This window comes from Micromonospora sp. CA-246542 (assembly GCF_050942905.1).
Taxonomy (GTDB): Bacteria; Actinomycetota; Actinomycetes; order Mycobacteriales; family Micromonosporaceae; genus Micromonospora.
The window spans coordinates 1422277-1479210 of the sequence record NZ_CP192040.1; the positions used below are offsets into that span (position 1 = coordinate 1422277).

The 56934-nt window shown below is 72.6% G+C and carries 49 protein-coding genes, 3 tRNA genes and 1 pseudogene (2 of these 53 cut by a window edge); 35 read left to right on the forward strand and 18 right to left on the reverse strand.

Translation table 11 applies throughout. The features are described from left to right. On the forward strand, positions 1-1099 hold the 3' end of the coding sequence (locus ACQP0N_RS06755) for an EAL domain-containing protein (RefSeq protein ID WP_433118473.1). The gene continues 1247 nt to the left of window position 1, outside the view; 1099 of the gene's 2346 nt are visible here — the last part of the coding sequence; the start codon falls outside the window, past its left edge; its stop codon occupies positions 1097-1099. Between the two features lie 9 nt (positions 1100-1108). Here ACQP0N_RS06755 and ACQP0N_RS06760 read toward each other — a convergent pair whose 3' ends face one another. After that, on the reverse strand, positions 1109-2128 hold the full coding sequence (locus ACQP0N_RS06760) for a LacI family DNA-binding transcriptional regulator (protein ID WP_433118476.1): 1020 nt from the start codon (positions 2126-2128) through the stop codon (positions 1109-1111). A gap of 151 nt (positions 2129-2279) precedes the next feature. Here ACQP0N_RS06760 and ACQP0N_RS06765 point away from each other — a divergent pair, with 151 nt between their 5' ends. After that, complete coding sequence (locus tag ACQP0N_RS06765) at positions 2280-4709, forward strand: glycoside hydrolase family 2 protein (protein ID WP_433121475.1); 2430 nt, start codon at positions 2280-2282, stop codon at positions 4707-4709. A 413-nt stretch (positions 4710-5122) separates the two neighbouring features. On the opposite strand, the gene ilvD is transcribed toward ACQP0N_RS06765, so the two are convergent. Then, complete coding sequence (ilvD, locus tag ACQP0N_RS06770; protein ID WP_433118478.1) at positions 5123-6970, reverse strand: dihydroxy-acid dehydratase; 1848 nt, start codon at positions 6968-6970, stop codon at positions 5123-5125. A gap of 130 nt (positions 6971-7100) precedes the next feature. Between ilvD and ACQP0N_RS06775 the strand changes: the two genes are divergently transcribed. The 5 genes from ACQP0N_RS06775 to serA all read left to right on the forward strand — a co-directional run bounded on the left by ACQP0N_RS06775 (position 7101) and on the right by serA (position 15380). Beyond that, on the forward strand, positions 7101-9455 hold the full coding sequence (locus tag ACQP0N_RS06775; RefSeq protein ID WP_433121477.1) for a putative bifunctional diguanylate cyclase/phosphodiesterase: 2355 nt from the start codon (positions 7101-7103) through the stop codon (positions 9453-9455). A 188-nt stretch (positions 9456-9643) separates the two neighbouring features. After that, positions 9644-11524: an acetolactate synthase large subunit gene (locus ACQP0N_RS06780; RefSeq protein WP_355052169.1), complete on the forward strand. Its 1881-nt coding sequence runs from the start codon at positions 9644-9646 to the stop codon at positions 11522-11524. Positions 11525-11591: 67 nt separating this feature from the next. Continuing rightward, positions 11592-12107 (forward strand): acetolactate synthase small subunit, encoded by a 516-nt coding sequence (gene ilvN / locus ACQP0N_RS06785; protein ID WP_355052170.1) that lies wholly within the window; start codon positions 11592-11594, stop codon positions 12105-12107. A gap of 56 nt (positions 12108-12163) precedes the next feature. Beyond that, complete coding sequence (gene ilvC, locus ACQP0N_RS06790) at positions 12164-13177, forward strand: ketol-acid reductoisomerase (RefSeq protein WP_355052171.1); 1014 nt, start codon at positions 12164-12166, stop codon at positions 13175-13177. Between the two features lie 604 nt (positions 13178-13781). Beyond that, complete coding sequence (gene serA, locus ACQP0N_RS06795; RefSeq protein ID WP_433118482.1) at positions 13782-15380, forward strand: phosphoglycerate dehydrogenase; 1599 nt, start codon at positions 13782-13784, stop codon at positions 15378-15380. Positions 15381-15492: 112 nt separating this feature from the next. Here the strand turns inward: serA and ACQP0N_RS06800 are convergent, their stop codons facing one another. Next, positions 15493-15849 carry a hypothetical protein gene (locus tag ACQP0N_RS06800; protein ID WP_433118484.1) on the reverse strand — a complete coding sequence of 119 codons (357 nt, stop codon included), beginning with the start codon at positions 15847-15849 and terminating at the stop codon, positions 15493-15495. A 358-nt stretch (positions 15850-16207) separates the two neighbouring features. On the opposite strand from ACQP0N_RS06800, the gene ACQP0N_RS06805 reads away from it, so the two are divergent. Beyond that, positions 16208-17230, forward strand: a complete 1023-nt coding sequence (locus ACQP0N_RS06805) for a hypothetical protein (protein WP_433118487.1) — start codon at positions 16208-16210, stop codon at positions 17228-17230. Positions 17231-17241: 11 nt separating this feature from the next. Here the strand turns inward: ACQP0N_RS06805 and ACQP0N_RS06810 are convergent, their stop codons facing one another. Next, positions 17242-18084, reverse strand: a complete 843-nt coding sequence (locus ACQP0N_RS06810; protein ID WP_433118489.1) for an FAD:protein FMN transferase — start codon at positions 18082-18084, stop codon at positions 17242-17244. A gap of 224 nt (positions 18085-18308) precedes the next feature. Here ACQP0N_RS06810 and ACQP0N_RS06815 point away from each other — a divergent pair, with 224 nt between their 5' ends. After that, the gene (locus ACQP0N_RS06815) at positions 18309-19340 is read left to right on the forward strand and encodes a 3-isopropylmalate dehydrogenase (protein WP_396801647.1); all 1032 of its coding nucleotides are present in this window, start codon (positions 18309-18311) and stop codon (positions 19338-19340) included. A gap of 162 nt (positions 19341-19502) precedes the next feature. Continuing rightward, on the forward strand, positions 19503-20600 hold the full coding sequence (locus tag ACQP0N_RS06820) for a branched-chain amino acid aminotransferase (protein WP_433118491.1): 1098 nt from the start codon (positions 19503-19505) through the stop codon (positions 20598-20600). Between the two features lie 46 nt (positions 20601-20646). Here ACQP0N_RS06820 and ACQP0N_RS06825 read toward each other — a convergent pair whose 3' ends face one another. From ACQP0N_RS06825 to ACQP0N_RS06835, 3 genes are all read right to left on the reverse strand, one after another. Further along, positions 20647-21399, reverse strand: a complete 753-nt coding sequence (locus ACQP0N_RS06825; RefSeq protein WP_433121480.1) for a tyrosine-protein phosphatase — start codon at positions 21397-21399, stop codon at positions 20647-20649. 50 nt (positions 21400-21449) lie between these two features. Then, positions 21450-21908 carry a PRC-barrel domain containing protein gene (locus ACQP0N_RS06830; RefSeq protein WP_355051506.1) on the reverse strand — a complete coding sequence of 153 codons (459 nt, stop codon included), beginning with the start codon at positions 21906-21908 and terminating at the stop codon, positions 21450-21452. Positions 21909-22034: 126 nt separating this feature from the next. Further along, positions 22035-22565: a carboxymuconolactone decarboxylase family protein gene (locus tag ACQP0N_RS06835; RefSeq protein ID WP_433118495.1), complete on the reverse strand. Its 531-nt coding sequence runs from the start codon at positions 22563-22565 to the stop codon at positions 22035-22037. Positions 22566-22811: 246 nt separating this feature from the next. On the opposite strand from ACQP0N_RS06835, the gene cimA reads away from it, so the two are divergent. After that, the gene (cimA, locus tag ACQP0N_RS06840) at positions 22812-24395 is read left to right on the forward strand and encodes a citramalate synthase (RefSeq protein WP_433118497.1); all 1584 of its coding nucleotides are present in this window, start codon (positions 22812-22814) and stop codon (positions 24393-24395) included. 91 nt (positions 24396-24486) lie between these two features. Here cimA and ACQP0N_RS06845 read toward each other — a convergent pair whose 3' ends face one another. Beyond that, positions 24487-25485: an endonuclease/exonuclease/phosphatase family protein gene (locus tag ACQP0N_RS06845; protein WP_433118499.1), complete on the reverse strand. Its 999-nt coding sequence runs from the start codon at positions 25483-25485 to the stop codon at positions 24487-24489. Positions 25486-25780: 295 nt separating this feature from the next. Here ACQP0N_RS06845 and ACQP0N_RS06850 point away from each other — a divergent pair, with 295 nt between their 5' ends. The 9 genes and pseudogenes from ACQP0N_RS06850 to ACQP0N_RS06890 all read left to right on the forward strand — a co-directional run bounded on the left by ACQP0N_RS06850 (position 25781) and on the right by ACQP0N_RS06890 (position 33075). Beyond that, a complete protein-coding gene (locus tag ACQP0N_RS06850; RefSeq protein WP_433118502.1) occupies positions 25781-26290 on the forward strand; it encodes a hypothetical protein in 510 nt (169 codons plus the stop codon). 230 nt (positions 26291-26520) lie between these two features. Beyond that, entirely contained in the window at positions 26521-27570 is a 1050-nt protein-coding gene (locus ACQP0N_RS06855) for an AAA family ATPase (RefSeq protein WP_433118504.1), read from the forward strand. Then, positions 27567-28577, forward strand: a pseudogene (locus tag ACQP0N_RS06860) (DUF58 domain-containing protein); the annotation flags it as partial. The gene ACQP0N_RS06855 and the pseudogene ACQP0N_RS06860, both read left to right, overlap by 4 nt. A gap of 10 nt (positions 28578-28587) precedes the next feature. Next, positions 28588-29547, forward strand: coding sequence for a VWA domain-containing protein (locus tag ACQP0N_RS06865; protein ID WP_355051513.1), 960 nt, complete (start codon positions 28588-28590; stop codon positions 29545-29547). 34 nt (positions 29548-29581) lie between these two features. After that, entirely contained in the window at positions 29582-30442 is an 861-nt protein-coding gene (locus ACQP0N_RS06870; RefSeq protein ID WP_433118507.1) for a S1C family serine protease, read from the forward strand. A 99-nt stretch (positions 30443-30541) separates the two neighbouring features. Then, complete coding sequence (locus tag ACQP0N_RS06875; RefSeq protein ID WP_433118509.1) at positions 30542-30838, forward strand: hypothetical protein; 297 nt, start codon at positions 30542-30544, stop codon at positions 30836-30838. Positions 30839-30872: 34 nt separating this feature from the next. Further along, positions 30873-31298, forward strand: coding sequence for an alternative ribosome rescue aminoacyl-tRNA hydrolase ArfB (gene arfB, locus ACQP0N_RS06880; protein WP_396801670.1), 426 nt, complete (start codon positions 30873-30875; stop codon positions 31296-31298). A 110-nt stretch (positions 31299-31408) separates the two neighbouring features. Continuing rightward, on the forward strand, positions 31409-32407 hold the full coding sequence (locus ACQP0N_RS06885) for an aldo/keto reductase (RefSeq protein ID WP_433118512.1): 999 nt from the start codon (positions 31409-31411) through the stop codon (positions 32405-32407). Between the two features lie 74 nt (positions 32408-32481). Then, entirely contained in the window at positions 32482-33075 is a 594-nt protein-coding gene (locus tag ACQP0N_RS06890; RefSeq protein WP_433118514.1) for a TetR family transcriptional regulator, read from the forward strand. A 21-nt stretch (positions 33076-33096) separates the two neighbouring features. On the opposite strand, the gene ACQP0N_RS06895 is transcribed toward ACQP0N_RS06890, so the two are convergent. Continuing rightward, on the reverse strand, positions 33097-33960 hold the full coding sequence (locus ACQP0N_RS06895) for a 3-methyladenine DNA glycosylase (RefSeq protein ID WP_433118516.1): 864 nt from the start codon (positions 33958-33960) through the stop codon (positions 33097-33099). Positions 33961-33994: 34 nt separating this feature from the next. Further along, complete coding sequence (locus tag ACQP0N_RS06900; RefSeq protein WP_433118518.1) at positions 33995-35470, reverse strand: hypothetical protein; 1476 nt, start codon at positions 35468-35470, stop codon at positions 33995-33997. Between the two features lie 174 nt (positions 35471-35644). Here ACQP0N_RS06900 and ACQP0N_RS06905 point away from each other — a divergent pair, with 174 nt between their 5' ends. The 4 genes from ACQP0N_RS06905 to ACQP0N_RS06920 all read left to right on the forward strand — a co-directional run bounded on the left by ACQP0N_RS06905 (position 35645) and on the right by ACQP0N_RS06920 (position 37201). Then, positions 35645-36448: a fumarylacetoacetate hydrolase family protein gene (locus ACQP0N_RS06905; protein ID WP_357131201.1), complete on the forward strand. Its 804-nt coding sequence runs from the start codon at positions 35645-35647 to the stop codon at positions 36446-36448. Between the two features lie 108 nt (positions 36449-36556). After that, positions 36557-36628, forward strand: a tRNA-Gln gene (locus ACQP0N_RS06910). A 136-nt stretch (positions 36629-36764) separates the two neighbouring features. Further along, positions 36765-36837: transfer RNA gene (locus ACQP0N_RS06915), tRNA-Glu, on the forward strand. Between the two features lie 291 nt (positions 36838-37128). Continuing rightward, positions 37129-37201: transfer RNA gene (locus ACQP0N_RS06920), tRNA-Glu, on the forward strand. A gap of 373 nt (positions 37202-37574) precedes the next feature. Here ACQP0N_RS06920 and ACQP0N_RS06925 read toward each other — a convergent pair. Next, positions 37575-38261: an IclR family transcriptional regulator gene (locus ACQP0N_RS06925; RefSeq protein ID WP_091671614.1), complete on the reverse strand. Its 687-nt coding sequence runs from the start codon at positions 38259-38261 to the stop codon at positions 37575-37577. Positions 38262-38310: 49 nt separating this feature from the next. Here ACQP0N_RS06925 and leuC point away from each other — a divergent pair, with 49 nt between their 5' ends. The 4 genes from leuC to ACQP0N_RS06945 all read left to right on the forward strand — a co-directional run bounded on the left by leuC (position 38311) and on the right by ACQP0N_RS06945 (position 43333). Then, positions 38311-39756 carry a 3-isopropylmalate dehydratase large subunit gene (gene leuC / locus ACQP0N_RS06930; RefSeq protein ID WP_355051522.1) on the forward strand — a complete coding sequence of 482 codons (1446 nt, stop codon included), beginning with the start codon at positions 38311-38313 and terminating at the stop codon, positions 39754-39756. A gap of 14 nt (positions 39757-39770) precedes the next feature. Further along, positions 39771-40358: a 3-isopropylmalate dehydratase small subunit gene (gene leuD, locus ACQP0N_RS06935; RefSeq protein ID WP_433118521.1), complete on the forward strand. Its 588-nt coding sequence runs from the start codon at positions 39771-39773 to the stop codon at positions 40356-40358. Positions 40359-40529: 171 nt separating this feature from the next. Next, entirely contained in the window at positions 40530-41201 is a 672-nt protein-coding gene (locus tag ACQP0N_RS06940; protein WP_433118523.1) for an HU family DNA-binding protein, read from the forward strand. A 143-nt stretch (positions 41202-41344) separates the two neighbouring features. Continuing rightward, the gene (locus ACQP0N_RS06945; RefSeq protein WP_433118525.1) at positions 41345-43333 is read left to right on the forward strand and encodes an endonuclease/exonuclease/phosphatase family protein; all 1989 of its coding nucleotides are present in this window, start codon (positions 41345-41347) and stop codon (positions 43331-43333) included. Positions 43334-43434: 101 nt separating this feature from the next. On the opposite strand, the gene ACQP0N_RS06950 is transcribed toward ACQP0N_RS06945, so the two are convergent. The 5 genes from ACQP0N_RS06950 to ACQP0N_RS06970 all read right to left on the reverse strand — a co-directional run bounded on the left by ACQP0N_RS06950 (position 43435) and on the right by ACQP0N_RS06970 (position 49141). Further along, positions 43435-44313 (reverse strand): NUDIX hydrolase, encoded by an 879-nt coding sequence (locus ACQP0N_RS06950; protein ID WP_433118527.1) that lies wholly within the window; start codon positions 44311-44313, stop codon positions 43435-43437. Continuing rightward, a complete protein-coding gene (locus ACQP0N_RS06955) occupies positions 44301-45821 on the reverse strand; it encodes a CHAD domain-containing protein (RefSeq protein ID WP_433118529.1) in 1521 nt (506 codons plus the stop codon). The genes ACQP0N_RS06950 and ACQP0N_RS06955 overlap by 13 nt, the downstream gene beginning before the upstream one ends. A gap of 24 nt (positions 45822-45845) precedes the next feature. After that, the gene (locus ACQP0N_RS06960) at positions 45846-48191 is read right to left on the reverse strand and encodes an RNA degradosome polyphosphate kinase (RefSeq protein ID WP_433118531.1); all 2346 of its coding nucleotides are present in this window, start codon (positions 48189-48191) and stop codon (positions 45846-45848) included. A gap of 54 nt (positions 48192-48245) precedes the next feature. After that, positions 48246-48443, reverse strand: coding sequence for a cold-shock protein (locus ACQP0N_RS06965; RefSeq protein ID WP_007456426.1), 198 nt, complete (start codon positions 48441-48443; stop codon positions 48246-48248). Between the two features lie 182 nt (positions 48444-48625). Continuing rightward, a complete protein-coding gene (locus tag ACQP0N_RS06970) occupies positions 48626-49141 on the reverse strand; it encodes an NTP transferase domain-containing protein (protein ID WP_433118533.1) in 516 nt (171 codons plus the stop codon). Between the two features lie 128 nt (positions 49142-49269). Here ACQP0N_RS06970 and ACQP0N_RS06975 point away from each other — a divergent pair, with 128 nt between their 5' ends. The 5 genes from ACQP0N_RS06975 (at position 49270) to ACQP0N_RS06995 (ending at position 54334) form a co-directional block, all read left to right on the forward strand. Continuing rightward, on the forward strand, positions 49270-50004 hold the full coding sequence (locus ACQP0N_RS06975) for a lysophospholipid acyltransferase family protein (protein WP_433118535.1): 735 nt from the start codon (positions 49270-49272) through the stop codon (positions 50002-50004). Continuing rightward, on the forward strand, positions 50001-51008 hold the full coding sequence (locus ACQP0N_RS06980; RefSeq protein WP_355051531.1) for an NAD(P)H-dependent glycerol-3-phosphate dehydrogenase: 1008 nt from the start codon (positions 50001-50003) through the stop codon (positions 51006-51008). The genes ACQP0N_RS06975 and ACQP0N_RS06980 overlap by 4 nt, the downstream gene beginning before the upstream one ends. 7 nt (positions 51009-51015) lie before the next feature. Next, positions 51016-52137, forward strand: coding sequence for a cystathionine gamma-lyase (locus tag ACQP0N_RS06985; protein ID WP_433118537.1), 1122 nt, complete (start codon positions 51016-51018; stop codon positions 52135-52137). Then, positions 52134-52919 carry a putative protein N(5)-glutamine methyltransferase gene (locus tag ACQP0N_RS06990; protein WP_433118539.1) on the forward strand — a complete coding sequence of 262 codons (786 nt, stop codon included), beginning with the start codon at positions 52134-52136 and terminating at the stop codon, positions 52917-52919. Before ACQP0N_RS06985 ends, ACQP0N_RS06990 begins: the two co-directional genes overlap by 4 nt. Before the next feature lie 365 nt (positions 52920-53284). Then, positions 53285-54334: an ROK family protein gene (locus ACQP0N_RS06995; RefSeq protein WP_433118541.1), complete on the forward strand. Its 1050-nt coding sequence runs from the start codon at positions 53285-53287 to the stop codon at positions 54332-54334. Between the two features lie 74 nt (positions 54335-54408). On the opposite strand, the gene ACQP0N_RS07000 is transcribed toward ACQP0N_RS06995, so the two are convergent. Next, positions 54409-54609 carry a DUF397 domain-containing protein gene (locus ACQP0N_RS07000; RefSeq protein WP_357131155.1) on the reverse strand — a complete coding sequence of 67 codons (201 nt, stop codon included), beginning with the start codon at positions 54607-54609 and terminating at the stop codon, positions 54409-54411. A 7-nt stretch (positions 54610-54616) separates the two neighbouring features. Continuing rightward, positions 54617-55462, reverse strand: a complete 846-nt coding sequence (locus ACQP0N_RS07005; protein ID WP_357131152.1) for a helix-turn-helix domain-containing protein — start codon at positions 55460-55462, stop codon at positions 54617-54619. A 274-nt stretch (positions 55463-55736) separates the two neighbouring features. Here ACQP0N_RS07005 and ACQP0N_RS07010 point away from each other — a divergent pair, with 274 nt between their 5' ends. Further along, complete coding sequence (locus tag ACQP0N_RS07010) at positions 55737-55955, forward strand: hypothetical protein (RefSeq protein WP_088946586.1); 219 nt, start codon at positions 55737-55739, stop codon at positions 55953-55955. A gap of 172 nt (positions 55956-56127) precedes the next feature. After that, positions 56128-56934: the 5' portion of a D-alanine--D-alanine ligase family protein gene (locus ACQP0N_RS07015; protein ID WP_433118543.1), read on the forward strand. 294 nt of this gene lie beyond the right edge of the window; 807 of the gene's 1101 nt are visible here — the first part of the coding sequence; the start codon lies at positions 56128-56130; its stop codon lies beyond the right edge, outside the window.

Sequence of the window (56934 nt, forward strand, 5' to 3'; positions counted from 1 at the left end):
TGCCGAGGCCGCCCTGCGGGCGCGGGCGGTCGTCGCGCCCGGCGATCTGGTGACCGCCTGCGCCGGCAACGGGTTCGCGGTGGTCACCGGCGCGGGGCCCGTGCTGGCGTACGCGCTGGGCACCCGGCTGCTGAGCACGCTCACGTCGCCGTACCGGTTGGTCGGGTCGGTGCTGCGGGTGCAGGCGAGCATCGGGCTGGCCGAGGTGGGTGGCGCGGGGCCGGCCGACGTGCTGCGTCAGGCCGAGCTGGCCCGGCGGCGGGCGGTGCAGCTGGGCCGGGACCGGGTCGAGTGGTACGACGCGTTCCTGGAGGAGCAGCTGGTCCGTCGGCTCGACCTGGAACGCGAGCTGCCGGGCGCGGTGGCCCGGGGCGAACTGGACCTGGTCTACCAGCCGGTGCTCGACCTGACCGATCGTCAGCCGGTGGGCGCCGAGGCGCTGCTGCGGTGGCGTAGCCCGGTACTCGGCACGGTGCTCCCGGCCGAGCTGCTGCCGGTCGCCGAGGATCTGGATCTGGTCGGCGAGCTGGAGTGGTGGGTGCTGGACCGGGCCTGCCGGCAGTTGGCGGCCTGGTCGGCGGGCCCTCGGGAGCTGTGGATGGCCGTCAACGTGACCACCCGGGAGCTGACCACGCCCGACTTCGTGCAGCGCGCCGCGGCGGTCCTGGCCGCGTACGGGGTGCCGCCCGAGCGCCTGGTGGTGGAGGTGGCCGAGCCGAGGGTCGCCGCCGACCTGTCGACGGTGGTGGCCCGGCTGGCGGGCCTGCGGTCGTTGGGCGTACGCACCGCGCTCGACGACTTCCGGCCCGAACACGCCTCGCTGGCCCACCTGCGCCGGCTGCCGATCGACCTGCTGAAGGTGGGGCCCGATCTGGTCGGGGCCGAGCCGACGGGACAGCCGCCGCTGATCGACGTGGTGGTCAACGTCGGTGAGCGGTTGGGTGTGGAGATCGTCGCGGAGGGGTTGGAGTCGCCCACCCAGGTCGAGGGTGCCCACCGGGCCGGCTGCCGTTACGGGCAGGGTTTCGCGCTGTCCCGTCCGGCGACCGCCGAGCGCGTCGAGGCGTACTTCGAGGAGTTTCCCTCGGCGTACCGGTGATGAACCGGTTCACCTGTCCCGGGGCGGTGCCGTGCTGCCGCGCGGGGTCAACTGCGGTGTCTCGTCCCGCAACCGGGTCGCCGGCTCGCCCGCGATGACGCCGAGCAGGTGGCGGGCCGCGTGCGCGCCGTACGCGGAGATGTCGCGGCCCAGGGCCGTCAACGGCGGGTGCACCAGCCGGCACAGCGGCGAGTCGTCCCAGGCCACGATGGACAGGTCGGCCGGCACGGTCAGGCCCATCTCCTGGGCCACCGAGAGTCCCGCGATGGCCATCACGTCGTTGTCGTAGATGACCGCGGTGGGCCGGGAGGTGGCGCTGAGCAGTCGTCGCGTGGCCCGCCCGCCCTCCTCGCCGGTGTAGTCGGAGAAGACGGTGACCGTGTCGGCGAGGCCGAGACGCCGGCACACCGCCGCGAAGGCGTCGGTACGGATCTCGGTGTGCCGCAGGTCGGGCAGGCCAGCGACCCGGGCGATCCGGCGGTGCCCGAGCGCGACCAGGTACTCCACGGCCTCGGTCAGCGCCGCCGCGTCGTCCGAGAAGAGGCTGGCCAGCTCCCCGGTGCCGCCCGGCCCGCCGATGACCACGGCCGGCAGGCGCAACTCTTCCAGGGCGGGGATGCGCGCGTCGTCGGTGCGCAGGTCGCAGACGAGGACCCCGTCCACCCGGCGCTCGCCCCACCACCGCCGGTAGACGGCGATCTCGGCGTCGTGATCGGCCACCACCTGCAACGTCAGCGCGTACGAGCGGGCCGACAGTTCGGCCTCCACACCACTGATCAGCGCCATGAAGAACGGTTCGACGCCCAGCGTCCGCGCGGGGCGGCACAGGGCCAGGCCGACGGCCCGGGCGGTGGCGGCGGACAGTGCCCGCGCGGCGCTGCTCGGACTGAATCCGATCTCGGTGGCGATGGCGAGGATGCGCTGCCGGGTGGCCTCGGAGACGCCGGGCTGCCCGTTCAACGCGTACGACACGGCGCCCTTGGACACCCCCGCCCGTCGGGCGACGTCCGCGATGGTCGGCCGCTTCACCGGGTGCTCCTTAGCGGTTCAGGGGTTTTGACACCCCGGAGGTCGGATCGTACGGTGGCTGAGCTTATCCGGTTCAGCTAACGTCTCGATCACGAAGGTGCGGTGAATCGTGAGCCGACAGGCCCTGCACGACGGCTGGACGCTGCGGGCGATGTCCGACGTGGACGTTCCCGCGGAGATCGCCGACCGGACCGTACCGGCGACCGTGCCCGGGTGTGTCCACACCGACCTGCTCGACGCCGGGCTGATCCCCGACCCGTACCTCGACGACAACGAGCTGTCGCTGGCCTGGATCGGCCGCTCCGACTGGCGCTACCGGACGACCTTCCGTCCGCCGGCCGGCGACCACGACCGGATCGACCTGGTCTGCGGCGGCCTGGACACCGTCGCCACCGTCAGCGTCAACGGCGTCGAGGTCGGCCGTACCGAGAACATGCACCGCGGCTACCGGTTCGACGTCCGCGCGCTGCTGCGGGCCGGCGAAAACGAGCTGACCGTCGCGTTCGACTCCGTGTACCGCTACGCCGAGGCGCAGCGCGACCGACTCGGCGACCGACCCAACGCGTACCCGGAGCCCTTCCAGTTCGTCCGCAAGATGGCCTGCAACTTCGGCTGGGACTGGGGACCGACGCTGGTCACCGCCGGGATCTGGCAGGACATCGCCCTGCACGCCTGGTCCACCGCCCGGCTGGCCACCGTCCGTCCGCTGGTCACCCTCGACGGCCGCGACGGCCGGGTCGAGCTGCACGTCGAGGTCGAGCGGGTCGCCGACGTCCCGCTGACCGTCCGGGCCGCCGTCGGCGGCGTCCGCGCCGAGGCCGTCGTCGAGGCCGGTCAGCGCACGGCCGTGCTGACCCTCACCGTCCGCGAGCCCGCGCTCTGGTGGCCCCGGGGGTACGGCGAACAGGCCCGCCACCTGCTCGAGGTGAGTCTGCACGCGCCGGACGGCGACACCCTGGACACCTGGTCCCGGCGGATCGGCTTCCGCTCCGTCCGGCTGGACACTACGCCCGACGAGCACGGCACCCCGTTCGCGCTCTCGGTCAACGACGTGCCCGTCTTCGTCCGGGGCGTCAACTGGATCCCCGACGACGCGTTCCCCACCCGGATCACCCGCGACCGGCTCGCCGACCGGTTCGACCAGGCTGCCGCCGCCAACGTCAACCTGCTGCGCGTGTGGGGCGGCGGCCGGTACGAGTCGGAGGACTTCTACGACCTCGCCGACGAACGCGGCCTGCTCGTCCAACAGGACTTCCTCTTCGCCTGCGCCGCGTACCCCGAGGAGGAGCCGTTCGGTGGTCTCGGCGGTGAGGTGGCCGCCGAGGCCCGCGAGCAGGTGACCCGCCTGACGCCGCACCCGTCGCTGGTGCTCTGGACCGGCAACAACGAGAACATCTGGGGCTGGCACGACTGGGACTGGCAGGAAGCCCTGGCCGGGCGCACCTGGGGACGCGGCTACTACCTCGACGTACTGCCGCGCATCGTCGGCGAGCTGGACCCGACCCGCCCGTACTGGCCGGGCAGCCCCTGGTCGGGAAGCGAGACCATCCACCCGAACGACCCGGCGCACGGCACCACCCACATCTGGGACGTGTGGAACACCGACGACTACACGAAGTACCGCGAGTACGTGCCGCGCTTCGTGGCCGAGTTCGGCTACCAGGCGCCACCCGCGTACGCGACGCTGCGGCGGGCGCTCAGCGACGAACCCCTCGCGCCCAACTCGCCGGGCATGGCCCACCACCAGAAGGCGGCCGGCGGTGACGTCAAGCTCCAGCGGGGCCTCGACGCCCACCTGCCCGCTCCGGCCGACTTCGACGACTGGCACTACCTCACGCAGCTCAACCAGGCGCGGGCCATCCAGCTCGGGGTGGAGCACTTCCGCTCCCACCGCGACGTCTGCGCCGGCACGATCGTCTGGCAGCTCAACGACTGCTGGCCGGTGACCTCCTGGTCGGCCGTCGACGGCGACGGCCGCCGCAAACCCCTGTGGTACGCGCTGCGCCACGCGTACGCCGACCGCCTGCTGACCGTGCAACCTCGGGGCGGTGGGCTGGCTGGTGGCGGTGGATTGGCGCTGGTCGCGGTGAATGAGACCGCCGAGGCGTGGACCGCGTCCGCCACGGTCACCCGGGTCACGCTCACCGGGGAGCCGAGGGCGAAGACCTCGGTCGACCTCGACGTCCCGGCGTACTCCTCGGTGACGCTGGCGCTGCCGGCGGAGCTGGCGCGGCCGGACGAGAGCTGTCATGAGGTGCTGGTCGCGGAGGCCGGCGGCACCGCGGAGCGCGCGCTGTGGTTCTTCGCCGAGGACCGGGACGTCGACTGGCCGGCGGCGGCCTGGGACGCGACGGTCGAGCCGTTCGACGGCGGCCAGCGGGTCCGGGTGACGGCGCGCACGGTGCTACGCGACCTGACGCTCTTCCCGGACCGCCTGGACCCGTCGGCCACTGTGGACGACGCCCTGGTCACCCTGCTGCCGGGTGAGTCGGCCACGTTCACCGTCCGGTCAAAGGGTCCGTTGGACCCGGCGTCCCTGACCACCCGCCCCGTGCTACGCGCGGTCAACGATTTGGCCTGAGCCCGAACCCACCTTCCCGCCGATCTTGCGGTTTCTGTTGTCGACATGGGGTGAGATGCCCCTTGTGTCGGCACCGAAAGTGCAAGATCGCGGGGGAGTGGCGGTCCCGGGTAGCCGCAGTAGCCGCGGTGGTCCGGCTGTTGCGCGATCTTGCGATGGGTCCGCGCGGGACCTCTCTCACTTGCTAACAGGCAGCAAGATCCGCGCGACATCCCTGTTGTTGCTGCCTCCCGCACGCCTTATGCAGCAGTAACGGGGAAGTTGCTCAGATCTTGGCGCCGGCCCGAGCTGGCGCGGCCTGGGGTGGGCGTGCGGCATGTCCCTGGCTTTGATCGACGCGAGATCGCCGATGTCGTGGCATCCCGTCGAGGGGATACCGTGACATCGGCGAAATCGCGTTGATCAAGGCCCGCTTACTCGGGGACGCGGCGGTAGGCGCCGTCGCTGGCCGAGGTGGCCATCGAGGCGTACGCGCGCAGCGCCGCCGACACCGGACGCTGGCGATCCGTCGGGGTGTACGGCTTGTCGCGCTTCTCCTCGGCCACCCGTCGTGCCTCCAGCTCGTCCTCCGGCACGTTCAGCTCGATCGACCGGGCCGGGATGTCGATGACGATCTCGTCGCCCTCGCGGACCAGGGCGATCAACCCGCCGGAGGCGGCCTCGGGGGAGGCGTGCCCGATGGAGAGGCCGGACGTGCCGCCGGAGAAACGGCCGTCGGTGAGCAGCGCGCAGGACCGGCCCAGCCCGCGGCCCTTGAGGAACGAGGTGGGGTAGAGCATCTCCTGCATGCCCGGGCCGCCCTTGGGGCCCTCGTAGCGGATCACCACGACGTCCCCGGCGACGACCTCCTTGGCGAGGATCGCGGTGACGGCGTCGTCCTGCGACTCGTACACCTTCGCCGGGCCGCGGAACGTCAGGCAGTCGTCCGGCACGCCGGCGGTCTTCACGACGCAGCCCTCCGGGGCCAGGTTGCCGTGCAGGATGGCCAGGCCACCGTCGGCGGAGTAGGCGTGCTCGCGGTCGCGGATGCAGCCCTCGGCGGCGTCGGTGTCGAGTGACGACCAGCGGTTGGTGGTGGAGAAGGGCTCCACGGTCCGCACCCCGCCCGGCGCGGCGTGGAACAGCTCGACCGCCTCCGGCGTCGGCGAGCCACCGCGCACGTCCCAGTCGGTCAGCCACTGGGCGAGCGAGGGGGAGTGCACGGCGTGCACGTCCCGGTTGAGCTGCCCGCCCCGGTCCAGCTCACCGAGGATCGCCGGGATGCCACCGGCGCGGTGCACGTCCTCCATGTGGTACTTCGGGGAGTTCGGAGCCACCTTCGCCAGGCAGGGCACCCGCCGGGAGATGGCGTCGATGTCGGCGACGCCGAAGTCGAGTTCCGCCTCGCGGGCGGCGGCGAGCAGGTGCAGCACCGTGTTGGTGGAGCCGCCCATGGCCACGTCGAGGGCGACGGCGTTCTCGAAGGCGGCCTTGGACGCGACGGTGCGCGGGAGCACCGAGTCGTCGTCGCCGTCGTACCACCGCTTGGCGATGTCGACGACGGTCCGGCCGGCCTCGACGAACAGCGACCGGCGCGCGGCGTGGGTGGCGAGGGTCGAACCGTTGCCGGGGAGCGCGAGCCCGATGGCCTCGGTGAGGCAGTTCATCGAGTTGGCGGTGAACATGCCGGAGCAGGAGCCGCAGGTGGGGCAGGCGGAGCGCTCGATCTCGCCGAGCTGCGCGTCGGTGACCGCCTCGTTCGACGAGGCGATCATCGCGTCGATCAGGTCGATCTTGCTGTGCACGATGCCCTCGATCGCCGCCGTCTTGCCGGCCTCCATCGGGCCGCCGGAGACGAAGACGGTCGGGATGTTGAGGCGCAGCGCGGCCAGCAGCATGCCTGGGGTGATCTTGTCGCAGTTCGAGATGCAGACCAGGGCGTCCGCGCAGTGCGCGTTGACCATGTACTCCACCGCGTCGGCGATCAGCTCGCGGCTGGGCAGGGAGTAGAGCATTCCGCCGTGCCCCATCGCGATGCCGTCGTCGACCGCGATCGTGTTGAACTCCCGGCCGACGCCGCCGGCCTCGGCCACCGCGTCCGCCACCAGGCCACCCATGTCCTTGAGGTGTACGTGACCCGGCACGAACTGGGTGAAACTGTTGGCGATGGCGACGATCGGCTTGCCGAAGTCGTCGTCGGTCATCCCGGTGGCCCGCCAGAGGGCCCGGGCGCCGGCCATCGTCCGACCGTGTGTGGACGTCCTCGATCGCAGCTCAGGCATGCGTACCAGCATGACACCGCCGCCGCGCGGGACCCCGCGGTAGAGGGCCCGTGTCCCAACAGATGCACATCCGGTCTCCCGCGACGTGCGCTCATCCGGCACTCTTGTTGTCGTGCATCTCCCCCCGGGCATGGTCGCCGTCGCGGCGCTGAGCGGGCTGGTCGCGGCCGTGGCCACCGCGCTGCTCACCATGGTCGTCGGGCAGCGGACCGGGCCGCGTCGACCGGCGCACGTGCTGCTCGCGGGCGCCGCCGGGGTGTCCCTGGTCAGCCTGCTGGCCGGCATGGTGGCGGTGCTGTCGGCGAGCGACCACTGGGCGCACGAGCAGGGACAGCGGACCGGATGGGCCACCGCCACGGCGATCGGTATGGCGCTGGCCGGGCTGGCCTTCGCGGCCGGTCTGCTCCGGCTGCCGGGGGTCGCCGCCACCGCTGCGGGGACCGCCCGGCTCGCGCTGGACGGCGTCACCGTGGCGGCGGCGCTGTGGTTCGTCGGCTGGGTGCTCTTCTCCGAGCCGACCCGGCTGCTCGGCGCCGCCACCCCGATGGCCTGCCCGGCGATCCTGGTGACGACGGTGAGCGCCGCGCTCGGGGCCGGCCTCGCCGTGATCGTCGTCTTCCGGGCCGCCGCGCCGCGTCGCCGGCTGGCCGTGCTCGCGACCGGCATCACCGCGGTGAGCTGCGGCGGGCTGGGCCTCAGCGCGGGGCTCTGCCAGTCCGGGCCGACCATGGCGCTGGCCGGCGCGGCGCTGCTGTCAGCCGGCCTGCTGGCCGTCGCGCTCGAGGTGCGCCGGGCCGATCAGCCGGGGGAGGTCGCGCTGGACCTCATCGGTCGGGACGGGGAGTACGCCCTCGCCCCGATGCTGGCGATGGCGGCCTCGGCGATGTACCACCTGCTCCAGGACGGCCGCTTCACCGCGCCGGGCATCCTGGCCGGCAGCGTGGAGGGCTTCGCCCTGGTGGCACGGCAGTACCTCACCCTCAAGGACGTCCGGGACTACGCCGGCCGCCTGGTCGAGCGGGAGGCGCACTTCCGTGAGCTGGCGCACACCGACCCGTTGACGTCGCTGGCCAACCGGCGCGGGCTGCTGCGGGCGCTGCACGACGGCGCGGCGGCGGGCACGCCGTGCGTCCTGCTCGGTCTGGACCTGGACGGCTTCAAGAACGTCAACGACATGCGCGGCCACGACGTGGGTGACGCGGTGCTGGCCGAGGTGGGCCGTCGGCTGCGCGGCAACCTGCGTCCGGGCGACGTGGCGGCCCGGCTCGGCGGCGACGAGTTCGCCGTGCTCATGCCGGCCCGCCCAGCCGAGGCGGACCGGGTGGCCGAGCGGCTGCTCGGGGTGCTCAACCGCCCGTACGACCAGCCGGAGGGCCCGGTCTTCCTGTCCGTGAGCATCGGCGTGGCCGGGTGGGCCGCCGAGCCGGACGTGGAGTTGCTGCTGCGCCACGCCGACCTGGCGCTGCGCTACGCCAAGCAACGCGGCAAGAACCGGATCGAGCGCTACGACGCGGCGTACGACCAGTTGCTGCGCCGCCGCACCACCGTGGAGCACGAGCTGCGGGGCGCGATCGACCGCGACGAGCTGCGGCTCGCCTTCCAACCGGTGGCGTCGCTGCCGTCGGTCCGGCCGGTCGGCGCCGAGGCGCTGCTCCGCTGGCACCACCCCGAGCTGGGCAACGTCCGCCCGGACGAGTTCATCCCCCTCGCCGAGGAGTGCGGGATGATCTCCACGCTCGGCGCCTGGGTGCTGCACCAGGCCTGCTACCAGCTCTCCCGCTGGCTGGCCGACGGGCACGACGTCTGGGTCTCGGTGAACGTCTCGCCGCGCGAGCTGCACGCCCCGGAGTACGTGGTCCAGGTCGCCGAGGCCCTGCGCGCCCACCACGTACCGCCGCAGCGGTTGGTGCTGGAGGTCACCGAGCACGCGGTCGCCACCGATCTGGACGAGCTGATCCGGCGGTTGACCGCGCTGCGGCTGACCGGCGTACGGATCGCGTTGGACGACTTCGGCGCCGGGTACTCGTCCCTGGGGCAACTACGCCGGCTCCCCATCGACATCCTGAAGATCGACCACAGCCTGGTGGCCGAGCACGAGCCGGTCCGTCCGGTGGGCAAGGACGGTCCGGCGTTCGCGCCCATGGTCGACATCGTCATGCGGCTGGGCCACCAGCTGGGCATGGAGGTCATCGCCGAGGGCGTCACCACGCCGACGGAGCTGGCCGCCGTGGTTGCCGCGGGCTGCCGGTTCGGTCAGGGAGCGCTGTTCGGCTGGGGGGTGCCCGCAGAGCACCTGGAGGCGATGCTGGAGGCGGCCACCTCGCCGGGCGCACGGCCCGGTCCGGTGCCCGTCCAGCGCCGCGCGCCCGGGGGGTCCGGGCAGGTCATCCCCCCTGGTGGCGGCGCGGCGTCGGCCGACGCGCCGCCGTCCGTTAACCAACATGTGGGATCAGTTGACTCATCGCGTGAGATGCGTCAGGCTTAGCCGCATGTCGTCGTACCGGTCGCTGCGAGTACTTATCTGAGCGCACTCTCCTCCGTCGAGAGTGCGCTGGCCCCGTGCATCTGCACGAGGGCCGTTTTTATTGCCGTCGGAACCTGTCGCGACGGGCCCACGCCCACGTCGCATCGCTGAACAAGCCCCAGCCACTCCAGCCGAAGGCCAGAACCACCATGACGAGACCAACGCCCGAGACCCTCGCCCACACCGCCCGGCGGGCCCGCGCGACCGCCGACCCGGCCGGCGCCGCCGACCCCGCCACCCGCGCCGCGGCCACGCCGGCAGTCCCGGCCGTACGGACATCCGCCCCGGCCCAGGTCTCCGGCGCCGGCTCGCTGGTGCGGTCCCTCGAGGCGCTCGGCGTCGACGTCGTCTTCGGCATCCCGGGCGGCGCGATCCTGCCGGCGTACGACCCGCTCTACGACTCCACCGTCCGGCACATCCTGGTCCGCCACGAGCAGGGCGCCGGTCACGCGGCGACCGGGTACGCGCAGGCCACCGGCAGGGTCGGCGTCTGCATCGCCACCTCCGGCCCGGGCGCGACCAACCTGGTGACGCCGATCGCCGACGCGTACATGGACTCGGTCGCGATGGTGGCGATCACCGGTCAGGTGGCTCGCCCGTCGATCGGCACCGACGCCTTCCAGGAGGCGGACATCCAGGGCATCACGCTGCCGATCACCAAGCACAACTTCCTCGTGCAGACCGCCGAGGAGATCCCGCAGGTGCTGGCCGAGGCGTTCCACCTGGCCAGCACCGGCCGGCCCGGCCCGGTGCTGGTCGACATCCCGAAGGACGTGCTCCAGGCGTCGACCACCTTCACCTGGCCGCCCACGCTGGACCTGCCCGGCTACCGGCCCACCCTGCACCCGCACGGCAAGCAGATCCGTGAGGCGGCCCGGTTGCTGGCCGGCGCCCGGCGGCCGGTGCTCTACGTGGGCGGCGGGGTGCTCAAGGCCGGTGCCACCGAGGGGTTGCGTCGGCTCGCCGACCTGACCGGCATCCCGGTCATCACCACGCTGATGGCGCTCGGCGCGTTCCCCGACTCGCACCCGCAGCACCTGGGCATGCCCGGCATGCACGGCACCGTCGCCGCCGTGTACGGCCTCCAGAAGGCCGATTTGATCGTCGCGCTGGGCGCGCGGTTCGACGACCGGGTCACCGGCAAGCTCGACTCGTTCGCTCCGGACGCGGCGGTGGTGCACGCCGACATCGACCCCGCCGAGATCGGCAAGAACCGGCACGCGGACGTCCCCATCGTCGGTGACGCCAAGCACGTCATCGACGAGCTGATCGCGGCGGTCACCGTCGAGCGCGCGGGGGGGCACGTCACCGACCTGGGCGACTGGTGGACCCAGCTCGACGACCTGCGTAACCGCTATCCGCTGGGTTACGACGAGCCGTCCGACGGCACGCTCTCCCCGCAGTACGTGATCAAGCGGTTGGGCGAGATCGTCGGCCCCGACACGATCTTCGTGGCCGGTGTGGGGCAGCACCAGATGTGGGCGTCGCAGTTCATCTCCTACGAGAAGCCGTACACCTGGTTGAACTCCGGCGGCCTCGGCACCATGGGCTACGCGGTGCCGGCGGCCATGGGCGCGAAGGTCGGCAAGCCGGACGCGGTGGTGTGGGCGATCGACGGCGACGGTTGCTTCCAGATGACCAACCAGGAGTTGGCGACCTGCGCCCTGGAGGGCATCCCGGTCAAGATCGCCGTCATCAACAACGGCAACCTCGGCATGGTCCGGCAGTGGCAGACGCTCTTCTACAACGAGCGCTACTCCAACACCGAGCTGGGCACGCACAAGCACCGCATCCCCGACTTCGTCAAGCTCGCCGAGGCGCTGGGCTGCGTCGGGCTGCGCTGCGAGACCGCCGAGGACGTGGACAAGACCATCGCCGCCGCCATGGAGATCAACGACGCCCCGGTGGTGATCGACTTCGTGGTCGGCAAGGACGCCATGGTCTGGCCGATGGTCGCCGCCGGCACCAGTAACGACGAGATCATGTTCGCCCGCGGCGTCCGCCCGGTCTTCGACGAGGATGACATCTGACCATGAGTGAGCGCAGCGAACGAATCATCAAGGCCGGTGCCCCAACCGGGCGAAGCGAGGTCGTGGCATGACCATGCACACTCTGTCCGTGCTCGTGGAGAACAAGCCCGGCGTCCTCGCCCGGGTGTCCGGCCTGTTCTCCCGCCGCGGTTTCAACATCGACAGCCTCGCCGTCGGCGAGACCGAGAACCCGGACGTCTCCCGGATCACCATCGTGGTGAACGCGGACTCGTCCCCGCTGGAGCAGGTCACCAAGCAGCTCAACAAGCTGGTCAACGTACTCAAGATCGTTGAATTGGATCCGCAGGTCTCGGTCGCCCGGGAGTTGCTGCTGGTCAAGGTCCGCGCCGACCGGGCCGCCCGGTCCCAGGTGCTGGAGACCGTCAACCTGTTCCGGGCCCGGGTGGTGGACGTCGCACCGGACACGCTGACCATCGAGGCCACCGGCACGCCGGACAAGCTCGACGCGCTGCTGCGCGACCTCGAGCCCTTCGGCATCAAGGAAATGGTCCAGTCCGGGCTGGTGGCCATCGGGCGCGGCTCGCGTTCGATCACCGCCGGTCCCGCGCTGCGGGCCGCCTGACCCATCCGCAAAGACCACGACGGGCACTCAGGCCGTCGTACGAAAGGGAAGTTCTCATGAGCGTTGAGGTGTACTACGACGACGATGCCGACCTCGGCCTGATCCAGGCCAAGAAGGTCGCGGTGATCGGCTACGGCAGCCAGGGTCACGCCCACGCGCTGTCGCTGCGTGATTCCGGCGTCGACGTGGTGATCGGTCTGCCGGAGGGCTCGAAGAGCCGTCCCAAGGCCGAGGAGCAGGGCCTTCGGGTGCTCACGCCGGCCGAGGCCTCGGCCGAGGCGGACGTGATCATGGTGCTTGCGCCGGACACCGCCCAGCGCAAGATCTACGCCGAGTCGATCGAGCCGCACCTGGCCCCCGGCAAGGCGATCTTCTTCGGCCACGGTTTCAACATCCGGTACGGCCTGATCAAGCCGCCGGCCGAGGTGGACGTCGCCATGGTCGCCCCCAAGGGCCCCGGCCACCTGGTGCGTCGCCAGTACGTCGACGGCAAGGGCGTGCCCTGTCTGGTCGCCGTCGAGCAGGACGCCACCGGCACCGCGTTCGCCCTCGCCCTCGCGTACGCCAAGGGAATCGGCGGCACCCGGGCCGGCGCGATCAAGACCACCTTCACCGAGGAGACCGAGACCGACCTCTTCGGCGAGCAGGCGGTGCTCTGCGGCGGCGCGTCGGCACTGGTGCAGACCGGTTTCGAGGTGCTCACCGAGGCGGGCTACGCCCCGGAGGTCGCCTACTTCGAGTGCCTGCACGAGCTGAAGCTGATCGTCGACCTGATGTACGAGGGCGGCATCGCGAAGATGCGGTACAGCATCTCCGACACCGCCGAGTACGGCGACCTCTCCCGGGGCTCCCGCATCATCGACTCCCGGGTCAAGGACGAGATGCGCAAGATCCTGGGCGAGATCCAGTCCGGCGAGTTCGCCCGCGAGTGGGTCGCCGAGGACGAGGCCGGCCGCCCCAACTTCACCAAGTGGCAGGCCGAGGGCGCGGCGCACCCGATCGAGGAGACCGGTCGGAAGCTGCGCGGCATGATGAGCTGGGTCGACCGCCCGATCACCGAAACCGCCTGACCCACCCCGAGGCCCCGGACGCGCGCTCTCCCCAGCGCGCGCCCGGGGCCCGGCCCTGCCCGCGCCCTGCCCGCGCCTGCCCTCGTCGATCTTGCACTTTCGGATGGCAATTTGTGGCGGTTAGCCCTATATGTTGCAGCGGAAAGTGCAAGATCGCCGCACCGGCTGCCCAACCTCGTCGATCATGGAGTCGTGGTGCCTGTTTTGCCCATCCGTGGAGGCGTTGTTCACCACCACAACTCCATGATCGACGTGGCGGGACGAGGGTGTCGGGGTGGCGCGGGGGTGACGGGGTTTCTTGTTGGTGCGACGGGGTGGGATGGAGGAGGGGGCGGGGCATGATCTGTTCTCGGCATACGCCGTTGGGCATGAGGTCGCGGGGGTGGGTGGGGTTTCGGGGTGGTGAACGGTTGATGTCGGTCGCTTGTCCGGGCGTGTGAGGGCACTCACCCCGCAGACCGGAACACGCCGGCCAGCGCGGCCCCTACGATCGCGGGTAGGTGCGCTGAGCCGGCACCTGACGGCCACGGCACGGATCAGCACGGGGTGCAGTGCGGCGCCCCGCCACCCGCGCCGATCGCAAACACGACCTCTACGAGGACCGATGAATCCTGTCGTACTGATCGCCGAAGAACTCGCCCCCGCCGCCATCGAGGTGCTCGCCCACGACTTCGACGTCCGTCACGTCGACGGCACCGACCGTCCGGCCCTGCTCTCGGCGCTCTCCGAGGCCGACGCCGTCATCGTGCGCAGCGCGACCCAGATCGACGCCGAGGCGGTCGCCGCCGCGCCGCGACTCAAGGTGGTCGCCCGCGCGGGCGTCGGGCTCGACAACGTCGAGGTGCCGGCGGCCACCGCGCGGGGCGTGATGGTCGTCAACGCACCCACCTCGAACATCGTCTCCGCCGCCGAGCAGGCCGTCGCACTGCTGCTCGCCGTCGCCCGCAACACCGCCAGCGCCAGCGCGGCGCTCAAGGCGGGCGAGTGGAAGCGGTCCAAGTACACGGGCGTCGAGGTGCAGGGCAAGACCGTCGGTGTGGTCGGGCTCGGCCGCATCGGGGTGCTCTTCGCGCAGCGCATCGCCGCGTTCGGCACCCGGCTGATCGCGTACGACCCGTACATCCAGCCGGCTCGGGCGGCGCAGCTCGGCGTACGGCTGGTCGGCCTGGAGGAGTTGCTGCGCGAGAGCGACTTCATCTCGATCCACCTGCCGAAGACCCCGGAGACGGTCGGTCTGATCGGCGAGAAGGAGTTGGCGCTCGTCAAGCCCAGCGTCCGCATCGTGAACGCCGCCCGCGGTGGCCTGGTCGACGAGCAGGCGCTCGCCGATGCCATCGCCGAGGGGCGGGTCGCCGGCGCCGGCGTCGACGTGTACTCCAAGGAGCCCTGCACCTCCTCGCCGCTGTTCGCGTTCGACAACGTGGTGGCCACCCCGCACCTGGGCGCCTCGACCCACGAGGCGCAGGACAAGGCCGGTCTGGCGGTTGCCAAGAGCGTGAAGCTGGCGCTGCAGGGCGAGTTCGTGCCGGACGCCGTCAACGTCCAGGCCGGCGGCGTGGTCGCCGAGGACGTCCGTCCGCTGCTGCCGCTGGCCGAGAAGCTGGGGCGGGCCTTCACCGCCGTCGCCGGTGGGGTCGCGGCCAACGTCACCGTCGAGGTTCGCGGTGAGGTCGTCGGCCACGACGTGTCGGTGCTCAAGCTGGCCGCGACGAAGGGCCTGTTCAGCTCGGTGGTCGAGGATCAGGTCACCTACGTCAACGCTCCGCACCTGGCCGCCGAGCGCGGCGTCGAGGTCACTCTGGACAGTCAGGTCGAGACCGCCGACCAGCCTCTCCTGGTCACGGTGCGCGGTGCCCTGCCGGACGGCCGGGCGGTGAGCGTCTCCGGGACGGTCACCCACGCGGGCAGCCGTGACGTCCCGCGGCTGACCGAGGTGGACGGCTTCGACGTGGAGATCGCCGCGGAGGGCATCCTGCTGTTCCTGCGGTACGCGGACCGCCCGGGCGTCGTCGGCACCGTCGGTACGCTGCTCGGCGAGTCGGGCATCAACATCGCCGCGATGCAGGTGGCCCGGCGCGAGGCGGGCGGCGAGACGTTGATGACCCTCACCGTCGACCAGGCGCTCGGCGCCGATCTGCTGACCTCGGCGGCCGACTCGATCGGCGCGACCGCCGCCAGCGCGGCTGACCTGCGCGACGAGTAGCGAGCGGCCGCCACGCGACAGGTGGCGGCACTGACGACAGCACCACGGGGGGCCCGGCGACAGCGCCGGGCCCCTTCGTCGTACGCCGGGAGGTGTTCCGCCCCGGGAGCGGTCAGTTCGGCAACCGGACCGGGGGCGGGTAGACCGAACCGTCCTGGGGGTCGAAGAGCATCAGCCCGTGCTCGCCGGCCAGCCGCTCGATGTCGAGCAGCACCTGGTCCGGGCAGGTCGGGTGCAGGTTCAGCTCGACGTGATCGTGGGCGGCGTGCAGCGGCGCGACCGCCCACGGGCTGTCCGGGCCGGGGTGACGGTCCGGATAGGACGCGGTGATCGCCCGGTAGAAGCCGACGACGCGCGGGTCCGGGTATCGGTCCACGTGCCGCCCCTGCCGGCAACCGTCGACCGCTACCCGCACGTCCTCGGGCGTCGCCCCGTCCTCCAGGGCCCACACACTCAGATCGAAACTCACGGCGGACAGCGTGCCATCCGTCGTTCACCATGTCGAAACTGCCTCGCCGCAGGCCAATCGCCGAACTCGTGCGGGTGGCGTCCGAAGGCGTCCGCTGTGGAGACTCTTGCGTCGAGTTGCGTCGATTCGCTAGCGTACGACTGCGGTTACTGGCCGCCAGGCCGTGGCGCCGGCCCGTCTTCGGGTGGCGCGGCCGACGTCCGGCCCGACCGGTTCCGCACCCCTCGATTGTGCGAGCCACGCGCACTCGTCGCTGATCGGCCCCCACAGCCGTTGCCGAGGCCGTGGGGGCCGATCGCAATCCAGGCGCTCTGCGGGTCACCCCTTCTGACGTGCGACCCGGCTATGATCGGCCGCCGTGACAAGCGCCCAGTTGTTCAATGGCGGTGGCCTCCGGGTCGCCCGGCTGCGGCGACCCGCGCCGCCACGACGAGCCCTGCGGTCGACCCGGCTCCTCGCGGCCCTGGTGGCCGTGCTCGTGCTGGCCGGCTGTTCGCCCGATCCGAACGGCTCGCCTGTTTCGCGCGACTCGTCGTCGGCTCCGGGGACCACCGAGCCGCGGTCGACGAGTGGGCTGGGCCCGGCCGGGGGCCGGCAACCCGGCACGGTCAGCGCGGACGAGGCCCAACGCCGCCGTTTCGCGGCGGCGGCCACCCTCCTGAAGAGCAAACCGGGGGTCCTCGGAATCCTGGTACGGGACCGGCGCACCGGCACTTCCTGGCGGGCGGGGACCACCGACCATCCGATCTGGACGGCCTCCACCATCAAGCTCGCGATGGCCGTCGGGCTGCTGGAGCGCTCACGTGCGGGCGAGATCACGCTCGACAGCGTCGCGCGTCGACAGATCGCCGACATGCTGAACTTCTCCTCCGACGACGCGGCAACCGCTCTCTGGAACCGCTACGGCCGGGACGGACAGCTCAAACGCTTCCAACAGCGCTACGGCATGACCGGGCTGACCACCGTCGCCGGTTACGCGCGCTTCTGGGGCCACCTCAAGTGCACGGCGGAGGATCTGCAGCGGTTGATGTCGTACGTGCTGGACGACCTCGACCCGACCGACCGGGCCTACCTCGTCGGCGCGATGCGTTCGGTCGGCTCGATCCAGCGTTGGGGGGTCTGGGCGGCCGGCAGCGACAAGCATCCCGGCACCAAGGACGGCTGGTCGATCGAGCCGGACCCGGGCGGGGAGCACTGGGTCACCAACACCGTGGGGTTCGCCGGGGACGACCAGCGTTACGTCGTCGCCATCATGTACCAACTGCCACCCGGCAAGGGGATCGATGTGGGGGTGCACACGGTGAGCGATCTGGTCGCCACCGTCTTCGGGGCACGGACCCCGGCGCGGGTGACCGTGCCGGACCCCAGCACGGGACGCTAGCGGGAGAGCCCTCAGCGCCGGTGGGCGAAGAGCGCCCGATACTCGGAGCCACCCCGGAACCAGGCCAGGCCGGTGGGGCCAGCGGCGTAGAGCGCGGTGGCGTACGCGTCGGCGACCGTCAGGTCCGGGCCGACGACGGTCGCGGCGACGAGGTGGTTGGCCGGCTCACCGGTGTGCGGGTCGACGACGTGTCCCCGCCGTCCGGACACCCCGGAGGTGCCGACCGCGCCCGAGGTCATCTCCAGCATCAGTGGCGCGCGGTCCGGCGCCGTCGGGTGGTGTACCGCGACCCGCCACGGTCCGCCGTGCGGCGCACGGCCCCGGACCACGAGGTCGGCGCCGGTGAGTACGGCGTAGTCGTGCACGCCCGCCGCGCGCAGCCGGGCGGCGACGCGTTCCACGGCCCAGCCGCCCAGCAGGCCGCCCGGGTCGAAGCCGCCGGGCACCGCCCAGGCGTCGAACCAGCCGTCGGTGGCGGCGCGCATGGCCGTGCAGCGGTCCACCAGGTCGGCCAGCGGGGCGTACGACCCGGGGCTGATCTCGCCCCGACGCAGCCTGGAGACCAGGCTCTCCGGGCGGTTCGGGCTGTAGGTCAGGTCGATTGCGCGCAGTTCGGCGACGCTGTCCCGCAGCGCCTCGCCGACGCCCCGGCGGCCGAGCCGCTCGGGGGCGTTGAGCAGCAGGGTGTACTCCGCCGTGGCGGTGCGGACGGTGTGCTGCACGGCGATGCGGCCCTGGGTGGCGGCGGCCGGGTCGAACCGGCGACGGCGGCTGCCGAGGCGGAGGTCGGGCCGGCGGTGCCGGAACGCCGACAGGTCCGGCCAGCGGGTCCGCGGCTGCTCGTCGATGCGCATGGCGTCTGCCCCCTCGCAGTTGACGTCGCGTCGTCACGACCACCGTTCGCGGGCCCCCTGACCCGCTGTCCCTCACCGTAGGCAGCGCACATGATCGCTACATGAATCCCAGCTGAGAGCCTGCTGTGCATCCTCTCGTCTCAGATTCTGGAAGCTTCGTACCGGGAGTCGGGACGGCGACGTACCGTTGCCGGACAGGGCAGTCGAGCGTGGGGAGAGCGGGCGTGGCGCGGATCGCGGTGGTGGCCGGGGACGGCATCGGGCCCGAGGTGGTCGCGCAGGCCCGCAAGGTCCTCGACGCGGTGCTTCCCGGTGTGCAGGCGACCGAGTACGACCTCGGCGCCGCCCGCTGGCACCGTACCGGAGAGGTCCTGCCCGACTCGGTGCTGACCGAGCTGGCCGGGCACGACGCGATCCTGCTCGGCGCGGTGGGTGACCCCACGGTGCCGCCGGGTGTCCTGGAGCGCGGACTGCTGCTCAAGCTCCGGTTCGCCTTCGACCAGTACGTCAACCTGCGCCCCTCGCGGCTCTGGCCCGGCGTCGCCGGTCCGCTTGGCAACGTGAAGCCGGGCGAGGTCGACCTGGTGGTGGTCCGCGAGGGCACCGAGGGGCTGTACGCCGGCGCGGGCGGGACGTTGCACCGCGACACGCCCGCCGAGGTCGCCACGGAGGAGAGCCTCAACACCCGGCACGGCGTGGAGCGGGTGATCCGTGACGCGTTCGCCCGGGCCGGTCGTCGGGAGCGGCGCAAGGTCACGCTGGTGCACAAGACCAACGTGCTGACCCACGCCGGGTCGCTGTGGTCGCGCGCCTTCGCGGCGGTCGCCGCCGAGCACCCGGACGTCGCCACGGAATACCAGCACGTCGACGCGGCCGCGATGTTCCTGGTGACCCAGCCGCAGCGCTACGACGTGGTGGTCACCGACAACCTCTTCGGCGACATCCTCACCGACATCGCCGCCGCCGTCACCGGCGGAATCGGGCTGGCCGCCAGTGGCTGCATCAACCCCGAGGGCGCGTACCCCTCGATGTTCGAGCCGGTGCACGGCTCGGCACCGGACATCGCCGGGCAGGGCGTCGCGGACCCGGTGGCCGCGGTGCTCTCCGTGGCGCTGCTGCTGGAGCAGCTCGGGCACGCCGAGGCGGCGGCCCGGGTCGACGCGGCGGTCGCCGCCGAGTTGGCCGGCCGTACCCCGGGCGTGACGCTGCGCACCGCCGAGGTCGGCGACCGGCTCGCCGCCCACGCCGTAGCCTGACCGCCCGGGCCGCATCGCGGCCGGGGCGGTCTTCGCCTGTCCGGGCAGTCCACCCGGTCCCGAGCGGCGCTACCTTCTGAACGGTCGTTCGGGGTAAGTTTCTGGCACAGCCATGTCGGTGTGCGATCCCGCATGCCGTTGTCCCGCAGGGAGGTCAGCGCGATGAGCGGTGGTGACAAGCTCGACTTCGAGATCCGTCCGAATCCCGCGCCGGTATCCGCCGCCGACCGGGCTGCCCTGCTGGCCAACCCGGGGTTCGGCCGAGTCTTCACCGACCACATGGTCACCGTCCGGTACGCCGACGGCAAGGGCTGGTACGACGCCCGGGTGGAGGCGCGGGCGCCGATCCCGATGGACCCGGCCAGCGCGGTGCTGCACTACGCGCAGGAGATCTTCGAAGGGCTGAAGGCCTACCGGACGGCCGACGGTGGCGTGACGATGTTCCGGCCGGACGCCAACGCCGCCCGCTTCGTCGACTCGGCCAAGCGCATGGCGATGCCGGCGTTGCCGCCCGAGGTGTTCGTCGACTCGCTGCACAAGATCATCGAGATCGACCGGGAGTGGATCCCGACCGGCGAGGACGGCAGTCTCTACCTGCGGCCGTTCATGTTCGCCAGCGAGGTCTTCCTCGGCGTCCGCCCGGCCAACGAATACCTGTACATGGTGATCGCCTCGCCGGTCGGCGCGTACTTCACCGGTGGCGTCAAGCCGGTCACGGTCTGGGTCTCGCCGGACTACACCCGGGCGGCGCCCGGCGGCACCGGCGCGGCCAAGTGCGGCGGCAACTACGCCACGTCGCTGGCGGCCCAGGCGGAGGCCATCGAGGCGGGCTGCGACCAGGTGGTCTTCCTCGACGCCGTGGAGCGCCGCTTCGTCGACGAGTTGGGCGGCATGAACGTCTTCTTCGTCTACGACGACGACACGGTGGTCACCCCGCCGCTGACCGGCACGATCCTGCCGGGCATCACCCGCGACGCGATCATCACGCTGGCCGGCAAGGCGGGGCACCAGGTGCAGGAGCGGCCGGTCTCGTTCGCCGACTGGCAGGCCGACGCGGCCAGCGGTCGGCTGCGCGAGGTCTTCGCCTGCGGCACCGCCGCGGTGATCACCCCGATCGGCGGGGTGCGCTTCCCCGACGGCGAGTTCCTGATCGGTGGCGGCGAGCCCGGCCGGGTCACCATGTCGCTGCGTCAGCAGTTGGTCGACATCCAGCGTGGCAAGGCCGCCGACCCGCACGGTTGGGTGCACCAGGTCCTCTGACGTCCGTCGGGCGACCGGCCCGTCGAACGGGCCGGTCGGCCGCGTCCTACCCCTCGTCGAGCAGGTGGTCGCGCAGGGCGGCGAGCTGCTTGTCGGTCACCCCGGCATGGCGCAGGTACGCCTCGATCGAGCCGTGCCCCTCGCGCAGCTCGTCAAGGAACATCTGCATGGCCTCGGCGGGCGACGCCAGGAACGGCGCCGGCACCTCCGCGCCGTCCGGCATGGTGGCGGCCAGCCAGGCGCTGAACCGGGCCGACGCCTCGCTGCTCAGCGCGTAGTCGGCGGTGATGTCCGCGTCGTCGACGCCCAGCACGGCGAGCGTCAGGGCGCACACGATGCCGGTACGGTCCTTGCCGGCCACACAGTGCACGACGACCGGGGCGTTCGCCGAGTCGGCGATCAGCCCGATCGCCTCGCCCAGGCCCGCGGTGCCGGTCTGGGCCAGGTCGGCGTAGCGGTCGGCGAGGTAGCGCGCCAGGTCGGTGCCCTCTTCGTGCGGCGTCAGCGACCAGTCCTCGTGCTCCGGGTGGATGTGCCGGTACGTCAGCCCCTGGTAGGCCGGCACCCGACCGTCGCGCTCCACCTCGGTGGGGCGGCGCAGGTCGACGACGGTGCGGATGCCGATCGCGGCGAACGCGTCGCGGTCCTGCTCGTCGAGCCGGTGCAGGGAGTCGGAGCGGTAGAGGCGACCACGGCGTACGGTGCGGCCGTCGTGGCCGAGGTAGCCGCCGACGTCGCGGAAGTTGAAGGTCGCGGGCAGCGTGATGTGACGTTCGTCGTCGATGGCGTCCACGTGCACACGGTAACGGCCGGTGGGCTCATGTCCCACCGGCCGTCGGGTCGGATCGGTCAGCGCGCGGTGCCCGGGGGGAGCGCGCCGTACGTCTCGTCGTAGTAGCCGCCGAGCTGGTCCCGGTACGCCGGGTCGCTGTGGCTGGCCTCGTCGTACTCCGGGGCGGCCTTGATCTGGTCGCGGGTGCGGTCGACGGAGACGGTGCGCTGGTCGTGGTCGACCAGGTTGACCGTGCCGGCGGGCAGCATCACCTTCTTGCCGAAGACCCACGGCCCGGTGTCCACGACCAGGTAGCTGCCGCCGACCTCGTGGCTGGCGCTGTCGATCTTGCCGACACCGCCGTCGCTGGCCTCGACCTTGTAGCCGACCAGGTCGGCGTCGGCCACGCCGGCGGTGTCGCGGTAGCGCCACGGGTCGAACGTGCCGGCCGGCGCGCCGCCGGCCACGGCGCCCTGGTCGCCGCCGCGCAGCGGGTCCGGCCCGGCGTGGGCGGTGTGCGGGTCGATCCTGTCCATGCCGTTCGCTCCTGACTGTCGCCGACGTGGGCTGTCTTGCTGCCCCCTGGGGAGCTACCCGGCGGCGGGGGCCCGGAAACGGCGACCGAGCCCAGGCGCAGGCCGGTCCGGGTCGCACGCGGCGCCTCAGGACAGGGCGGCCTCGGCGTCCAGCGTGACCGCCGCCGCGTGGACGACGGCGGAGATCCGCAACGCCTCGTGCACCTGTTCCCGGGGTACGTCACGACGGCGCAGCGCCTTCTCCTGCGTCCGGAGGCAGATCTCGCAGCCGATGATCGCGGAGACGCCGAGGCACCACAGCTTGAAGTCGCTCTTGTCCACGCCGGGACGGGCGACGAGCCGCATGCGGAGGCGGGCCGGTATCGAGGCGTACTCCTCGTCGCCCAGGAGATGCGTGCCGCGGTAGTAGATGTTGGTCATCGCCATGACGGCCGCCGCGCCCTTGGCCGCCTCGACGCCGTCCGGCCCGAGGTGGTCGAGCGCCTCGGCGGCGATCTCGCGAAGTACCAGCGGGTTGCGCGCGGCCACCGCGCAGGCCAGCGCCGTGCCCCACGTCCGCGCCGGGGTCAGCGTCGACGCGCCGATCGTCGAGTCGAGGTTGTGCGCGATGTCCGTGGCGTACGCGGGCAGGGCCGCCCGGATCGTGTCCAGTCCCACGGGTCAGCCCTCGGCGGGTGGGGCATCGGTATCGAGCGACACGGTGAGCACGGGGCCTCCTTGTGGGCGGGATGTCCCACCATATGGATTGTCTCTCCCAAAAGCGGAAGCGGGTGGCAGAGTAGCGATCGTGACCTGCACCGCCCTGATTATTGCGACCTAGCGCGCCGGCTCTCCCCTCCGCCGAGCGCGCAGACCTCCCGCATCCCGCGGGGGGTCTTTTTGTTGCTCCGAGAAAGGATCCTGATGACGTTCCAGGTCTTCGACACGACGTTGCGAGACGGCGCCCAGCGCGAGGGGCTCACCTACTCGGTGGTCGACAAGCTGGCGGTGGCCCGGCTGCTCGACGAGTTCGGCGTCGGGTTCATCGAGGGCGGCTGGCCGGGCGCGGTGCCCAAGGACACCGAGTTCTTCCGCCGCGCCCGCACCGAGCTGACCCTGCGTCACGCCGTGCTGGTGGCGTTCGGCGCCACCCGCAAGGCCGGTGTCGCGGTGGCCGACGACCCTCAGGTGCGCGGCCTGCTGGACGCGCAGACCACGGCGGTCGCCCTCGTCGCCAAGGCCGACATCCGCCATGTCGAGCGCGCGTTGCGCACCACCGGTGCGGAGAACCTGGCGATGATCCACGACACCGTCACCCACCTGGTCGCCGAGGGACGCCGGGTGTTCGTCGACGGTGAGCACTTCTTCGACGGCTACCGCCACGACCCCGCGTACGGCGCCGCCGTGGTGCAGACCGCGCTCGCCGCGGGCGCCGAGCGGATGGTCCTCTGCGACACCAACGGCGGGATGCTGCCGTCCCAGGTGACCGCCGTGATCAACGACCTGACCGACCGGCTCGGGGTCGACGCCGCGCTGTTCGGCATGCACGCCCAGAACGACACGGCCTGCGCGGTTGCCAACACGATCGCCGCCGTCGAGGCGGGCGTCCGTCACGTGCAGGGCACCGCCAACGGGTACGGCGAACGCCCCGGCAACGCCGACATCTTCGCGGTCGTCGCCAACCTCCAGCTCAAGCTCGGCATGCCCGTCCTACCGGACGGCTGCCTGGCGCAGATGGTGCGGGTCTCGCACGCCATCGCCGAGATCGCCAACATCGCCCCCGACACCCACCAGGCGTACGCCGGGGCCGCCGCCTTCGCCCACAAGGCGGGGCTGCACGCGAGCGCGATCAAGGTCGACCCGTTGCTCTACAACCACGTGGACCCGTCGGTGGTGGGCAACGACATGCGGATCCTGGTGACCGAGATGGCCGGCCGGGCCAGCGTCGAGCTCAAGAGCCGTGAGCTCGGCCTGGACCTGGCCGACCGTCCGGAGGCGCTGACCCGGGTCACCAAGCGCGTCAAGGAGTTGGAGGCCGGAGGTTGGTCCTTCGAGGCAGCCGACGCCTCGTTCGAGCTGCTCGTCCGCTCCGAACTCCCGGAGGGCGGCCCGGCGCGGCCGTTCACCCTCGAGTCGTACCGGGTGCTGGTCGAGCACCGTGAGGACGGCGCGGTCGTCTCCGAGGCGACCGTGAAGATCCGGGTACGCGGCGAGCGGGTGATCGCCACGGCGGAGGGCAACGGCCCCGTCAACGCGCTGGACGAGGCGCTGCGGGTCGGGTTGGCCCGGCACTATCCGCAGTTGCGCGACTTCGAGCTGGCCGACTACAAGGTGCGCATCCTGGAGGGCAGCCACGGCACGGGCGCGGTGACGCGGGTGTTGCTGGAGACGGCCAACGGCACCGGCCGGGACTGGACGACGGTGGGCGTACACCCCAACGTCGTCGAGGCGAGCTGGCACGCCCTGGTAGACGCCCTCACCTACGGCCTGGCCCCCACCCCGGTCTAACCCCACCCGTCCCTCGCGATCTTGCACTTTGTGTCGACGAGACGTGGCTTTTGTTGCTGATGCGGCGACAGAAAGTGCAAGATCGGCGGGGTCAGGGGGCGGGGAGACGAAGGGTGGCCAGGACCGGGCGGTGGTCGGACTTGGGGAGGGGGAGCACCTTTAGCTCGTTGACGGCTATGCGGCGGTCGACGAGGACGTGGTCGATCGTGACTGGGGGGATCAGGTCGCCGTCGTACGGGCCCCACGTGCCGGTCAGCCCCTTGCCGGTGGCGTCGGCGGCGTCGACGTAGCCGGTGCGCAGCAGCGCCCTCAATGGACCGTGGTCGAGGGTGGCGTTGAAGTCCCCGGCGAGGATCCGCAGCTCACCGTCGGGCGTCGCGGGTGGTTGGGCGGTCAGGTCGGTACGCCACGCCTCCACCTGGTCCAGCGCGGACGGCGCCGACGGGTGGGCCGACTCGACACGGACCGGTGGCGCCCCGGGAACGGCCACGGTGCCGTACGCCTGGCTGAACCCCCAGCCGCCCTGGCCCCGGTTGTGCCTGATGCCGACGTCGCTGATCGGCCAGCGCGAGTAGAGCCCGGAGCCGGGCGTGCCGTCCTGCGCGTTGAGCTGGCGGTGGGGGAGCAGCCGGTCGAGGCCGAGCCGGTCCAGCGCGGCCTGCGCGTCGGGCGTGAACTCCTGCACGGCGAGCACGTCGACCCGGTGCCGCCGGACCAGCTCCACGAGCGCCGACGCGTCGGCGGCCCCGGCGAGCAGGTTCGCGGTGAGCAGCCGGATCGTCGGGCCGGTAGCCGTCGGCTGCGGCGCGGCCAGCGCCCGGGGCGCGACCACGCCGAGTAGCGCCACCACGGCCAGGGCCGCGACCGCCGCCGGCCACCAGCGCCGCAGGGCGACGCTGAGCCCGAGTGCCAGCACGCTCACTCCGGCGACGTACGGGGTGAAGGCGAGCGCCTGCACCAGCGGTCCCCGGTCCAGCCCGGCCAGACGTACGGCGGCCCAGGCGGCCGTGGGCCCGACGACCACCCAGCAGAGGGCGGTGCGGATCAGACGTCGGCGCGTCGGCGCGGGCAGGTCGGCGGTGACGATCATGGCGCTCAGCCTAACCGGGGTCGCGGTCGAGCGATTTCGTGAATGGTTCTCCGTTCACCTTTCACAATTATCTGACGGCTGCATGACAGGCCGATAATGCGAGATCAACTATTGACCTGCGGCTTTTCGCGGTGCTACGTTCCATCTGGTTGAAACGACGCAACTCTGAGTAGTAATCCCAGCTCAGAGCCGGTGAAACTCACCGAGTAATCAGCCGTCCAATTCATTGTTGGCAGTTATCCGTCCCGCCCCGCGGGTCGGCCGAATTCGCACGGTCACACAAGGGGGACCTGTCATGAGTACATCCTTCCGACGTAAGGCGGCAGCGATCGGGTTCGCGGTCGCGGCACTCACCCTGGCGGGTGGGGGCATCGCCGTCGCCCAGCCGTCGGCGAAGGCGCCGCAGGCGGCCGTCCAGCCGGCGGCGAAGCGGGTAGGCGACCAGCCGCCGGTCACGGCCGAGTCGGCACGGTCGGCCAAGGCCGCGCTGAAGGCTGGCGACGCCAGCACCCTGGCGACGGCCACCTACTACACCGTCGTCAACGCCAACGGCACCAAGGTCCGCGGCACCGGCACGCTCATCAAGTACGGCGCCGGCCAGTACGAGGTGCAGTTCGGCGTGAACGTCTCGACCGGCGCCTACCTGGCGACCATCTCGAGCGCCAACTCCTGCTGCGTCCCTCCCCCCGGCGAGGTCTCGGTCGCCCCGCGGCTGGGCACACCGAACGCGGTCTTCGTCCAGACCTTCAACTCGTCCGGCGTGCCGGCCGACCTGGGCTTCACGCTGCTCACGCACACCTTCTGAGCGAGGTGACACGGCCCGGCCCCCGCGCACCCGCGCGGGGGCCGGATCACGTGTCGGGCCCTCGACCGGCGTGCCCTCCTGGTCGCCCCCGTGGGTGATTCGACCCCGTGCGGCCGGCTCGCGTGGCTCGTCACTCTTTCGCGCGGCTCATGCCCGTTGCGGGTGCTCCCGGCCGGTCCGGCCCGCACAATCCCACGTTTGCCGGGGGTCCCGGCCGGGAAGCAAGCACCGTGACGGACATCTCGGACACCCTGGCCAGCATGCCCACCTCGGTCGATCCCGAGCCGACCGGCGCCGACCTGGAACAGACCCTCTTCGAGGTCAAACGCGTGATCGTCGGGCAGGATCGGCTCGTCGAGCGTCTGCTCACCGCACTGCTCGCCAACGGGCACTGCCTCCTGGAGGGCGTGCCCGGCGTGGCCAAGACCCTCGCCGCGCAGACCCTCGCGACCGTGGTCGGCGGCACCTTCTCCCGGATCCAGTTCACCCCGGACCTGGTCCCCTCCGACATCGTCGGCACGCGGATCTACCGGGCCTCGAAGGAGACCTTCGACATCGAGCTCGGCCCGATCATGGCCAACCTGGTGCTGGCCGACGAGATCAACCGGGCGCCCGCCAAGGTCCAGTCGGCGTTGCTGGAGGCGATGGCCGAACGGCAGGTCTCCATCGGCGGGCGCAGTTGGCCCGTACCGGTGCCGTTCCTGGTGCTGGCCACCCAGAACCCGATCGAGTCCGAAGGGGTCTACCAGCTCCCCGAGGCGCAGCGCGACCGGTTCCTCATGAAGGTGGTCGTCGACTACCCGAGCGACGCCGACGAACTGGCGATCCTCTACCGGATGAGCAGCGACCGGCCCAGCGCGCGCCAGGTGCTCGACCCGCAACGACTGCGACACCTCCAGGGGCTCGCCGAGCGGATCTTCGTCCACCACGCACTGGCCGAGTACGTGGTCCGGCTGATCCTCGCCACCCGCGACCCGGGCCGGTTCGGCCTGGCGGAGATCGCGCCGCTGCTCGCGTACGGTGCCAGCCCCCGGGCCACGCTGGGCCTGGTCGCCGCAGCCCGGGCGCAGGCGCTGTTGCGCGGGCGGGAGTACGTGCTGCCCGAGGACGTCCGGGAGTTGGCGGTGGACGTCCTGTCCCACCGACTGGTGCTCTCCTTCGACGCCGTGGCCGACGGGGTCTCGGCGGAGAGCATCGTCCGGCGGCTCGTGGAGGCGGTGCCCCCGCCCCGGGTGGGCACCGGGCACCACCAGCAGACCGCCGACCTGGCGACGGCATGAGACGCGCCGCCCGTGCGTCGGTGAGCACGGCATCCGATCCCGGCCTGGCCGAGCTGACCCCCGACCAGCGTCTGCGCCGACTCGAACTGACCGTCACCCGGCGACTCGACGGACTGCTGCACGGTCAGTACCGGGGCCTGCTGCCCGGGCCGGGTAGCGAACCCGCCGGCAGCAGGGAGTACCGGCCGGGGGAGGACGAGGTCCGCCGGATGGACTGGGCGGTGACGGCCAGGACCGCGGTGCCGCACGTCCGCCAGGTCGACGCCGACCGGGAACTGACCACCTGGCTGCTCGTCGACTCCAGCGCCAGCATGGAGTTCGGCACCGCCGAGCTGGACAAACGGGAGCTGGCGGTGACCGCGGTGGCGGCCGTCGGCTTCCTGACCGCCGGCGTCGGCAACCGGTTGGGCGCCCAGGTGTTGGGCGCCGACGGGATGCGACGCTTCCCGGCCCGCTGCGGGCGTACCCATCTGCTCGGTCTGCTGCGGGCGTTGCTCGCGGCCCCCCGTGCCAGCGCGCCCACCCGTGGGCCGGGGCAACGGTCGACCGCGCCGGCTCCGGAGCTGGCCGACGGGCTCGACGCGTTGCAGCGGGTGGCCAACCAGCGTGGACTCGTGGTGGTGGTCTCCGACTTCCTCGACGGCCTTCCGGACGACCCCGCCGATCCGCCGCCCTGGGAGCGGACCCTGCGCCGGCTGTCCGCGCGCCACCAGGTGCTGGCAATCGAGGTGACCGACCCCCGTGAGCTGGAACTGCCCGACGTCGGCCTGATCACGCTCGTCGACCCGGAGACCGGCCGTCGCCGCGAGGTGTGCACATCGGACCGTCGCCTGCGGGAGCGCTACGCCGCGGCCGCCGCCGCCCAGCGGGATCAGGTCCGAGCGGCGTTGCGCCGCAGTGGTGCGACACACCTGGGGCTGCGTACCGACCGCGACGTCAGCGCGGACATCGTCCGCCACGTGCACGCCCAGCGACGGATGGCCGCCGCGCCGGCCGGGGCCGCCCGGGAGGTGCCGCGTGAGCTGGGAGTCCCCGCTGCGGCTCTGGCTGCTGGTGGGCGTGCTCGCGCTTGTCGTCGCGTACCTGGTGGTGCAGCGCGGACGCGCCCGCTACGCCGTCCGCTTCACCAACCTGCGGCTGCTGGACCGGGTGGCGCCCGAACGGCCGGCCTGGCGTCGGCACGTACCCGCCGGGCTGTTCCTGGCCATGCTGGCATTGCTGGTGGTCGGCTTCGCCCGGCCCACCGCCGAGGTCCGGGTGCCCCGCGAGCGGGCCACCGTGATGGTGGCCGTAGACGTGTCCACCTCGATGCTCGCCACCGACGTCGAGCCGGACCGGCTGGCGGCGGCCAAGCAGGCGGCCCGACGGTTCGTCGAGGGCCTGCCCGACGAGTTCAACGTGGGGCTCGTCGCGTTCGCCGGCAGCGCCGCCGTCCTGGTGCCACCGGGCACCGACCGGGACGCCCTCGACGAGGGCATCGGCCGGCTGGCCGAGGGGGTGACCGGGGTCCAGGGCACCGCGATCGGTGAGGCCATCAACACCTCGCTCGGAGCGGTCAAGAGCCTGGACAGCGAGGCCGCGAAGGAACCACCGCCGGCTCGGATCATCCTGCTGTCCGACGGGGCCAACACCTCGGGGATGGACCCGATGGAGGCGGCGGCGGAGGCCGTCGCGGCGAAGGTCCCGGTGCACGCGATCTCCTTCGGCACCCCGTCGGGGTTCGTGGACCGGGGCGGACGGCCGATCCAGGTGCCGGTCGACGGGCAGACGCTCCGGGCCGTCGCCGACGAGACCGGCGGGATGTTCCACGAGGCCAGCACCGTCGACGAACTGCGCGCCGTCTACGACGACATCGGCAGCTCGGTCGGCTTCCGCACCGAACGCCAGGACGTCTCGGCACGGTTCATCGGCCTCGGACTGGTGTTCGCGATGGGGGCCGCCGCCGGATCGATGCGCTGGTTCTCCCGGCTGCCCTGACCCGCAGCGCCGACGTCGACCGTGAGGAGTACGCATGGCAGTGCAGACCGGACTGGGCGAACCGCGCGGTCCCTGGTTCATCTCGCCGGATCTCGATCCGGACGGGCGAGGATGGTGGGACGCTCCCGGCTCGGGCCGTGACCCCGGGGGGCGCCGGCCCGGTCGGTTACTCGCCGCGCTTGCCGTCGTGGCGGTCTCGGCCGTCTCGGGCGCGCTGGCCGGGGGCGTGGTGGCCAGCCGGGACGGTGCCGGCGGGCCGGCCGCCGCGTCCGCCGCGCCGGTGCCGGCGGAACTGGTCACCGCCGCCGAGCGGACGGTGCCCGGTGTGGTGTCGGTGCTCGCCGGCGGCGCGAACGGCGCGTCCGCGACGGGCTCGGGATTCGCCATCGACGACCAGCAGCACCTGGTCACCAACGACCACATCCTGGCCAAGGGCGGCGGCGGACCGGTGACGGTGGAGCTGCCCGACGGCCGCCGGTACGAAGCCGAGGTGGTCGGCCGGGAGGCCGGCAGCGACCTGGCGGTGCTGAAGGTGCCACCGTCGGCCGGACTCGCCCCGCTGCCGCTGGCGAAGCCCGGCGCGACCCGGGTCGGTGAGCCCGTGCTGGCGGTGGGCTCACCGCTGGGCCTGTCCGGGACGGTCACCGCCGGCATCGTCAGCGCGCTGGACCGTCAGGTGCGGTTGGGCAACAACCGGCACCGCGCGGTGCAGACCGACGCGTCCATCAACCCCGGCAACTCGGGCGGACCGCTGGTCAACGCCCGGGGCGAGGTGGTCGGAGTGAACACCGCCATCGCCACCATCGACGGCAACGGCTCGATCGGAATCGGCTTCGCCATCCCCATCGAGCAGGTCCAGCAGACCGCCGACACGATCATCGGCAAGGGTGGCTGACCTGCCCGAACGGACCTGCCGGCCGCCTCCAGTGTCGGATATCCGGCCCCACGTCATCGCAGGATGGAAATATGACGCTCGATATGGATACTGGCTGAGGTGGAGCGTCCTCTTCTCACGGTTCTCCTGCTGGTGGGCCTGATCATCGGATGGGCGGTGGGGTCGGCGTACACCCGGGCGCGGCGCGGGTGGACCGACTACCAGACCGCGAAGAAATCGGTGCCCGGCGCTCGCCGCGGCGCGTGGTTGCTGGTCCGCGGGGTCGCCGTGAAGGCCGCGGTCGTGGGGTTGCTGCTGTTCGGCGCGGTGGCGTACGCCGCGGTGGGTTCGGACGACGAGACCGCGGGCCCGGCACCCACCTCGTCCACGACGCAGGATGAGCCTTCGCACCGGTGACCCGGTGCGACTCCCGGCGGGCTAGCCTCGGGGCGTGGACGACGGACTGCGGGTGACCGACCGGTGGGTCGTCCCCGCCGGGGAGCTGCGGGAGCGTTTCTCCCGTTCGTCGGGCCCCGGTGGGCAGGGCGTGAACACCGCCGACTCCCGGGTCGAGTTGAGCTACGACCTGGCGAACTCGCCGTCGGTGCCCGACTGGATCCGGTCGCGGGCGCTGGAACGGCTCGCCAACCGCCTGGTGGACGGCGTGTTGACGATCGCGGCCAGCGAGCACCGGGCGCAGCTTGCCAACCGGGAGGCGGCCCGCGAACGAATGGTCGCGTTGTTGCGCGAGGCCGCCGCGCCGCCTCCGCCACCGCGTCGGGCGACCAGGCCGTCCCGGGGTGCCAAGGAGCGCCGGTTGGCCGAGAAGAAGCGCCAGTCGCAGCGCAAGCGCGACCGCCGCGTCGACGGCGAGTAGCGGAACCGAGATCGCTTCCACGGGTCCTGCTGCCTTCGAATGACAGAATCTGGAATCTGTCAGCCGATCGGTGTACTGTCGTCCGGGTACCCCACGTGAGAGGAAGACCGATGGACACCCGCACCCTCGGCAGCAACGGCCCCACCGTCTCCGCCCTCGGGCTCGGCCTGATGGGCATGTCCGACCTCTACGGCCCCGCCGACGAGGCCGAGAGCATCGCCACCATCCACGCCGCCCTGGACGCCGGCGTCACCCTGCTCGACACCGGCGACTTCTACGGCATGGGCCACAACGAGATGCTGCTTCGCGACGCCCTGCGCGGCCGCAACCGCGACAACGCGGTGATCAGCGTCAAGTTCGGCTCGCTGCGCGACGTCGACGGCAACTGGATCGGCCACGACCTCCGACCCGTCGCGATCAAGAACTTCCTGGCGTACACGCTGCGCCGACTCGGCACCGACCACGTCGACATCTACCGCCCCGCCCGGCTCCCGTCGGACGTGCCGGTCGAGGACGTGATGGGCACCCTGGCCGACCTGGTCAAGGCCGGCCACATCCGGCACATCGGCCTGTCCGAGGTGAACGCGGAGACGCTGCGACGGGCCAACGCGGTGCACCCCGTCGTAGATCTCCAGATCGAATACTCGTTGATCTCCCGCGACCCCGAGGCCACGATCCTGCCCACGGCCCGCGAGTTGGGTGTCGGTATCACCGCGTACGGGGTGCTGTCCCGGGGCCTGATCAGCGGTCACTGGACGCCGCAGCGCCAGACGACCGCCCGCGACTTCCGCGCCGACCTGCCCCGGTTCACGGGCGCGAACCTGGACCGCAACCTCGCCCTGGTGGACGCCCTGCGCGCCGTCGCCGAGGCGCGGGGCGTCACCGTGGCGCAGATCGCCATCGCCTGGGTGATGTCCCGGGGCGAGACCATCGTGCCCCTGATCGGCGCCCGCCGCCGGGAGCGGCTGACCGAGGCGCTCGGCGCGGCCGCGGTCACCTTGACCGAGGCGGACCTGGCCGCGATCGAGGCCGCCGTACCCTCCGACGCGGTGGCCGGCAGCCGCTACGGCGACGTGCAGATGGCGATGCTGGACAGCGAGCGGGCATGACCGCTCCGTCGTGGCGCGACAGCCGGGCCGGGGGGCGCGCCACGACCGGCGACGTCGTCAGGGAGGCTGGGACGATGAGCGACGCCACCGCCCTGACGGCCGACCGCATCCTCGACACCGCCGAGGAGGTGCTGCGCCGGTACGGCCCGGCGAAGGCCACCGTGCTCGACGTGGCCCGCGCGCTGGGCGTCAGCCACGGCAGCGTCTACCGGCACTTCGCCAGCAAGGCCGCGCTGCGCGAGGCGGTGGCCGAACGCTGGCTGGCCCGGGTGTCGACCCCGCTGATCGACGTCGCCACCGCAACCGGTCCGGCCTCCGAGCGGCTGCGCCGGTGGCTGGCCGAACTGAGCGGCACCAAGCGGCGGATGGCCCGCGAGGACCCGGAGCTGTTCGACAACTTCCATCAGCTCGCCACGCTCTCCGAGGGAGCGGTCGCCAACCACCTGGAGGTCCTCGCCGGTCAGCTCAGTCTGATCGTCGCCGACGGGGTGGCCGCTGGCGAGTTCACCGTGCCCGACCCGGCGGTGGCCGGCCGTGCGCTGCTCCAGGCCACCGCACGCTTCCACCACCCGTCGCACCGGACGGAATGGGATGAGCCGGGCCTCGACGACGATTTCGACGCCGTCGTCGCGCTGCTCCTCGACGGCCTGCGGGCCCGCCCGCGCTGACCTCGCCCGTGGCTGCACGCCCTAGGGGACGGCGGCGAGCAGCCGGTCGCGGAGCACTGCCGCGCGGTCGGCGAACCCGCGCTGCGCCGTCGCGTACTCGGCCCGACCCTCCGGCGTCTCCACCCGCACCGGCGGATGACCGAGCGCCGCCAGGTCGTACGGGCTGGCCCGCATGTCCAGCGTGCGGATCTCGCGGGCCAGCTCGAAACAGTCCGCCACCAGCTCGGACGGGACCAGGGGCGACAGCTTGTACGCCCACTTGTAGAGGTCCATGTTGGCGTGCAGGCAGCCCGGCTGCTCGTTCGCGTGCTGCGTCTCGCGTGTCGGGTTGAGCACGTTCAACGGCCGGGCCGGCGGAGTGAAGAACCGGTACGCGTCGAAGTGGCTGCACCGCACGCCGCGCTCCTCGACGACCTCGGCGGTGCGCTCCGGGGCCAGCCGCAGCGGCCAGGCGTTGTGACGCAGCTCCTCGCGGGTCTGCCGGTACACCATCGCCCACTCGTGCAGCCCGAAGCAGCCGAAGTGCGGCGTCCGGCCCGCCGTGGCCGCCAGCAGCGAGCGGATCCACGCGATCGAATCGCCCCGTCTGAGGCGTACCCCCTCGGTGTCGAGGGTGACCCCGGCGGACGTGGCACGGTAGTCCCGGCCGAATTCGGCCGGGTCGGCGTCGCGCAGCTCGACGCCCGCGCCGGGATGCCAGCGGCGTAGCTGCGCCGGCCGGTGCGAGTAGTAGGTGAAGAGAAAGTCCTCCACCGGATGCCGCTCGCCACGATGACGCCGCGCCAGGTGCGGCGTCAGCCAGGCGTCCGCCCGCTCCTCGTGGGCCCGGCGACGGGCCTGCCAGGTCGCCACGTCGAGCACGGCGGGGGCGAGGGCGGCGGTCACGGAACCCAGGGTACGACCGCCGCCCGCACGCCGGTCAGGGCATCTGCACCCGGACGCCGGCCGAGAACACCCCGCTGCGCAGCTCCAGCTGCCGGGGCGGGTCCCGACCGTCGACGGTGAAGACCAGCGGGAGCACCACCCGACTGCCCGCGGCCACTGGGTTGGCGAAGACGTCCCGCCCCAGGTTGGCCGCCCGGGTGGCCGACTCGTCCGTGCTCACCCAGCGGTTGCCGGGCAGGTAGGCGCGCTGCAACTGGCCGTGCCAGGGCTGCTGGGACCCGGTGAGGTTGCGCACACCCACGGTGGCCTGACAGCTCCGCGCGCCCGGCGGTGGCGCGCTGGCCCCCGGGGCGGTGGCCGCGCTGCCCGCCGCGCCGCACGTCATCCGGTAGACGGTGAACTCGAACGCGGATTCCCGCAGCGGCACGCCCATTGGGCCGGCGACCCCGGTACCCCGCCATGCGCCACTGGTCGGTTGCTTCTGGGTGTCGATCGACGAGACCTGCCGGGTCGCCGTCCAGCCGGCCGTGCCGATCACCCCGGCCAGGACCACCACCGCAGCGCCGACCAGCAGCCAGACCGGCGGCGTACGCCGGCGTCGGCTCGGGCTCGGCGTCGCCGGGCGGGGGTAGATCGTTCCGTGCCCACCGTCCGCCAGGGCGGCCGCGGTTATCCGTCGTCCGCGGCGGCCCCGCCGTCGACGCCACACCCACGCCACGGCGGCGCTGATCAGCAACAGGATCCCCAACCCGGCCAGCAGCACCGGGTACCGCCGCCACGGCGGCGCCTCGGTGGCCTCCGCCGCCGGGGCTGCGGCGGCCGCCTGCCAGGTGGCGGTGGCGCAGTCGTACGGCCGGCTGCCGTCACTGGTGAACGCGCACGCCGGTGCCGTCAGCGGCTGGCCCGGCGCGGTCGCGGTCAGGGCCGTGCCCAGCGTCGTGCTGCTGTGGGCCGGCAACCGCAACCGCCACGTCACCTCGGCCGTCGACCCGCCGGACCGGCTGGACCGGCCGCCCGCGCTGATCGCGGTCGCCGACGATCCGGACGGCAGCTCCTGACGCACCGTGGTGTCGACCGGCGAGTTGCCCACGTTGCGGACGTGGATCCGGTAACGCGGCGCCGGACTGCTCTCGGGCGCTACCGCCACCGTGACCGGAGGCGGGGGCGCCGGAACGACGGCCCGCGTGGGCGTCGCCACCGCCGGGGGCGCCGAGGGCGGCGTGGGCTCCGCGCTGGTCGCCCGCGCGGCCACCGGCACCGCCGGTCCGACCGTCGGCCCGGTCATGGGCGGCGGCGCGGCCGGTCGTGGCGTGCCGGCTGGTGGTGGCGCGGCCGGCGGTGGCGTGACGACCGCCGGTCGTGGCGCGGCCGGCGGTGGCGTGACGACCGCCGGTCGTGGCGCGGCCGCCGCCTCCGGGGCCGCCGCGGGCAGGGCCGGCACGGCGGCGAGGATGCCGAGGCAGTGTACGAACACTGCGAGGGCTCTGTGGTGTCGTGTCGATGCAGGCATACGAACGAACCTCCGGAGCCGACGCTAGGGCTGCCCGGCCTCCGTGCGGGTACGAAGTGCGGAATCCCGCCTCGGCCGCCCCGACCTGCGCTAAGGTGCCGCGACACTGACGGGTTGCGCACACCCGCCGGGCGTTCTGGCCGGTGGACGCGTCGGCGGGGCTAGATTGGCCGGGTGCGTATCGCTCGTTTCGCTCATGCCAAGGGAATGTCGTTCGGAGCCGTCGAGGGCGAGCCGGAGGCCGGGCCGCAGGGCCTGACCATCGCCGAGATCGAGGGTCACCCGTTCGGCCAGCTCTCCTTCAGTGGGGCCCGCTGGGCCCTCTCCGACGTCCGGCTGCTCTCGCCGATCCTGCCCAGCAAGGTGGTCTGCGTGGGCCGCAACTACGCCGACCACGCCGCCGAACTCGGCAACGACGTGCCCAAGGAACCGTTGCTCTTCCTCAAGCCGTCCACCTCGGTGATCGGGCCGCGCGACGCGATCCGGCTGCCGATCTTCTCCAAGCAGGTCGAGCACGAGGCCGAGTTGGCCGTCGTGATCGGCGCTCCGGGCGCCCGCCGGGCCGACCGCGCCGCCGCCGAACGCGCCATCTTCGGCTACACCTGCGCCAACGACGTGACCGCCCGGGACCTTCAGCGCTCCGACGGGCAGTGGACCCGGGCCAAGGGCTTCGACTCGTTCTGCCCCATCGGCCCGTGGATCACCACCGGTCTGGACGTCTCCGACCTGGAGATCCGGTGTGAGGTCGGTCGCAACCCCGACGAGATGGAGGTACGCCAGCTCGGCCGGACGAAGGACATGGTCTTCGATGTGCCCGGCCTGGTGTCGTACATCTCGCACGTGATGACGCTGCTGCCCGGCGACGTGGTGCTCACCGGCACTCCGGCGGGGGTTAGTCCGCTCGTCGAGGGGGATACGGTCTCCGTGCGGATCGAGGGCATCGGCGAGCTCAGCAACCCGGTGGTCCCCGTCGCCTGATCGGTCTGATGCCCCCGTTTCCGCAGCTCAAGGGCGTTTCGGGGGGATCGGATTTGGCCTGCCGGCACCGGGAGGGTAATGTTCACTCCCGGCGCCGCAAGGGGCCGATGGGGTATGGGGTAATTGGCAGCCCGACTGATTCTGGTTCAGTTAGTCTAGGTTCGAGTCCTGGTACCCCAGCGCAGCTGGGATTCGCGAGAATCCCGGACGCTGGATTCTGACGGAGTTCGACTCCGTCCCTGCGGGGGCGGAGGGTGGTCTCCGGTGGAGTGCAGCTCCTCCGCCCGACAAGGGTGGGGGAGCGAAAAGTTGTTCTGGCCCCGTCGTCTAGCGGCCCAGGACGCCGCCCTCTCAAGGCGGTAGCGCCGGTTCGAATCCGGTCGGGGCTACATCGTGCACAGCCCGTCTCACTACGGTGAGGCGGGCTGTTTCGTGTCCGCCGCCAGCCTGCCGGTCGTGGCCTGGTTTGTCGTGGCCTGCCGGTCGTGGCCTGGCTTGATCGACTCGGCTTGCAAGAAACCGTGGTGTCCTGAGCCGGCAGACGGCCCGGTTCACGAAACCCGAGTCGATCTGGGCCGCCCGACGTGCGGCCGTTGCCCGTACCCGGTTCTCGCCCTCGCGGGCGGTGCCGCTAGACTACAAGCCGCGCCGCCCGCGAGGGCGGTGAACAGGAAAGTTCTGGCCCCGTCGTCTAGCGGCCCAGGACGCCGCCCTCTCAAGGCGGTAGCGCCGGTTCGAATCCGGTCGGGGCTACAACCAAAGGCTCACCTCGCCCAGCGAGGTGAGCCTTCTCCATATCCCCACCCCGGCCCAACCCCACCCGGCCCCCACCCGGGTCGGCCCTCCGGCCCACCCCGGTGATCAAGAGGTTCGCGTCATCGGTTTCGGCGTGTCGTGACGCAAACCTCTTGATCGCCGGGAGCTAGCGGACAAGCCGGCGGGCGGGGTCGGCGGGACCCCGGTCGGGGTTACTCCCGCCCGCCCCGGTCATGCTCCGGCCCGGCTCCGTCTCGTCCCGTCCCGTTGATCATGAAGTTATTGCCACCTGCGTCGGCGTGTCGGGACAATAACTTCATGATCAACGGGGGCAAGCGCGCGGGGGCGGGACGGGGTGCGGGGTGCGGGGTTAGAGGCCGGAGAGGCGTTGGCCGGCTCGCACCACGGCCATGGCGTGGCGTTCGCCGGGGCGGCGGCCGAGGCGTTCGATCGGGCCGGAGATGCTGATCGAGGCGATCACGCGGCCGGTGCGGTCGCGGATCGGTGCGGAGACGCTCGCCACACCGGCCTCCCGCTCGGCGACGCTCTGCGCCCAGCCCCGGCGGCGTACCTCGGCCAGCGTTCGGCCGGTGAACTTGCTGCGCGGAAGCAGCGGCATCACCGCCTCCGGCGGCTCCCAGGCGAGCAGGATCTGCGCCGCCGAACCGGCCGTCATGGGCAGCACCGAGCCTACCGGGACGGTGTCCCGCAGGCCGCTGGCGCGCTCCGCGGCGGCCACGCAGATCCGCTCGTCGGCGCGGCGCAGGTAGAGCTGGGCGCTCTCACCGGTGGCGTCGCGCAGCGCGGCGAGCAGGGGCTCGGCGGCGGTCAGCAGGACGTCCGGTGCGGCGTTGGCCAGCTCGCCGAGCCGAGGCCCGGGGCGCCAACGGCCCTGGGTGTCCCGGACCAGCATCCGGTGGATCTCCAGGGCCTGCGCCAGCCGGTGTGCGGTGGCTCGGGGCAGCTTGGTGCGTTCAACGAGTTCGGCAAGGCTGGCGCCGTCGACACAGGCGGCCAGGATGACCACCGCCTTGTCGAGAACGCCGACACCGCTCATACTGTGTCCCACAAGCCGAAACTTACCTCCCAGAATTTAGGATGTCCAGATGGTGGGAGTCACTCCTGAGCCGAGGACCCTGGCCGAGAAGGTCTGGGACGCGCACGTCGTACGGTCCGCCGCTGGTGAGCCGGACCTGCTCTTCATCGACCTGCACCTGCTGCACGAGGTGACCAGCCCGCAGGCGTTCGACGGGCTCCGGCTCGCCGGGCGTCGGGTGCGTCGTACCGACCTGACCCTCGCGACCGAGGACCACAACACCCCGACCGGGTACGCGGATCCGGCGTTCCGGTCCCGCCGTGGTGACCTGCTCACCATCGCGGACCCGACGTCGCGTACGCAGATCGAGACGCTGCGCCGCAACTGCGCCGAGTTCGGGGTGCGGCTGCACCCGCTCGGCGACGACAACCAGGGCATCGTCCACGTCATCGGCCCGCAGCTCGGGCTCACCCAGCCGGGTCTGACGATCGTCTGCGGCGACTCGCACACCGCCACCCACGGCGCGTTCGGGGCGCTCGCCTTCGGCATCGGCACCAGCGAGGTGGAGCACGTGCTGGCCACCCAGACGCTGCCGCAGAGCCGGCCGAAGACGATGGCCGTGAACGTCACCGGCCAGCTCGCGCCGGGCGTCACCGCCAAGGACCTGGTGCTCGCGCTGATCACCCAGGTCGGCACCGGCGGTGGCCGTGGGCACATCGTGGAGTACCGCGGCGAGGCGATCCGCAACCTCTCCATGGAGGGGCGGATGACCATCGCCAACATGTCCATCGAGTGGGGCGCCAAGGCCGGCATGATCGCGCCGGACGAGACGACCTTCGCGTACCTCAAGGGTCGGCCGAACGCGCCCCAGGGCGCCGACTGGGACGCGGCGCTCGCCTGGTGGCGGACGCTGCCCACCGACGAGGGCGCGCGCTTCGACGCCGAGGTGACGCTGGACGCCAGCCGGATCACGCCGTTCGTCACCTGGGGCACCAACCCCGGCCAGGGCGCGCCGCTGAGCGCGCCGGTGCCCGACCCGGAGGAGTTCACCACCGACGCGGAGCGTGCCGCCGCACGCCGGGCCCTGGAGTACATGGATCTGCGCCCCGGCACCCCGCTGCGGGAACTGCCCATCGACGTGGTCTTCGTGGGCTCCTGCACCAACGGCCGTCTGGAGGATCTGCGGGCCGCCGCCGACGTGCTGCGCGGGCACCGGGTCGCCGACGGGGTGCGGATGCTCGTGGTGCCCGGCTCCGCCGCCGTACGCGAGGCCGCCGAGGCCGAAGGGCTGGACAAGGTCTTCGCTGACGCGGGCGCCGAATGGCGGTTCGCCGGCTGCTCGATGTGCCTGGGCATGAACCCGGACACGCTCAAGCCGGGCGAGCGCTCCGCCTCCACCTCCAACCGCAACTTCGAGGGCCGGCAGGGCCGGGGCGGACGTACCCATCTGGTGTCCCCGCCGGTCGCCGCCGCCACCGCCGTGGTCGGCCGGCTGGCCGCCCCCGCCGACCTGTAGAAGGGACCGACGAGATGGACAAGTTCACCACCCACACCGGTACGGCCGTGCCACTGCGGCGGTCCAACGTGGACACGGATCAGATCATCCCGGCCGTGTACCTCAAGAGGGTGACCCGGACCGGCTTCGCCGACGGGCTGTTCAACGCCTGGCGGGAAGACCCGGCATTCGTGCTCAACGATGAAACCTATTCCGGGGCGTCGATCCTCGTCGCCGGTCCGGAGTTCGGCACCGGATCCTCGCGTGAGCACGCCGTCTGGGCCCTGCGGGACTGGGGCTTCCGGGCGGTCGTGTCCCCGCGCTTCGGTGACATCTTCCGCGGCAACGCACTCAAGGAGGGCCTGCTGCCGGTCGAGTTGGAATTGAAAGCCGTCGAGGAGTTGTGGGATCTCGTCGAGGCCGATCCGACCACGCCGGTGACCGTCGACCTGACCGCCCGACAGCTCCGGGCCGGGGACGCGACCTGGTCGTTCCCGCTGGACGACTTCAGCCGCTGGCGGCTCATCGAGGGCCTGGACGACATTGGACTCACCCTCCGACACGCCGCCGACATCGACTCCTACGAGGCCAGCCGAGCGCCGTTCCTGCCGTCCGTGGCATAGCCGTACGCGTACCCCACATCGGATTTCGCCCTCACCGGTCCAACCGGTGGGGGCGAATCCGTTACGACACAAGGGCTTTTTTCCGCCGAATGTTTGTGTCCGGGCACTACAGGGCATACGGTGCGCGCAGAATGGCTCGCGTCGAGTCAGTTGCACAATCGGGAGGAAGTCGTGAACAAGGCCGAGCTCATCGAGGCGCTCGCCGTTCGCCTGGGGGACCGGAAAACGGCGACGGCCGCGCTCGACGCGGTCCTCACTGAGGTCCAGGCGGCGGTCACCAAGGGCGAGAAGGTGGCGATCACCGGATTCGGAGCATTCGAAAAGCGTGTCCGTGGCGCACGAACAGCGCGCAACCCGCGTACCGGCGAGGCGGTGAAGGTCAAGAAGACGTCCGTCCCGACCTTCCGTCCCGGCGCTGGGTTCAAGGAGATGGTGGCCAGCGGCAAGGTGCCGAAGGCCACGGTGGCGGCGAAGAAGACGGCGACCACCACGGCGAAGGCGGCCGGCACCAAGGCCACGGCCGCCAAGGCCAGCGCCACCAAGGCCAGCGCCACCAAGGCCAGCGCCACGAAGGCGGCCAGCAAGAAGACGGCCCCGGCCAAGGCGAGCAAGACCACCACGGCCACGAAGGCGGCCAGCAAGAAGACCGCCCCGGCCAAGGCGAGCAAGAGCACCGCGACCAAGACGGTCGCCAGCAAGAAGACCGCCCCGGCGAAGAAGAGCGCCGCGGCGACCAAGTCCGCCACGGCGAAGAAGACCACCGCGGCGGCGAGCAAGAGCACGGCGGCCAAGAAGGCTCCGGCGAAGAAGGCTCCGGCCAAGAAGGCGGCCAGCAAGCGCTGACCGACCGAGCTGCGAGGGGCGTCCACCGCGTGGTGGACGCCCCTCGTGCGTGTCGGAACCGTTGACCCGACCGGGCGGTACGCGCAGAATCGCCGTGCCGGCTCCCCCTTCGAGTCGGTCCGTCGACGGGAAGTGGGGCGCCGGTGCGCTACCGCCAGCTCACCACCTCATCGCTCGCGCTGGGCGTCATCCTGCTCATCGACGTGCTGCGCGTCTGGCTACCCGGCATCATCACCATCTTCGGGCAGGCCGCCTCCACTCCAGCCGAGCTGATGGGCGCCTTCGCGCTCGGCTGGTTCGTCCTGGCGTTGGGCGCGCCGGCACTGGTCCGTCGGCTCGGTGCCCGCCCGGTGACCGTCGCCGCAGCCGTCGTGCTGGCCGTGGCCCGGCTCGCGCTCACCGCGACCCCGGGCGGCCGCCCGCAGCTCTGGTTGGCCACCGTGGGCCTGATGGCCGGGCTGGTGTGGCTGGTCGGCGTCGCCGCCGGCACCGACCGCCCGGTGCCGGGGCTGGCGCTCGGGCTGGCGGTCAACGCCGTGGGTCACACGCTGCTGGACACCTACGACCTCGTCTGGCGCGGCGGCTGGGCGGCCTGGCTGCTCAGCGTGGTCGCGGTGGCGCTGTTCCTGCTCGACGCCGCCCTGCCCGCCGCGCCGCCCGGTCCCGGCGGGTCCCGATCGTGGCTGCTGTTCGGGCCGACCCTGCTGCTGTCCGGCATGGTGGCGCTCGCGCCGGCCCTGGCACAGGCCGGGATGTCGTACCTGCAAGCGGATGGGGCCGTCGCCCGTTCGCCGCTGTTCGGCCTGGCGGCGGTGCCGGTCGCGGTCGCCGGATTCCTGCTGGCCGCGCTGGCGGGCTCGACCCGGCCGTGGACCCGCCCACTCGGGCCGGTGGCCCTGCTGGCGGGCGCGGTGCTCTTCGCCCTCGACCGTGGCGATCTGCTGGTCGCGGCCATGCTGCTCAGCGCCGTCGGCCTCGGCGCCTGCCTGGCCCTCACCGACAGCGCCGGCCGGACCGACAGCGCCGGCCGGACCGACAGCGCGGGCCGGACCGACAGCGCGGGCCGGACCGACAACGTGGGCCGGACCGAGAGCGCCGGCCCCGACCGGGTCCGGGCGGACGAGGCGGGCGATGGACGGCGGGCGGCGGCCCGCCGGGGGTACGCGGTGGCTGCCGGCATGCTCGTCTTCGTGGTCGGTTCGATCGGCTACTACTCCGCCTACGACCTCGGCTACCCCAACGCCGCCGTGCCGGTGGTGGTGGCCGGGGTGGTCGCCGTGGTGGCGGTGACGGCCCGTCCCATCGGCCGCCGGCTCCCCGGACCGTTGTCGCCCCTGCCGACCACGGCCGTGGTGACCGCGCTGGCCCTGCTCGCACCGCTGGTCAACGAGGAACTTCCGGTGGCCAGCAACCGGGATGGCCCGCCGGAGCGGTTGCGGGTGGTGGCGTACAACATCCGGATGGGCTTCGGCCTGGACGGCCGGTTCGACCTGGCCGGACTGGCCACCGCGATCGACCGGCAGCGACCGGACGTCGTGCTGCTCAGCGAGGTGGACCGGGGGTGGCTGCTCAACGGCGGCCACGACACGCTGGACCTGCTGTCCGACCGGCTCGGCATGCCGTACGTCTTCGGGCCGGCCGCCGACCCGGTGTGGGGTGACGCGGTGCTCAGCCGCTGGCCGGTCACCGCGCCGGAGTCCCTGCCGTTGCCGGCCGTCGGGGCGCCGACCGGCGCGCAGGCGCTCGCCGTGACCCTCGACCTCGGCGACGAGGTGCGTACCGCCGTGGTGAGCACCCACCTCCAGCCGCCGCCCGGCCGGGGACCGGTGGTCCAGGCCCGTGCGGTCGCCGACTTCGCCATCCGGTACGCGGCGGGCCGCCCGCTCGTCGTGGCCGGCGACCTGAACACCGAGCCGGGTGACGAGGCGTTCGGCCAGTTCACGGGGGCGGGTCTGGTGGACGCGTTGGCGGCCGCCCGGCCGCTGGCGACCAGCCCCGCCGACGACCCCCGGCAGCAGATCGACCACGTCTTCGTCTCACCCGGTCTGACGGCGGCGGAACCGGTCGCGCCGCGTGGCGAGGCCAGCGACCACCTGCCGGTGGCGGTGACCGTCACCCTGCCGCCCCGCTGACCCGCTGCGTCGGGCCGGCGAAGTGCTGACCCGGTGCGCCGGGCCGGCGATGGCGCGGTGTCCGGTGTGTCGGCTGACCGGGGCGGATCAGCGCCCAGGCGTCAGAGGCGATCGGTGGCGAGCAGTCGGTCGCCGACGAAGGCGAGCAGCCAACCGCCGCCCTTCGGGGTGGTGAAGTCCTCGTCGGCGCGGCCGGTCAGCCGCTCCAACGCGCCGGGAAGCACCTTGCCCTGGCTGCACACCGCCACCTGCCCGCCGGCGCAGCCCAGCTCCAGCAGTTGCGCGGCGGTGGCCAGCACCCGCTCGTCGGGCTGCTGGCCCGGCTGCGGCTCGTCCAGGTCGCCGCAGACCTCGATGGGCAGGTCGAGCAGCGCGGCGGCCGGGTCCAGGGTCTGCACGCAGCGGCGTGCCGACGCCGACAGCAACCGGGCCGGCCGGACCACGGCGATCAGCGGCGCCAGCGCGTACGCCTGGGCCCACCCCTCGTCGTCGAGCGGCCGGGCGGTGTCCGGACCGGTCCACGTGGCCCGCTTGCCGGCGTGCCCGTGCCGGACCAGCGCGACGGTCGCGGTCACCGACGGCAGCGTGGCGAACGCGGCCAGCACCTCGGTGTCGTGCGGGTAGCTGACCAGCCGGATCGCGTCGTCGACGGTCAACCACCGGATGTCGTCGACCTCGGTGCCCGGCTGGAAACCCCCCTCGGCGACGGCGAGCATCGACCAGTAGTCGACCAGTTTGTCCTGTCCTTCGCTGCGGTAGCGCACCGACGGCAGTCGCACCTGCGGTACGCCCCGCACGTCGGCCTCCTCGGCCACCTCGCGGACCGCCGCGACGAGCGGGTGTTCGCCCGGTTCCAGCTTGCCCTTGGGCAGCGTCCAGTCCCCGTAGCGCGGGCGGTGCACCACGCAGACCCGTACGCCGTCGTCGGTCGGCCGCCAGCAGACCCCGCCGGCGGCCCGGATGCCCGTCACGGCAGCCATCTGGTCCGCCGTCGTCGGGTCGCCCGGTGCCACGCGTCGGGGAACCGGGCCCGCATCCGACGGACCGTATCGCGCTCCCGCTCGGCCAGCCGCCCGGCGGTGACCGCGATCTCGTGGTCGCCGGGACGCTGGGCGGCGAGGGCGAGCCAGGTTTCGGCGGCCACCGCGGCGTCCTGGTGCTCACCGAGCACGTCCTGGACGCGGGCCAGCGCGCGGGCCAGCCGCCGTGCGTCCCGGCCGACCGCCGGGAGGACGGCGGTGACCGCGTACCGGGCCTGTTTGCCCTGCTTGCGGACGGCGTGCCAGCGGTCGTCGGGCGCGAGCGGGTCGAGCCCGTCGACGCCCTCCGGGCCGGTGAGCTGCCGCCACGGGCGGGCCACCAGCTTCGGTAGCGTCCGGGCCGCCGGGGTGGCCGCCCGCCGGGTGAGCCGGGGCGCGCGGGCGGCGAGCACGAGGGCGTCCAGCAGGGCCAGGTAGCGCGGGGAGCGCAGCGCCTCGTCGATGGCGGCGAGCGCCTGCCGCTGCCGCTGCGCGAGCGCGTCGTCGAGCCGGTCCACCGCGTCCGCGTCGAGTGGGCTGAGCGGGTCGGCGGCCGCGGTGCGCCGCAGCCGCTCGCGCAGCACCTCGGCGTCGCGCGCCCCGCCGAGCACCCCGGCCAGCCAGCGCAGCTCGCCGCGCAGGGGACGGGCCCAGCTCCGACGTACGAGTGGACGGAAGGTCCGCAGGTCGCTGCGCAGCCGTCGGCAGGCCACCCGCATCTGGTGTACGGCGCTGTCACCGTCGCCGGTGGAGTTGTGCAGCCGGACGAGGGGATCGTGCGCCAGTAGCCGGCGTACCTCCTTGCGGACCGCCTCGGTGACCACCTCCCCGGCGCTCGGATCGTCGGCCAGCTCGCCCGGTGCGACCAGGTCCGGTTCGGCCTGGGCCACGGCCCCCAGCGCCCGCACGTGCTTCGGGGTGAACGAGCCGGCCCGCGCCCCGGCGTCGCGCAGCACCGCGCCGATGCGGCCCAGCAGGTCGCGGTCGCCGGCCTTGCGCTCGACCTCCACCTCGCGGAACTCACCCGCGGTGGCGCCGGCGTCGTCGAGGACACTCACCCGGTCGTCCACCACCTCGGCGAGCACCGTGCCGTCCCCGGCACACACCTCGTGGGCGTGCCGGACGGTACGCACCACCGTGACCGGTGCCAGGGGCGTACCCCGGTGCAGGGCGGTGACCAGCTCGACCAGCTCCGGCGGCGGCTGACCGGCCGGGCCGGGACGGGAGATCTCGTGCCGGACGCCGGGCGTGCCGGTGGGCAGCTTGACCGTCCACGGCGGCTCGTCCCCGTCGCGGTGGCGCAGGGACGCCCCGGCGCGGGCCAGCCGCAGGTCGACCGTGTCGAGGTAGCGGGCGACGAGCGTCACCGGCGGCAGCGCCCGGACCCGGCCGCCGACCGGTGCGGTGGCGGACAGGTCGGGTAGCACGAAGGTGTCGTCGACCCCGTACTTCTGCTCCTCCTCGACCATCAGCTCAGCCTAGGCGGTGATCGCTCAGCCGGCCGTGCCACCGACGCGGCGCAGCAACAGTTCCTGGAGATGTACGCGGGACGTCTCGTCGCCGCCGGTACGCCGGGTCCAGGTGCCGTCGCCGGCCAGCTCGAACGCGTCGACGTCCGGGCTCATGGCGGCGGTCAGCACGTGGTCCAACTCGGCTCGCGCGATCGGGTCGCTCACCTGCACCAGCGCCTCCACCCGCCGGTCCAGGTTGCGGTGCATCAGGTCCGCCGAGCCCATCCAGAACTCGGCCTCGCCGTTGTTGCCGAAGCGGAAGACGCGGGAGTGCTCCAGGAACCGGCCCAGGATCGACCGGACCCGGATGTTCTCCGACAGCCCCGGCACCCCCGGACGCAGCGTGCACATACCCCGGATGAGCAGGTCGACGTGGACGCCGGCCTGGGAGGCCCGGTACAGCGCGTCGGTCACGCCCTCGTCGACCAGTGAGTTGACCTTGAACTGGACCAGGCCGGGCATGCCGAGGCGGACGTGCGCGATCTCCCGTTCGATCCGTTCGATCAGGCCGCTGCGGATGCCCTGGGGGGCGACCAGCAGCCGCCGGTACGCGGTCTGCCGGCTGTAACCGGTCAGCACGTTGAACAGGTCGGTGAGGTCGGCCCCGATCTCCGGGTCGGCGGTGAGCATGCCGAAGTCCTCGTACAGCCGCGCGGTCTTCGGGTGGTAGTTGCCGGTGCCGATGTGGCAGTACCGGCGGATCTGGTTGCCCTCCTGCCGGACCACCAACGCGGTCTTGCAGTGCGTCTTGAGCCCCACCAGCCCGTACACCACGTGACAGCCGGCGCGTTCCAGGGTCCGGGCCCAGCCGATGTTGGCCACCTCGTCGAAGCGGGCCTTCACCTCGACCAGCACCACCACCTGCTTGCCCGCGGCGGCCGCGTCCACGAGCGCGTCCACGATCGGCGAGTCACCGCTGGTCCGGTAGAGCGTCTGCTTGATGGCGAGCACGTTCGGGTCGGCGGCGGCCTGCTCGATGAAGCGCTGCACGCTCGTCGCGAACGAGTGGTAGGGGTGGTGCACCAGGATGTCCCCGTCGCGCAGGGTGGAGAAGACGCTGCGCGGCACCTCACCCTCGGTGAGCCGGGGGTGCGTGGCCGGTACGAACGGCGGGTCCTTCAGGTCCGGGCGATCGGCCTCGCCGTACACCTGCCAGAGCGCGGACAGGTCCAGCAGGCCGGGCACCCGCAGCACGTCCTGGTCGTCCATGTCCAGCTCGCGGACGAGCAGTTCCAGCATGTGGTCGGAGATGGACGCGGCGACCTCCAGCCGCACCGGCGGACCGAAGCGGCGGCGGGCCAGCTCCCGTTCCAGCGCCTGGAGCAGGTCCTCGTCGCGGTCCTCGTCGACCTCCACCTCGGCGTTGCGGGTCACCCGGAACAGGTGGCACTCGACCACCTGCATGCCGCTGAAGAGCTGACCCAGGTGCACCGAGATCAGGTCCTCGACCGGCAGCATCCGTACGCCCGGCTGGTCCCGGTCGACGCGTACGAACCGCGGGACGTTGTTGGGCACCTTCACCCGCGCGAACAGCTCGGAGCCGCCGTCCGGGTCGCGGACGGCCACCGCCAGGTTCAGCGACCGTCCCGAGATGTACGGGAACGGGTGCGCCGGGTCCACCGCGAGTGGGGTGAGCACCGGAAAGATGTGCTCCCGGAAGTAGGTGCGCAGCCGCTCCCGTTCGCCGTCGCCCAGATCGCCCCAGCGCAGGATGCGGATGCCCTCGTCGGCCAGCTTGGGCAGCACGTCGTCGACGAAGCAGGCGGCGTGCCGGGCGCCCAGCTCGGCGGTCCGTTCGGCGATCAGTTCGAGCTGCGTGCGCAGCGGGAGACGGTCGCCGCCGCGTACCGGCAGGCCGGCGGAGAGCCGCCGCTTCAGGCCGGCGATCCGCACCATGTAGAACTCGTCCAGGTTGCTGGCGAAGATCGCCAGGAACTTGGCCCGCTCCAGCAGGGGAGTGCGCTGGTCCTCGGCGAGGGCGAGCACCCGCGCGTTGAAGTCGAGCCAGGACAGCTCGCGGTTGAGGAAGCGGTCCTCCGGCAGCGAAGGAGGGGTCGGTGCCTGCTCGTCGTCCCCGGCGGATGGCGACCCCGGCTGGACCCCACCGGCCGCCGGGCCGTCCGTCTCGGTGGTCGTGACGGCGGGGTCGAGGACCTCGTCCAGCCCGGAGGAGGCGCCCCCCGGGTCGTCGGCGAGCGTGTCGGCGCGGGCGGCGCCGGCCCGTTCGGCCCGGGACGGGCGGAAACGGCCGTCGGTGCCGCGGATGCGGGCGCCGTTGCGGGGGTCGGTGGCGGGCGGGGTGACCGGGTGCTCGCGAGGGGTGCTCACCCGCTCATAATCACCCGATTCGAGTTAACGCAAAATGAACTTGGCCCTGCCAGCTCAGTTCATCGTCGGCAATGTCACCCGGACGACCTCGCCGTCGGGATCGGTGTCGATGCGGACCCGCTGGCCGAGCCGGAGCAGCCGCAGGCCGGAGGCGTCGAACGCCCGCGCGGGAAAGCGCAGCTCGGTGCCGTCGTCGAGCAGCAGGACACCGCTGCGCGTCGCCGCGTCGTAGCTGGCCACCGTGCCCTGCATGCTGGCACCGTACACCGGCGGGGTCACCCCCGGGCTGCACGGCCGGTGCCCTCAGCTCGTGGCGCGCGCCGGGCGGACCGTGGCGAGCAGCGCGGCCGTGCGCGGTCCCAGACCCAGGCGGGCGGCGTCGGCCAGGTCCGCGGCGGTGTCCACGTCCCGTCGCAGGCTGGGCCAGTCGCCGGTCAGCGGCAGCGCTCCGCTCGCCTCGTGCGCCGCCGCCGAGCCGATTCCGAACCGCGGGTCGAGGTCGACGCCCGGCGGGGCGGCGAGCAGCACGGTCCCCGTGCCGGGCGCGTCCGCGACGAACCGGCGTACCCCTCGGGGTCGCGCTGCGCCGCGAGCAGCGCGGCGGCCAGCTCGTCCGGGCGCAGCGCCGGCAGGTCGGCGGTGAGCCCGACCACCCACCGCGTCGGGGTTTGTGCCGCGCCGTGCCGGAACGCGGCGTTCAGGCCGGCGTCCGGCAGATCGGCGAGCGTCCGCGCCCCGACGGCCCGCGCCGACCGCGCCACCCGGTGGTCGTCGGTCACCACCAGGGCCTCGGCGACCGCCGGGCAGGCCAGCACCGCGCGGAGGGTGTCGGCCGCCAGCGCCAGCGCCAGCTCCTCATGGCGTACGCCGGGCAGCGCGCCCCGCAGCCGGCTCTTGGCGACGGTCAGACGCTTCACCGGCACCACGACGGCCCACCTCGGCTGACTCACGTCCGCAATCCTGCCAGCCGGACGACGGGACCCTCGCTGGCCGTACCGGGGGCGAGCAGGCATGATTTCCGCTGCGGGTGTCGCGGGTGGGGCGCGCGCGTGTGGTCGGGGCGCGACGAGGAGGCACAGTGGCACGGCGGAGGCTGGGGTTCTGGCAACGGTTCGCCGTGGGGCTGGTCAAGCCGGTGATGACCGTCTGGACCCGGCGGACCTGGCGCGGCCAGGAACACCTCGCCGGTGACGGCGGTGTGATCATCGTGCCGAACCACATCTCGCACGCCGACCCGCTGGTCTCCGCGCACTTCGTCTACGACTCCGGCCGGTGGCCGCAGTTCCTGGGCAAGGCCAGCGTGTTCCGGGTGCCGGTGGTCGGCTGGATCCTGCACCGCTGCCGGCAGATCCCGGTCGAGCGGGGCAGCGTCGAGGCGGTCCGTTCGCTCGACGCGCTGGTCGCCGCGCTCGACGAGGGCGGTGCGGTCGTGATCTACCCGGAGGGCACCACCACCCGGCAGCCGGAGCTGTGGCCGATGAAGGCCAAGACCGGCGCCGCCCGCCTGGCGTTGGCCACCGGCGCGCCCGTGGTGCCGGTGGTGATGTGGGGGCCGGAGCGGATCTTCGACCCGCGTACCAGCCGGCTCAACCCACGCCCCCGGATCCCGGTGACCGTGGTCGCCGGCGCCCCGGTCGACCTCAGCCGCTGGGCGGACGCGCCGCCGACCCGGGAAACCCTCGAAGAGATGACGGACGCCATCATGCTGCGGCTGCGGGACATGCTCGCCGAGATCCGGGGCGGGACCCCGCCACCCCTGTGGGAACGGCCGGCCCGACCGTCCGCCGAGCGGCCCGAGGGCGAAGCCGCATGAGCGGCCACGTCGCGGTGCTCGGTGCCGGCTCCTGGGGCACCGCCTTCGCCAAGATCCTGGCCGACGCCGGCCGGGACGTGACGGTGTGGGCCCGCCGGGCCCCCGTGGCCGAGAGCATCCGTACCGAGCGTCGCAACCCCGAGTACCTGCCGGACCTGCTGCTGCCGTCCCGGGTCACCGCCACCACCGACGCCGCCGAGGCGATCACCGGCGCCGAGGTGGTGGTGCTCTCCGTGCCGTCGCAGACCCTGCGCGGCAACCTCGCCGAGTGGGCCCGGCACCTGCACCCGGACTCGACGCTCGTGTCGCTGATGAAGGGCATCGAGCTCGGCACCACCAGGCGGATGAGCGAGGTCATCGTGGAGACCGCCGGGGTGGCCGCGGACCGGGTGGTGGTGGTCTCCGGCCCGAACCTGGCCCCGGAGATCGCCGCCGAGCAGCCGGCCGCCACGGTGGTGGCCGGCACGAACGCCGACCGGGCCACACTCGTCCAGTCGTCGATCCGGACGCCGTACCTGCGTCCGTACACCAACGACGACGTGATCGGCTGCGAGCTGGGCGGCGCGGTCAAGAACGTGATCGCGCTGTCGTACGGCATCGCCACGGCGATGGGCTTCGGCGACAACACCCGGGCCATGCTGATGACCCGGGGGCTGGCCGAGACGGCCCGACTGGGCGTGGCGCTCGGCGCGGACCCGATCACCTTCGCCGGACTGGCGGGCATGGGTGACCTCGTCGCCTCCTGCTCGTCGCCGCTGGCCCGGAACCGCACCTTCGGCGAGCACCTGGGTCGGGGCGAGACCCTGGAACAGGCCCAGGCCGCCACGCGACAGACCGCCGAGGGCGTCAAGAGCTGCCTCGCGATCCGCGACCTGGCCCGGGCACACGGCGTGGAGATGCCGATCACCGAGCACGTCGAACGGATCTGCCACGAGGGGATGGACCCGCGTCTCGCCGTCCAGGCGCTGATGAGCCGCACCGCCAAGCCCGAGTCGTACGAGTGAGGACCTGATGAGCGAGTGGGGAGACGGCACCCGCTGTGTACGCGCCGGCCTGCCGGAGCCGGCACCGGGTGACCCGTTCCTGCCGGGGCCGGTGTTCGCCGCGCCGTACCACCTCGATCCGAGGCAGGGGCCGGACGCGTCACCGAACGGCTACGGTCGCCCGGACAACCCGACCCGGCGGCTGCTGGAAGCCGCCGTGGGCGAGTTGGAGGGCGGAGACTGCCGCGTCTTCGCCAGCGGTCAGGCCGCCATCACGGCGGCGCTGTTCACCCTGCTGCGCCCGGGGGACACCGTGGTGCTGCCCTCCGACGGGTACTTCCCGGTGCGGGCGTTCGCCACCGCCGTGCTGGAGACGATCGGCGTACGGGTGCTCTTCGTGCCGACCGTCGGCCCGTACCCGTCGTTCGAGGGCGTCCGGCTGGTGTTGGTGGAGACCCCGGCCAACCCGGGCCTGGACGTGGTCGACGTGAAGGCCCTGGCGGAGCGGGTACACGCCGCCGGCGCCCTGCTCGCGGTCGACAACACCACGGCCACCCCGCTCGGGCAGCGTCCACTGGACCTCGGCGCGGACCTGGTGGTGGCGTCCGGCACGAAGGCGCTCACCGGCCACTCCGACGTGCTGCTCGGCTACCTGGCCAGCCGGTCCGACGAGGTGATGGAGACGGCGACGCTCTGGCGTACCAGCACCGGTTCGGTGCCGGGCGCGTTCGACTCCTGGCTGGCCCACCGGTCGCTGGCAACCCTCGACCTGCGGCTGGCCCGGCAGAGTGCGAACGCCGCCGCCGTCGCCGACCTGCTGGCGGCCCGTCCGGACGTGACCGGGCTGCGCTGGCCGGGGCTGCCGGACGACCCCGCGTACGCGGTGGCCTCGACGCAGATGCGCCGGATGCCCGGGGTGCTGTCGTTCGACCTGGGCGACGCCGATCGGGTCGCCCGCTTCGTCGAGGCCGCCCGGCTGGTGGCGGCCGCCACCTCCTTCGGTGGACTGCACACCACGGCCGACCGGCGCGCCCAGTGGGGCGACGACACCGCCCCCGGCTTCGTCCGGCTCTCCTGCGGCGCCGAGGACACGGCCGACCTGGTGGCCGACATCGCCGCCGCGCTGGACGCCAGCGCGGAGGCTGAGTGAAGTCACCGCCGATCGACCGGTCGGCGCTGGTGGGCCGGCTGCGTGCCGCCGGCTGCGTGTACGCCGAGGACGAGGCCGAGCTGCTGCTCGCCGCCACCGACGATCCGGTGGCGCTGGCCGAGCTGACCGACCGCCGGGTGGCCGGTGAGCCGCTGGAGTACGTGCTCGGCTGGGCGGAGTTCTGCGGCCGGCGGATCGCCGTCGACCCGGGCGTCTTCGTGCCGCGCGGCCGGACGGCCCTGCTGGTCGAGGTGGCGGTCGAGCTGACCGGCCCCGCCCCGGCCGTGGTCGACCTCTGCTGCGGCTCCGGGGCTGCCGCCGTCGCGCTGGCGCACCGGCTCGCGCCGCGCTGGCTGGCCGCCGCCGACATCGACCCGGTGGCGGTGGCGTGCGCCCGGCGCAACCTCGCCGGGCTGGCCGCCGAGGTGTACGAGGGCGACCTGTTCGCCCCGCTGCCCCAGCGCTGGCGGGGGCGTCTCGATCTGGTGGTCGCCAACGCACCGTACGTGCCGACCGACGCGGTGGCCCTGATGCCGCCGGAGGCACGGCTGCACGAGGCCCCGGTGGCGCTCGACGGCGGGCCGGACGGACTGGCCGTGCTGCGCCGGGTGGGCGTCGAGGCGGCGACCTGGCTGGCCCCGGGCGGTCACCTGGTGGTCGAGGCCGGCGAGACGCAGGTGGACGACCTCTGCCGGTCGTTCGAAGCCGCGGGCCTGCTGCCGACCGTGCGCACGGACGAGGACCTCGACGCCACCGCGGTGAGCGCTCGCCGCCCGAGCTGAGCCGCCCCCTGCTGCCATCGTTCGTGGCGGACGCGGAACCCGGTAGCGCACGTGCGGTGGCGGCGGCGCCTCGGGTGTCTCGGGCGTCTCGCGTCTCGGCGCCACTTGCTGTGTTGCGTCCTTTGCTCTGCTTCAACCGAGGCAACACCCGGTGTCCGATTACCGGACGTCAGGTGTTTCCTGGGTTGAAGCAGAGCAAAGGGCGATCCGAGCACCCCCGCTCCTCGCCGAGGGCTCGGTGCGGGGTGGTGCCGGGTGTGGTGTGGCGCGGTGGCGGTGGCGGTGGTGGTGTGGGGTGGGCGTGGCGGGGGAGCGGGGTTGGCACTAGCCTCGGCTCACACTCATGAGGGCGGGAGGCGGTTGCGGTGGGCAGCGCAGGGGTGCCGGTGGTCGTCGGCCTGGACAACGGTGGCACCAGCAACAACGCCACCGTGCTGACGGTGGACGGCCGCTTCCTGGTCGACGGCCTGCTGGAGATCCCCAGTGAGGTGCAGGCCGGCCCGGAGGCGGCGATCGAGGCGCTGGCGCGGGCGCTGGACGGGGCGCTGGCGCAGACCGGCGTCCCCCGCGAGCTGGTTCGGGCGGTCGGGCTCGACACCCCCGGCCCCGCGAGCGCGACCGGCGTCATCTCGTCGCGCGGCTCGACCAACTTCTCGCAGCCGGCCTGGCGTGGCTTCGACGTCCGGGGCGCGTTGGAGCGTCGACTGGGGCTGCCGGTGGTCTACCACAACGACGGCAACGCGGCGGCGCTCTACGCCCACCACGTGTACTTCGGTGACGAGGCGATGACCCGGTCGTCGGTCTCCGCGATCGTCGGCACGGGCCTCGGCGGCGGGGTGGTCGAGAGCGGCAGGGTGATCGCCGGCGCCGCCGGCATGGCCGGCGAGCTGGGTCACGTGCACATCCCGCTGGGCGGCCTGCTCGGCCCGGAGCAGTCGGAGCCGACCTGCGCCTGCGGCTTCACCGGTGATGTCGAGAGCATCGCCTCGCTGACCGGCATCGAGCGCAACCTGCTGCCGTACTGGTTGGCCCGGTATCCCGATCACCCCCTCGCGGCCGAGCCGGTGGCACGGGCGGCGAAGCTCGTGCGGGGCTACGGCGAGCGGGGTGACGCGTTGGCCCGGGACCTCTTCACCCAGCAGGCGATGGCTTTGGGCCGCCTGTTCACCCTGGCGGCCAACTTCACCGACCCGCACGCGTACTTCGTCGGTGGCGGTGTGGTGGAGGCCGCGCCGGCATTCCGGGACTGGTTCCTGGCGACGGTCCGCGAGCACACCGTGCTCCGCGAGGAGCAGGCCGCCGTCGCCACCTTCGCGCTCGTGCCGGACCGCGACATGGCCGGCGCCCGTGGCGTGGCGATCGCCGCCCTGGAGGCCGTACGTGCCGCGCCGGAGCCCCGCCCGCTGGTCGCCTGACTTCCCACCTGGCCGCGCCCCGCGTCCCGGGCTGTGTTCAGCCCGGTCGGCGGGGCGCGGGTCCTACTGGTTGGTCAGCGGCGCGGTGGGGCCTGGGCGAAGGTGGCCCAGGCCGCCGGGGGGAACAGCAGGGCCGGGCCGGCCGGGTCCTTGGAGTCGCGGACGGCCACCAGTCGGGGGATCGCGGCCACCTCCACGCAGGCTCCCTCGTCGCCGCTACGGCTGCTCTTGCGCCACGCCGCCGTGGCCAACGCCGCTGAGATCGTCGGTGTCATCGGTCTCCTACCGTCCCTTCAGGACTGACAGGAGCATCGCCCGGCTGTCCGCCGGACTGAGCGCCACGCTGCGCAGATGCTCCATGATCTTGGTGCAGGTACGCGTCTCGCCCGCCCGGTCGAGGATCATCTGACCGGCGACGGTCTCCACCGACGCGATGATCGGGTCCTCCGGATCGGCGAACTCCAGGATGTGCAGCGAGCCACGGGTGCCCCGGTGGTAGCCGGCGGAGAGGGGAATCACCTGGACGGTGATGTTCGGTAGCTCGGCCATCTTGACGAGGTGCCGCAGTTGGCCCTCCATCACCGACTCGTCGCCGACCGGGCGCAGCAGCGCGCCCTCGTCGATGATCGCGTCGAGGATGGGTGGGGTGTCGGCGGTGAGCCGCTGCTGGCGGTCGAGCCGGATCTTGACCCGCTGCTCCACCAGCTCGTCGCCCAGGGTGTGCGGGCCGCCGCGCATCACTCCCCGGATGTAGTCGGCGGTCTGCAACAGGCCGGGCACCACCGATGGCTCGAAGTTGGAGATCGCGGTGGCCTCCGCCTCCAGGGCGATGAAGTCGATGGTGCGCGGGTCGAGCAGGTACGAGTACGACACCCACCAGCCCGGTTTGCGCGCGTCCTTGGCGAGTTGTACCGCGGCGGCCACCTCCTCGGACGTCACCCCGTACGAGGTGAGCAGGGCGCGCACGGTGGCCGGGCTGATCAGCGTCTGGGCGTTCTCGTAGCGGGAGAGGGTGCTGCGGGTGCTGTTGATCTCATCTGCGGCGGACTCCAGCGTCAACCCGGCGGCTTCCCGGAACTGGCGTAGGGCGATGCCGAGTCGGCGGGCACGGGCGGTCTTGGGGGCCATGCATCGATGGTCGCACACATTTATGGGAACGGGTACATGAGAGATGGCCGATGAGAGTTGCATTCATGGCTGTAGACGTGTCAATCTGTTATCGCGTCCTCACCGCCGGTTGTCGTGGCGACGGTGGTGGTGAGCGACCGGAGGGGATAGGGCGCGCGGCGATCGGGTTTCTCCCCCGTACCCGATCGCCGCGTGCCGCCCGTGCCCGACCGCCGGAAGGGGACGACGTGCGTACCGGTCCGAAGTCTCCGCCCCTGCGCCGTGGGGTTCGGGGATGACCCGCTTCCTGGTCGTGCTCACCGACGTGCGTCCCGTCGAGGGCATCGACCGCAACGAGCGGGTCGCCCCCGAGCGTCGCCGCCAAGTGGTGGGCGCGAGCAGCAGGGAGGCCGCCGACCGGATCGCCGGCGCCTTCATGGCCCTGGGCATGGTCCGGGCCGGCCGGCAGCGGGTCAAGGTGATCGCGGTCGGTCGCCGGCACTCCCGGGACTGATTCGACCCCACCATTCCGTCACACACCGTATATGCTCTGTTGACCGAATGCCGTGTCGCGTCGTGGCTCGCCGGGTATCGCCGCGCCTGATCGCCACGCACAGTAAGGTCAACCGGGTGAGCGCCACCGGCGAGCACGATCAGCCGCAGTCGCGTACGAAGAGGTGACCGGAGTGACCACCCCAGGCAAGACCCGCGTGGCGATCGTCTTCGGCGGCCGCAGCCCGGAGCACGGCATCTCCTGCGTCAGCGCCGGCAGCGTGTTCGGCGCCCTCGACCCCGACGAGTACGAGGTGGTGCCGGTCGGCATCACCCGCGCCGGCCAGTGGGTGCTGACCAGTGGTGATCCCGCCCAGCTCGCCATCGACGCCCGCCAGCTCCCGGAGATCACCGCAGAGTCCGGCGCGGACATCGTGCTGCGCGCCGACCCCACCGGCAACGGGCTGATGGTGCTCGACCCGACCGAAGGCCCCCGGGCGCTGGCCGACGTGGACGTGGTCTTCCCCGTGCTGCACGGCACGTACGGCGAGGACGGCACCATCCAGGGCATGCTCGAGATGGCCGGCATCCCCTACGTGGGGGCGAACGTCTTCGCCTCCGCCGCCGCGATGGACAAGGAGTTCACCAAGAAGCTCTGCGCCATCGAGGGCATCCCGGTCGGCGCGTACGCGGTGCTGCGCAACGGGATGACGCTGAGCGAGCAGGACAAGAAGCGGCTCGGCCTGCCGGTCTTCGTCAAGCCGTCCCGCGCCGGCTCCTCGTTCGGCATCACCCGGGTCACCGACTGGTCAAAGCTCGACGAGGCGGTCGCCACCGCCCGGCAGTTCGACCCCAAGGTGATCATCGAGGCCGCGATCGTGGGCCGCGAGATCGAGTGCGGTGTGCTGGAGGGCGAGGCCGGCGGCACCCCCGAGGCGTCCGTGCTGGCCGAGGTGCGTGTCGTCGCCGACCACGACTTCTACGACTTCGAGGCCAAGTAC

Bases quoted from the DNA above. Each gene is read 5' to 3' on its own strand.
- serA (WP_433118482.1), top strand. From the start codon at position 13,782: ATGAATCCTGTCGTACTGATCGCCGAAGAACTCGCCCCCGCCGCCATC.
- ACQP0N_RS06965 (WP_007456426.1), bottom strand. From the start codon at position 48,443: ATGCAGGGCACGGTGGCCAGCTACGACGCGGCGACGCGCAGCGGTGTC.
- ACQP0N_RS06820 (WP_433118491.1), top strand. From the start codon at position 19,503: ATGAGCGGTGGTGACAAGCTCGACTTCGAGATCCGTCCGAATCCCGCG.
- ACQP0N_RS06845 (WP_433118499.1), bottom strand. From the start codon at position 25,485: ATGATCGTCACCGCCGACCTGCCCGCGCCGACGCGCCGACGTCTGATC.
- ACQP0N_RS06950 (WP_433118527.1), bottom strand. From the start codon at position 44,313: ATGGCTGCCGTGACGGGCATCCGGGCCGCCGGCGGGGTCTGCTGGCGG.
- leuC (WP_355051522.1), top strand. From the start codon at position 38,311: ATGGTGGGAGTCACTCCTGAGCCGAGGACCCTGGCCGAGAAGGTCTGG.
- ilvC (WP_355052171.1), top strand. From the start codon at position 12,164: ATGAGCGTTGAGGTGTACTACGACGACGATGCCGACCTCGGCCTGATC.
- ACQP0N_RS06765 (WP_433121475.1), top strand. From the start codon at position 2,280: ATGTCCGACGTGGACGTTCCCGCGGAGATCGCCGACCGGACCGTACCG.
- ACQP0N_RS06955 (WP_433118529.1), bottom strand. From the start codon at position 45,821: ATGGTCGAGGAGGAGCAGAAGTACGGGGTCGACGACACCTTCGTGCTA.
- ACQP0N_RS06810 (WP_433118489.1), bottom strand. From the start codon at position 18,084: ATGCGCATCGACGAGCAGCCGCGGACCCGCTGGCCGGACCTGTCGGCG.
- ACQP0N_RS06925 (WP_091671614.1), bottom strand. From the start codon at position 38,261: ATGAGCGGTGTCGGCGTTCTCGACAAGGCGGTGGTCATCCTGGCCGCC.
- ACQP0N_RS06890 (WP_433118514.1), top strand. From the start codon at position 32,482: ATGAGCGACGCCACCGCCCTGACGGCCGACCGCATCCTCGACACCGCC.
- ilvD (WP_433118478.1), bottom strand. From the start codon at position 6,970: ATGCCTGAGCTGCGATCGAGGACGTCCACACACGGTCGGACGATGGCC.
- ACQP0N_RS06985 (WP_433118537.1), top strand. From the start codon at position 51,016: ATGAGCGAGTGGGGAGACGGCACCCGCTGTGTACGCGCCGGCCTGCCG.
- ACQP0N_RS07010 (WP_088946586.1), top strand. From the start codon at position 55,737: ATGACCCGCTTCCTGGTCGTGCTCACCGACGTGCGTCCCGTCGAGGGC.
- ACQP0N_RS07005 (WP_357131152.1), bottom strand. From the start codon at position 55,462: ATGGCCCCCAAGACCGCCCGTGCCCGCCGACTCGGCATCGCCCTACGC.
- ACQP0N_RS06980 (WP_355051531.1), top strand. From the start codon at position 50,001: ATGAGCGGCCACGTCGCGGTGCTCGGTGCCGGCTCCTGGGGCACCGCC.
- ACQP0N_RS06870 (WP_433118507.1), top strand. From the start codon at position 29,582: ATGGCAGTGCAGACCGGACTGGGCGAACCGCGCGGTCCCTGGTTCATC.
- ACQP0N_RS06900 (WP_433118518.1), bottom strand. From the start codon at position 35,470: ATGCCTGCATCGACACGACACCACAGAGCCCTCGCAGTGTTCGTACAC.
- ilvN (WP_355052170.1), top strand. From the start codon at position 11,592: ATGACCATGCACACTCTGTCCGTGCTCGTGGAGAACAAGCCCGGCGTC.
- ACQP0N_RS07000 (WP_357131155.1), bottom strand. From the start codon at position 54,609: ATGACACCGACGATCTCAGCGGCGTTGGCCACGGCGGCGTGGCGCAAG.
- ACQP0N_RS06775 (WP_433121477.1), top strand. From the start codon at position 7,101: ATGGTCGCCGTCGCGGCGCTGAGCGGGCTGGTCGCGGCCGTGGCCACC.
- ACQP0N_RS06780 (WP_355052169.1), top strand. From the start codon at position 9,644: ATGACGAGACCAACGCCCGAGACCCTCGCCCACACCGCCCGGCGGGCC.
- ACQP0N_RS06850 (WP_433118502.1), top strand. From the start codon at position 25,781: ATGAGTACATCCTTCCGACGTAAGGCGGCAGCGATCGGGTTCGCGGTC.
- cimA (WP_433118497.1), top strand. From the start codon at position 22,812: ATGACGTTCCAGGTCTTCGACACGACGTTGCGAGACGGCGCCCAGCGC.
- ACQP0N_RS06830 (WP_355051506.1), bottom strand. From the start codon at position 21,908: ATGGACAGGATCGACCCGCACACCGCCCACGCCGGGCCGGACCCGCTG.
- leuD (WP_433118521.1), top strand. From the start codon at position 39,771: ATGGACAAGTTCACCACCCACACCGGTACGGCCGTGCCACTGCGGCGG.
- ACQP0N_RS06885 (WP_433118512.1), top strand. From the start codon at position 31,409: ATGGACACCCGCACCCTCGGCAGCAACGGCCCCACCGTCTCCGCCCTC.